At 46.6% G+C, this 56,718-nt stretch carries 63 protein-coding genes and 1 pseudogene (2 of these 64 running past the window's edge); 17 read left to right on the top strand and 47 right to left on the bottom strand.

Annotated features, from left to right (window positions below):
* The 3 genes from ACFFLE_RS07020 to ACFFLE_RS07010 all read right to left on the bottom strand — a co-directional run.
* Positions 1–668: the beginning of a DEAD/DEAH box helicase gene (locus tag ACFFLE_RS07020; protein ID WP_380570429.1), read on the bottom strand. It extends 823 nt beyond the left edge of the window; the window shows 668 of its 1,491 coding nt (coding positions 1–668); the start codon lies at positions 666–668; its stop codon lies beyond the left edge, outside the window.
* 75 nt (positions 669–743) lie between these two features.
* Positions 744–1,427, bottom strand: coding sequence for an alpha/beta hydrolase (locus ACFFLE_RS07015; protein ID WP_380570445.1), 684 nt, complete (start codon positions 1,425–1,427; stop codon positions 744–746).
* Between the two features lie 10 nt (positions 1,428–1,437).
* Positions 1,438–2,802 (bottom strand): UDP-N-acetylmuramoyl-tripeptide--D-alanyl-D-alanine ligase, encoded by a 1,365-nt coding sequence (locus ACFFLE_RS07010; protein WP_380570428.1) that lies wholly within the window; start codon positions 2,800–2,802, stop codon positions 1,438–1,440.
* Positions 2,803–2,983: 181 nt separating this feature from the next.
* Here ACFFLE_RS07010 and ACFFLE_RS07005 point away from each other — a divergent pair, with 181 nt between their 5' ends.
* Positions 2,984–4,114: an FtsW/RodA/SpoVE family cell cycle protein gene (locus ACFFLE_RS07005; protein WP_380570444.1), complete on the top strand. Its 1,131-nt coding sequence runs from the start codon at positions 2,984–2,986 to the stop codon at positions 4,112–4,114.
* Positions 4,115–4,144: 30 nt separating this feature from the next.
* Here ACFFLE_RS07005 and ACFFLE_RS07000 read toward each other — a convergent pair whose 3' ends face one another.
* Positions 4,145–4,294 (bottom strand): Lmo0850 family protein, encoded by a 150-nt coding sequence (locus tag ACFFLE_RS07000; protein ID WP_344700777.1) that lies wholly within the window; start codon positions 4,292–4,294, stop codon positions 4,145–4,147.
* A 134-nt stretch (positions 4,295–4,428) separates the two neighbouring features.
* Between ACFFLE_RS07000 and cls the strand changes: the two genes are divergently transcribed.
* Positions 4,429–5,913 carry a cardiolipin synthase gene (gene cls / locus ACFFLE_RS06995; RefSeq protein ID WP_380570427.1) on the top strand — a complete coding sequence of 495 codons (1,485 nt, stop codon included), beginning with the start codon at positions 4,429–4,431 and terminating at the stop codon, positions 5,911–5,913.
* A gap of 53 nt (positions 5,914–5,966) precedes the next feature.
* Here cls and yidC read toward each other — a convergent pair whose 3' ends face one another.
* From yidC to ACFFLE_RS06980, 3 genes are all read right to left on the bottom strand, one after another.
* A complete protein-coding gene (gene yidC, locus ACFFLE_RS06990) occupies positions 5,967–6,836 on the bottom strand; it encodes a membrane protein insertase YidC (RefSeq protein ID WP_380570426.1) in 870 nt (289 codons plus the stop codon).
* 182 nt (positions 6,837–7,018) lie between these two features.
* Positions 7,019–7,951: a LysM peptidoglycan-binding domain-containing protein gene (locus ACFFLE_RS06985; protein WP_380570425.1), complete on the bottom strand. Its 933-nt coding sequence runs from the start codon at positions 7,949–7,951 to the stop codon at positions 7,019–7,021.
* Positions 7,952–8,272: 321 nt separating this feature from the next.
* Positions 8,273–8,845: a single-stranded DNA-binding protein gene (locus ACFFLE_RS06980; RefSeq protein WP_380570424.1), complete on the bottom strand. Its 573-nt coding sequence runs from the start codon at positions 8,843–8,845 to the stop codon at positions 8,273–8,275.
* Positions 8,846–9,033: 188 nt separating this feature from the next.
* Between ACFFLE_RS06980 and ACFFLE_RS06975 the strand changes: the two genes are divergently transcribed.
* Positions 9,034–9,459 (top strand): YwpF family protein, encoded by a 426-nt coding sequence (locus tag ACFFLE_RS06975; RefSeq protein ID WP_380570423.1) that lies wholly within the window; start codon positions 9,034–9,036, stop codon positions 9,457–9,459.
* On the opposite strand, the gene fabZ is transcribed toward ACFFLE_RS06975, so the two are convergent.
* The 27 genes from fabZ to ACFFLE_RS06840 all read right to left on the bottom strand — a co-directional run bounded on the left by fabZ (position 9,456) and on the right by ACFFLE_RS06840 (position 31,104).
* Entirely contained in the window at positions 9,456–9,899 is a 444-nt protein-coding gene (gene fabZ, locus ACFFLE_RS06970) for a 3-hydroxyacyl-ACP dehydratase FabZ (protein ID WP_380570421.1), read from the bottom strand. The genes ACFFLE_RS06975 and fabZ overlap by 4 nt on opposite strands.
* A 4-nt stretch (positions 9,900–9,903) precedes the next feature.
* Positions 9,904–10,092: a DNA-directed RNA polymerase subunit beta gene (locus tag ACFFLE_RS06965; RefSeq protein ID WP_344700784.1), complete on the bottom strand. Its 189-nt coding sequence runs from the start codon at positions 10,090–10,092 to the stop codon at positions 9,904–9,906.
* A 12-nt stretch (positions 10,093–10,104) separates the two neighbouring features.
* Positions 10,105–11,394 carry a UDP-N-acetylglucosamine 1-carboxyvinyltransferase gene (gene murA / locus ACFFLE_RS06960; RefSeq protein ID WP_380570420.1) on the bottom strand — a complete coding sequence of 430 codons (1,290 nt, stop codon included), beginning with the start codon at positions 11,392–11,394 and terminating at the stop codon, positions 10,105–10,107.
* Between the two features lie 89 nt (positions 11,395–11,483).
* Positions 11,484–11,711 (bottom strand): DUF1146 family protein, encoded by a 228-nt coding sequence (locus tag ACFFLE_RS06955; RefSeq protein WP_380570419.1) that lies wholly within the window; start codon positions 11,709–11,711, stop codon positions 11,484–11,486.
* A gap of 47 nt (positions 11,712–11,758) precedes the next feature.
* Positions 11,759–12,166 (bottom strand): F0F1 ATP synthase subunit epsilon, encoded by a 408-nt coding sequence (locus tag ACFFLE_RS06950; protein ID WP_380570418.1) that lies wholly within the window; start codon positions 12,164–12,166, stop codon positions 11,759–11,761.
* Positions 12,167–12,184: 18 nt separating this feature from the next.
* On the bottom strand, positions 12,185–13,597 hold the full coding sequence (atpD, locus tag ACFFLE_RS06945; RefSeq protein WP_380570417.1) for a F0F1 ATP synthase subunit beta: 1,413 nt from the start codon (positions 13,595–13,597) through the stop codon (positions 12,185–12,187).
* A gap of 22 nt (positions 13,598–13,619) precedes the next feature.
* A complete protein-coding gene (gene atpG, locus ACFFLE_RS06940) occupies positions 13,620–14,498 on the bottom strand; it encodes an ATP synthase F1 subunit gamma (RefSeq protein WP_380570416.1) in 879 nt (292 codons plus the stop codon).
* Between the two features lie 32 nt (positions 14,499–14,530).
* Positions 14,531–16,039: a F0F1 ATP synthase subunit alpha gene (gene atpA, locus ACFFLE_RS06935; RefSeq protein ID WP_380570415.1), complete on the bottom strand. Its 1,509-nt coding sequence runs from the start codon at positions 16,037–16,039 to the stop codon at positions 14,531–14,533.
* Positions 16,040–16,056: 17 nt separating this feature from the next.
* Positions 16,057–16,599: a F0F1 ATP synthase subunit delta gene (locus ACFFLE_RS06930; RefSeq protein WP_380570414.1), complete on the bottom strand. Its 543-nt coding sequence runs from the start codon at positions 16,597–16,599 to the stop codon at positions 16,057–16,059.
* Positions 16,599–17,114: a F0F1 ATP synthase subunit B gene (locus ACFFLE_RS06925; protein WP_380570413.1), complete on the bottom strand. Its 516-nt coding sequence runs from the start codon at positions 17,112–17,114 to the stop codon at positions 16,599–16,601. Before ACFFLE_RS06925 ends, ACFFLE_RS06930 begins: the two co-directional genes overlap by 1 nt.
* A gap of 98 nt (positions 17,115–17,212) precedes the next feature.
* Positions 17,213–17,428: a F0F1 ATP synthase subunit C gene (atpE, locus tag ACFFLE_RS06920; RefSeq protein ID WP_031545243.1), complete on the bottom strand. Its 216-nt coding sequence runs from the start codon at positions 17,426–17,428 to the stop codon at positions 17,213–17,215.
* A gap of 53 nt (positions 17,429–17,481) precedes the next feature.
* Positions 17,482–18,216 carry a F0F1 ATP synthase subunit A gene (gene atpB, locus ACFFLE_RS06915; protein WP_380570412.1) on the bottom strand — a complete coding sequence of 245 codons (735 nt, stop codon included), beginning with the start codon at positions 18,214–18,216 and terminating at the stop codon, positions 17,482–17,484.
* Between the two features lie 13 nt (positions 18,217–18,229).
* Complete coding sequence (locus ACFFLE_RS06910) at positions 18,230–18,583, bottom strand: ATP synthase subunit I (protein ID WP_344700794.1); 354 nt, start codon at positions 18,581–18,583, stop codon at positions 18,230–18,232.
* Between the two features lie 150 nt (positions 18,584–18,733).
* Positions 18,734–19,867, bottom strand: a complete 1,134-nt coding sequence (wecB, locus tag ACFFLE_RS06905; RefSeq protein ID WP_344700795.1) for a non-hydrolyzing UDP-N-acetylglucosamine 2-epimerase — start codon at positions 19,865–19,867, stop codon at positions 18,734–18,736.
* An 18-nt stretch (positions 19,868–19,885) separates the two neighbouring features.
* The gene (gene upp, locus ACFFLE_RS06900; protein ID WP_380570411.1) at positions 19,886–20,515 is read right to left on the bottom strand and encodes a uracil phosphoribosyltransferase; all 630 of its coding nucleotides are present in this window, start codon (positions 20,513–20,515) and stop codon (positions 19,886–19,888) included.
* A 59-nt stretch (positions 20,516–20,574) separates the two neighbouring features.
* On the bottom strand, positions 20,575–21,810 hold the full coding sequence (gene glyA, locus ACFFLE_RS06895; RefSeq protein WP_380570410.1) for a serine hydroxymethyltransferase: 1,236 nt from the start codon (positions 21,808–21,810) through the stop codon (positions 20,575–20,577).
* Between the two features lie 23 nt (positions 21,811–21,833).
* Positions 21,834–22,379, bottom strand: a complete 546-nt coding sequence (locus ACFFLE_RS06890; protein ID WP_380570409.1) for a TIGR01440 family protein — start codon at positions 22,377–22,379, stop codon at positions 21,834–21,836.
* Positions 22,348–22,776 carry a ribose 5-phosphate isomerase B gene (rpiB, locus tag ACFFLE_RS06885; RefSeq protein WP_380570408.1) on the bottom strand — a complete coding sequence of 143 codons (429 nt, stop codon included), beginning with the start codon at positions 22,774–22,776 and terminating at the stop codon, positions 22,348–22,350. Before rpiB ends, ACFFLE_RS06890 begins: the two co-directional genes overlap by 32 nt.
* Before the next feature lie 63 nt (positions 22,777–22,839).
* A complete protein-coding gene (locus ACFFLE_RS06880; protein ID WP_380570407.1) occupies positions 22,840–23,253 on the bottom strand; it encodes an arsenate reductase/protein-tyrosine-phosphatase family protein in 414 nt (137 codons plus the stop codon).
* Positions 23,250–24,296 carry an L-threonylcarbamoyladenylate synthase gene (locus tag ACFFLE_RS06875; protein WP_380570406.1) on the bottom strand — a complete coding sequence of 349 codons (1,047 nt, stop codon included), beginning with the start codon at positions 24,294–24,296 and terminating at the stop codon, positions 23,250–23,252. The genes ACFFLE_RS06880 and ACFFLE_RS06875 overlap by 4 nt, the downstream gene beginning before the upstream one ends.
* A 1-nt stretch (position 24,297) precedes the next feature.
* Positions 24,298–25,149, bottom strand: a complete 852-nt coding sequence (gene prmC, locus ACFFLE_RS06870; RefSeq protein ID WP_380570405.1) for a peptide chain release factor N(5)-glutamine methyltransferase — start codon at positions 25,147–25,149, stop codon at positions 24,298–24,300.
* On the bottom strand, positions 25,136–26,215 hold the full coding sequence (gene prfA / locus ACFFLE_RS06865) for a peptide chain release factor 1 (RefSeq protein ID WP_344700803.1): 1,080 nt from the start codon (positions 26,213–26,215) through the stop codon (positions 25,136–25,138). Before prfA ends, prmC begins: the two co-directional genes overlap by 14 nt.
* Before the next feature lie 98 nt (positions 26,216–26,313).
* Positions 26,314–26,529: a 50S ribosomal protein L31 gene (gene rpmE / locus ACFFLE_RS06860; RefSeq protein WP_344700804.1), complete on the bottom strand. Its 216-nt coding sequence runs from the start codon at positions 26,527–26,529 to the stop codon at positions 26,314–26,316.
* Between the two features lie 117 nt (positions 26,530–26,646).
* Entirely contained in the window at positions 26,647–27,963 is a 1,317-nt protein-coding gene (rho, locus tag ACFFLE_RS06855) for a transcription termination factor Rho (RefSeq protein WP_380570404.1), read from the bottom strand.
* Between the two features lie 188 nt (positions 27,964–28,151).
* Positions 28,152–29,420, bottom strand: a complete 1,269-nt coding sequence (murA, locus tag ACFFLE_RS06850) for a UDP-N-acetylglucosamine 1-carboxyvinyltransferase (RefSeq protein WP_380570403.1) — start codon at positions 29,418–29,420, stop codon at positions 28,152–28,154.
* Positions 29,421–29,445: 25 nt separating this feature from the next.
* The gene (fsa, locus tag ACFFLE_RS06845) at positions 29,446–30,096 is read right to left on the bottom strand and encodes a fructose-6-phosphate aldolase (RefSeq protein ID WP_380570402.1); all 651 of its coding nucleotides are present in this window, start codon (positions 30,094–30,096) and stop codon (positions 29,446–29,448) included.
* A 150-nt stretch (positions 30,097–30,246) separates the two neighbouring features.
* Positions 30,247–31,104, bottom strand: a complete 858-nt coding sequence (locus tag ACFFLE_RS06840; RefSeq protein WP_344700808.1) for a class II fructose-bisphosphate aldolase — start codon at positions 31,102–31,104, stop codon at positions 30,247–30,249.
* Between the two features lie 121 nt (positions 31,105–31,225).
* Between ACFFLE_RS06840 and ACFFLE_RS06835 the strand changes: the two genes are divergently transcribed.
* On the top strand, positions 31,226–31,738 hold the full coding sequence (locus tag ACFFLE_RS06835) for a DUF2529 family protein (protein ID WP_380570401.1): 513 nt from the start codon (positions 31,226–31,228) through the stop codon (positions 31,736–31,738).
* Positions 31,739–31,852: 114 nt separating this feature from the next.
* Here the strand turns inward: ACFFLE_RS06835 and pyrG are convergent, their stop codons facing one another.
* The 3 genes from pyrG to ACFFLE_RS06820 form a co-directional block, all read right to left on the bottom strand.
* On the bottom strand, positions 31,853–33,448 hold the full coding sequence (pyrG, locus tag ACFFLE_RS06830; protein WP_380570400.1) for a CTP synthase: 1,596 nt from the start codon (positions 33,446–33,448) through the stop codon (positions 31,853–31,855).
* 139 nt (positions 33,449–33,587) lie between these two features.
* Complete coding sequence (gene rpoE, locus ACFFLE_RS06825) at positions 33,588–34,103, bottom strand: DNA-directed RNA polymerase subunit delta (RefSeq protein WP_380570399.1); 516 nt, start codon at positions 34,101–34,103, stop codon at positions 33,588–33,590.
* Between the two features lie 73 nt (positions 34,104–34,176).
* Positions 34,177–35,016, bottom strand: coding sequence for a GNAT family N-acetyltransferase (locus ACFFLE_RS06820; protein ID WP_380570398.1), 840 nt, complete (start codon positions 35,014–35,016; stop codon positions 34,177–34,179).
* A 165-nt stretch (positions 35,017–35,181) separates the two neighbouring features.
* Here ACFFLE_RS06820 and ACFFLE_RS06815 point away from each other — a divergent pair, with 165 nt between their 5' ends.
* Complete coding sequence (locus ACFFLE_RS06815) at positions 35,182–36,813, top strand: BCCT family transporter (protein ID WP_380570397.1); 1,632 nt, start codon at positions 35,182–35,184, stop codon at positions 36,811–36,813.
* Positions 36,814–36,882: 69 nt separating this feature from the next.
* On the top strand, positions 36,883–37,680 hold the full coding sequence (gene coaW / locus ACFFLE_RS06810) for a type II pantothenate kinase (RefSeq protein WP_380570396.1): 798 nt from the start codon (positions 36,883–36,885) through the stop codon (positions 37,678–37,680).
* On the opposite strand, the gene ACFFLE_RS06805 is transcribed toward coaW, so the two are convergent.
* Entirely contained in the window at positions 37,675–38,391 is a 717-nt protein-coding gene (locus ACFFLE_RS06805; protein ID WP_380570395.1) for an ATP-binding cassette domain-containing protein, read from the bottom strand. The two genes, coaW and ACFFLE_RS06805, sit on opposite strands and share 6 nt — an antisense overlap.
* Before the next feature lie 79 nt (positions 38,392–38,470).
* On the opposite strand from ACFFLE_RS06805, the gene ACFFLE_RS06800 reads away from it, so the two are divergent.
* Together ACFFLE_RS06800 and ACFFLE_RS06795 are read left to right on the top strand one after the other, a co-directional pair.
* Entirely contained in the window at positions 38,471–39,988 is a 1,518-nt protein-coding gene (locus ACFFLE_RS06800; RefSeq protein ID WP_380570394.1) for a potassium/proton antiporter, read from the top strand.
* Entirely contained in the window at positions 39,989–40,609 is a 621-nt protein-coding gene (locus ACFFLE_RS06795) for a hypothetical protein (protein WP_380570393.1), read from the top strand. It begins immediately after the preceding gene.
* Positions 40,610–40,638: 29 nt separating this feature from the next.
* On the opposite strand, the gene ACFFLE_RS06790 is transcribed toward ACFFLE_RS06795, so the two are convergent.
* From ACFFLE_RS06790 to ACFFLE_RS06780, 3 genes are all read right to left on the bottom strand, one after another.
* Positions 40,639–41,055 (bottom strand): OsmC family protein, encoded by a 417-nt coding sequence (locus tag ACFFLE_RS06790; RefSeq protein WP_380570392.1) that lies wholly within the window; start codon positions 41,053–41,055, stop codon positions 40,639–40,641.
* 67 nt (positions 41,056–41,122) lie between these two features.
* On the bottom strand, positions 41,123–42,328 hold the full coding sequence (locus ACFFLE_RS06785; RefSeq protein ID WP_380570443.1) for an Nramp family divalent metal transporter: 1,206 nt from the start codon (positions 42,326–42,328) through the stop codon (positions 41,123–41,125).
* 64 nt (positions 42,329–42,392) lie between these two features.
* Positions 42,393–43,334 (bottom strand): agmatinase family protein, encoded by a 942-nt coding sequence (locus ACFFLE_RS06780; RefSeq protein WP_380570390.1) that lies wholly within the window; start codon positions 43,332–43,334, stop codon positions 42,393–42,395.
* 176 nt (positions 43,335–43,510) lie between these two features.
* Between ACFFLE_RS06780 and ACFFLE_RS06775 the strand changes: the two genes are divergently transcribed.
* From ACFFLE_RS06775 to arsC, 3 genes are read left to right on the top strand one after another with little or no spacing between them, the layout of a single operon-like run.
* On the top strand, positions 43,511–43,852 hold the full coding sequence (locus ACFFLE_RS06775; RefSeq protein WP_380570389.1) for an ArsR/SmtB family transcription factor: 342 nt from the start codon (positions 43,511–43,513) through the stop codon (positions 43,850–43,852).
* Positions 43,852–45,150, top strand: coding sequence for an arsenic transporter (locus tag ACFFLE_RS06770; protein ID WP_380570388.1), 1,299 nt, complete (start codon positions 43,852–43,854; stop codon positions 45,148–45,150). Before ACFFLE_RS06775 ends, ACFFLE_RS06770 begins: the two co-directional genes overlap by 1 nt.
* A 17-nt stretch (positions 45,151–45,167) precedes the next feature.
* Positions 45,168–45,587, top strand: a complete 420-nt coding sequence (arsC, locus tag ACFFLE_RS06765) for an arsenate reductase (thioredoxin) (protein ID WP_380570387.1) — start codon at positions 45,168–45,170, stop codon at positions 45,585–45,587.
* A gap of 31 nt (positions 45,588–45,618) precedes the next feature.
* On the opposite strand, the gene ACFFLE_RS06760 is transcribed toward arsC, so the two are convergent.
* Positions 45,619–45,855: a hypothetical protein gene (locus ACFFLE_RS06760; protein WP_380570386.1), complete on the bottom strand. Its 237-nt coding sequence runs from the start codon at positions 45,853–45,855 to the stop codon at positions 45,619–45,621.
* Between the two features lie 67 nt (positions 45,856–45,922).
* Here ACFFLE_RS06760 and ACFFLE_RS06755 point away from each other — a divergent pair, with 67 nt between their 5' ends.
* The 4 genes and pseudogenes from ACFFLE_RS06755 (at position 45,923) to murJ (ending at position 50,726) form a co-directional block, all read left to right on the top strand.
* The gene (locus tag ACFFLE_RS06755) at positions 45,923–46,945 is read left to right on the top strand and encodes an NADH:flavin oxidoreductase/NADH oxidase (protein ID WP_380570385.1); all 1,023 of its coding nucleotides are present in this window, start codon (positions 45,923–45,925) and stop codon (positions 46,943–46,945) included.
* Positions 46,946–46,959: 14 nt separating this feature from the next.
* Positions 46,960–47,865: an acetamidase/formamidase family protein gene (locus ACFFLE_RS06750; RefSeq protein ID WP_380570384.1), complete on the top strand. Its 906-nt coding sequence runs from the start codon at positions 46,960–46,962 to the stop codon at positions 47,863–47,865.
* Positions 47,866–47,870: 5 nt separating this feature from the next.
* Positions 47,871–48,947 (top strand): glycerate kinase, encoded by a 1,077-nt coding sequence (locus ACFFLE_RS06745; RefSeq protein ID WP_380570382.1) that lies wholly within the window; start codon positions 47,871–47,873, stop codon positions 48,945–48,947.
* 252 nt (positions 48,948–49,199) lie between these two features.
* A pseudogene (gene murJ, locus ACFFLE_RS06740) lies at positions 49,200–50,726 on the top strand (murein biosynthesis integral membrane protein MurJ).
* A gap of 35 nt (positions 50,727–50,761) precedes the next feature.
* Here murJ and ACFFLE_RS06735 read toward each other — a convergent pair.
* Together ACFFLE_RS06735 and ACFFLE_RS06730 are read right to left on the bottom strand one after the other, a co-directional pair.
* Positions 50,762–51,289 carry a chromate transporter gene (locus ACFFLE_RS06735; protein ID WP_380570381.1) on the bottom strand — a complete coding sequence of 176 codons (528 nt, stop codon included), beginning with the start codon at positions 51,287–51,289 and terminating at the stop codon, positions 50,762–50,764.
* The gene (locus ACFFLE_RS06730) at positions 51,286–51,822 is read right to left on the bottom strand and encodes a chromate transporter (protein WP_380570380.1); all 537 of its coding nucleotides are present in this window, start codon (positions 51,820–51,822) and stop codon (positions 51,286–51,288) included. Before ACFFLE_RS06730 ends, ACFFLE_RS06735 begins: the two co-directional genes overlap by 4 nt.
* 191 nt (positions 51,823–52,013) lie before the next feature.
* Here ACFFLE_RS06730 and ACFFLE_RS06725 point away from each other — a divergent pair, with 191 nt between their 5' ends.
* Both ACFFLE_RS06725 and ACFFLE_RS06720 read left to right on the top strand, forming a co-directional pair.
* Positions 52,014–52,868, top strand: coding sequence for a hypothetical protein (locus ACFFLE_RS06725; protein ID WP_380570379.1), 855 nt, complete (start codon positions 52,014–52,016; stop codon positions 52,866–52,868).
* A 20-nt stretch (positions 52,869–52,888) separates the two neighbouring features.
* Positions 52,889–53,800, top strand: a complete 912-nt coding sequence (locus ACFFLE_RS06720) for a sulfatase-like hydrolase/transferase (RefSeq protein WP_380570378.1) — start codon at positions 52,889–52,891, stop codon at positions 53,798–53,800.
* Positions 53,801–53,866: 66 nt separating this feature from the next.
* Here ACFFLE_RS06720 and ACFFLE_RS06715 read toward each other — a convergent pair whose 3' ends face one another.
* The 3 genes from ACFFLE_RS06715 to ACFFLE_RS06705 all read right to left on the bottom strand — a co-directional run.
* Entirely contained in the window at positions 53,867–55,456 is a 1,590-nt protein-coding gene (locus ACFFLE_RS06715) for a gamma-glutamyltransferase family protein (protein WP_380570377.1), read from the bottom strand.
* A 70-nt stretch (positions 55,457–55,526) separates the two neighbouring features.
* On the bottom strand, positions 55,527–56,561 hold the full coding sequence (locus ACFFLE_RS06710; protein WP_380570376.1) for a Rho termination factor N-terminal domain-containing protein: 1,035 nt from the start codon (positions 56,559–56,561) through the stop codon (positions 55,527–55,529).
* 138 nt (positions 56,562–56,699) lie between these two features.
* Positions 56,700–56,718 carry the 3' end of a branched-chain amino acid transport AzlD family protein gene (locus tag ACFFLE_RS06705; RefSeq protein ID WP_380570375.1) on the bottom strand. The gene runs 266 nt beyond the window's last position, so the window shows 19 of its 285 coding nt (coding positions 267–285); the start codon falls outside the window, past its right edge; its stop codon occupies positions 56,700–56,702.

Raw genomic sequence — 56,718 nt, 5'->3', positions numbered from 1 at the left:
ACGATAGTGTAATGCTCGGTAATCTGCGGGTCGCTTGCACCACCCTGATTCATGGTTTTGACGATTTTTGCGTCTTTCATGAACCGTTTGACCAACTCTTGTATTGCTGGTGGCATCGTCGCCGAGAACAGCAATGTGTGCCTGTCATCCGCAGGCATCTCGGACATGATGAACTTGACGTCATCTATGAATCCCATGTTCATCATTTCATCCGCTTCATCGAGGACAAGTGTATGGATGCTATCGAGTTTCAATGTCCTTCTCTTGATGTGGTCGATGATACGGCCAGGTGTACCCACGATGATTTCTGGTTTTCTCTTCAAATCCTTGATCTGGCGTTCAATGCTCATCCCGCCAAATATAGTGGATACACTAAGTTTTTTGTACTTGGCAAACTTCTTGAGTTGGTCGCTCACCTGTGCGGCCAATTCACGCGTCGGTGTGAGGATCAGCACTTGAGTGCCGCCCTGCTTCTCGGTATTTTCAATGATCGGAATGCCGAAAGCACCTGTTTTCCCAGTACCTGTTTTTGCCTGCCCGAGAATATCTCTTCTTTCGAGCGCGAGAGGAATACTTTCCTCCTGAATTGGGGTTGGTGTTTCGAACCCTATGTCTTCCAGTGATTTCAAGGTTTCATCACTGACACCTAATTGTTTAAAAAACTTCAAATTAGAGTCTCCTTTGACTTATCGTTTCTCATTTTCGTTACGCATAACTACTCAATATTAACATTTTTATTGTCATTATACAAGTCTTATCTCTTCCGGGAAAAGGAAGCGTTCGGTGAATATATTTAACTCAAGCTGATGCGCTTCTGTAAATGCAAAAAGATGCGGCGCACCCTCTATCAGTTCTAGTCTGGCGGACGGTATCTGCCTGCTCACTTCAATGCTTGATATCGAAGGCACAAGAAGATCCAGTGTACCATGGATGATCAATGTATCCGTCTTGATCTCTTCCAAGCTCCCGGACTTCGCCTCAACAATCCGCTTGAACTCCTGATACGCTTTAAACGGAATATCTTTGAGTCGCTTTCTGATCTTCTGGTAGAGGTGCATTTTCATATGTTCACTGAAATGTGCTGGAGTAAGGTTCAACCGCCCTAATCTTGAGAGCCTGATATGCTCGAAAGCCGGAGCGATGAGCACGAGTTTGTCTATAGACTCATGCTGTGCGATATGGCTGGCGAAGACGCCTCCCATCGAAAAACCGATGATGTAGACTGAATCTACACGCTCTTTAAGGTTTTTATATGCATGCAGCGCCTCAGCATACCAGGCATCACCATCTGGCTCAGTGAGATTGAGCACTGTTCCATGTCCTGGATAGACTGGAAATTCATAGTCGAATTCATACCTTGATTTCAAATAATCGAACAGAGGTTCCAATTCATACCGTCCTCCAGTGTAGCCGTGGAGAAAGAGCAGACCGATGGATCTAGATATAGTCGTTCACCCTCTCCAACGCCATTCCTCTGGATGCCTTCAATAGAATGACACTTTCAGGCGTCATCACTGATTTAAGTGCGGTGGCCAACGATTTTATATCATCATGGTGTGACCGGCTATCAATGTCAACATTATCATGAACAGCCTTCATCGCCTCCCCATAAGTCAGGATGTGATCAAAATGATGGTCCGAGCTGTTGATATGTTGTGCTATCGACAGATGAAGCGGCGCCGAATACTCTCCAAGTTCCAAAATATCCCCAAGGACGAGGATGCGGTTGTCAGAATCCATGCGACCTATAGTATCAATCGCACTTTTGGTGCTGGATGGACTTGCATTATAGGCATCATTTATGATGACTGCCCCATTTTGATGAATCATGCGTTCCATGCGCATATCCGTTACGACCAGTGTCTGGAATTGGTCCTTGACGTCCTTCATGGAAAGGCCCACAGCTTCTGCTGCAAGTAGGGCCATCGAAGCATTGGCGGCGTTATGGACACCAAGCTGTGGTATCTGGACATCCATATTCCCTGGGCCTAATTCAAAATGGGTGCCCTCCCGGGTTTCTGAAACATCCATTATCCTAATATCATTGCTCGGCTGCTCCCCTGCTGTCTTTAGATTATAGGGGGCGTCACGCTGCACCAATGCCTCAAGTAAAGGGTAATCCCTCGAGTAGATGAAGGTGCCGTTTGGTTTCAAGCCATCCACAATTTCATACTTTGCACGGGCGATATTTTTCCTCGAGCCTAATTTTTCGATGTGGGACTCCCCCACATTGGTCAAGATTGCGATATCGGGCTGTGTCATTGTACTGAGCAGATTGATGTCGCCTGCTTTGTCCATCCCCATCTCCAATATGGAGATTTCAGTGTCAGCATCAAGCTGAAGCAGCGTCAATGGTAGACCAATCTCATTATTGTAGTTGCCGATCGTCTTCTTCACTTTGAAGTGTGGGGAAAGCAGACATTCGACCATATCCTTCGTGGTTGTCTTTCCGTTCGATCCCGTAATCGCGATGACTTTGGGAGACACTTCTTCAAGGTACTTTTGTGCAATGGTCTGCAGAGCAAGCAAACCGTCTGGAACATGGATGAGCGGCAAGGATGAATCAGACTGTGATGACGCTTGTTCTGTCAGGCTGAGCGCCGCCCCTTTATCGAAAGCCTGCTCCATAAAACGGTGGCCATCCGTATTCTCTCCTTTGAAGGGGATGAACAGATTGCCTTTTTGCAGCGTCCTTGTATCTATAGATACCCCTTTTATGATTCTATCCTTTTGTGATTCTGCAGCAGCATTCATCTGTCCACCACAGAAATTGGCGATTGTCCCTATTGTTGTCTCAATCATAACTACTGTACAACTCCATCATCGTTTTATTTTTGTGTTCATCAAATTCATATTGGGTTAATACGCTTAATTTTATCATAAAATAGTGTATACTAAATGTCATGATTCCATAATGGGTTAGGTGAATTTTTTGGAAAAAAACAATAATTACAAAAGACAAAATGCCAATATATTCTTCAGGATGGACTGGCTGTTGCTACTGCTTATTGTAGTCCTTGGGACCGTCAGCGTCTTCATGATCCGTTCTGCAATGACCAGCGGACAATACAATACCGATTTCGCCCTTAGGCAGACTTTATTTTATCTGCTTGGTTTCCTGATGGTCTTCGTGCTGACTTTTATCCCCGTCAAATGGCTGAAGCAGTATATCTGGCTCATATACACTGCCGGCGTCCTATCGCTTGCCATTCTTTTCATCGCGCCTGTTTCCCCGATTACACCGATTATAAATGGTGCCAAAAGTTGGTATCAATTCGGGTTCTTCAGCATCCAGCCATCCGAGATCGTCAAGATCATCTACATATTGACTCTGGCCTATGTCATCAACCAGCATAATAAATATAAGATAACCAATGATCTGAGTGCAGATATTAAACTGCTTATAAAAATCGCCGCAACTTCCATTCTGCCGATGCTGCTCATACTATTCCAAAATGATTTGGGCACCACCTTGGTCATGCTGGCGATACTATTCGGAATGATTATCGTCTCAGGCATCAGCTGGTGGCTTATTGTTCCGACCTTGATTGCAGCAGTTACAATCGGGGGTGCCTTGATTCTTGGCATCATCTACAGGCCGGACATACTTGAGCGTTACCTAGGCATTCACCCTTATCAGTTCGAGCGAATATACTCTTGGCTGCGGCCGGAGGAATACATGGCCGAAGGTGGCTTCCAGCTCAGCAACTCATTAAAGGCGATCGGTTCTGGTGGCATTGATGGGAAAGGCTTTGGTGATGGCATCATCTACATTCCGGAAAACCATACGGACTTCATCTTTACGATCATCGGTGAAGAATTCGGGTTTATCGGTGCCACTGCCGTCATCGTACTTATATTTATGCTTATGCTCCACCTCTTCAGGATTGCAACAGTCGTTGATGATAGTTTCTCATCTTATTTCATCATCGGCTACCTTTCCATGCTGATGTTTCATGTTTTCCAAAATATCGGCATGACTGTACAACTATTGCCGATTACCGGACTCCCTTTGCCTTTCATCAGTTATGGAGGAAGTGGGCTCTGGGCTAACATGTTGGCGATTGGAATCATAATGAGCATCTATTTCCATCAATATGACAAGAAAGCATAAAATAACCGCAGCTTAGTAGCTGCGGTTATTTTAGATGTTCTGTTCTTTCAACCGTAATTGTTCCTTATGTGCAATACCGTTCATGATTTCAAGTCTAGATCTCGAAACCTTTACTTTAACACCAAGTTCACTCAACATCGTGACAACTTGCTTCACTTTAGAACGGTCGTTTTTGTACATAATGACACTCCCCGTTTTTCAACTTACTCTTATTTTAACGCGAAATTTATATTTTTGCCATACAAATCAAAAAATAAATGTTACAGAATTTTAAATAATCTTGGTTTATAATAGAATACAAGTGAGGTGAAAATATGGAATTAGCTATATTTGAATTCCTATCCAGCGCAAAAGTGTTGAGTACCATCACCCTTATCATAATTGGAATCAACCTCCTTTTTGCCATAGGGCTGATATTTTTGGAACGACGCAGCGCGCAGAGCATATGGGCTTGGCTTATGGTCCTTTTCTTTCTGCCGATCATCGGCTTCATATTTTATATCCTTTTCGGCCGCCAAATATACAACCAGAAGTTATTCCAGATCAATGAAGCAGACAAAGTGGGTCTTGAGCACCTAGTTGATGAGCAACTCAGTGATCTACAGAACAACCGTATGTCTTTCGCAAACGACATCACAAACCGTCATAGGAAAATAATCCATATGTTGCTTGATAACAACCAGTCTTTCATGACCATCAACAACAAAATAGATATCTTCACCGACGGCAATGAGAAATTCGAAAAGCTGATTGAAGATATCTATAATGCGAAAGACCATATCCATTTCCAATACTATATCTTAAAACTGGATGGAATCGGCCAAAGAGTACATAAAGCATTGCTTGCAAAGCAACGAGAGGGAGTCTCTGTCAGGATTCTCTACGACGATATAGGTTCCAGAACCCTCCGGTTGAGCAACTTTAAAGAATTGAAAGAAGCTGGAGGTCTGGTTGAAGCTTTCTTCCCGAGCATGCTCCGCCTTATAAATCCACGAATGAACAACCGCAACCATCGTAAAATTGTAGTAATAGATGGCACTCTCGGGTATGTAGGCGGCTTCAACGTAGGGGATGAATACATTGGCTTGAATAAAAAGTTCGGCTATTGGCGTGATACCCACTTGAGGATTGAAGGGAATGCTGTTAAATCTCTCCAGTTGCGCTTTATGTTGGACTGGAATTCACATGATAAACGCAATAACATGTTCAGGGAAAATCGCTACTTTCCTGAAATAAACCACTATTATGGCAACACGCCTATGCAAGTGGCTTCAAGTGGCCCCGATGAAAGATGGCAGCAGATCAAATACGGCTATATGAAAATGATTTACAGCGCAAAGGAAGCCATCTATATCCAGACACCCTATTTCATTCCAGACCAATCTTTCTTGGAGGCAGTCAAAATCGCTATATTGAGCGGAGTCGAAGTACATCTGATGATCCCTGACAAACCTGATCACCCGTTCGTCTATTGGGGCACCTACTCCAATGCAGGTGCGATAGCACGGATGGGGGCCCACGTCCATATTTACGAGAAAGGTTTCCTCCATCAGAAAGTGATGATGGTCGATGATGAAGTGTTGAGTGTCGGGACGACAAATGTCGACTCCAGAAGCTTCTTTTTGAACTTCGAAGTCAATGCTTTCATATACGATAAAAATGAAGCAACCAAATACCGACTCATCTATGAAGCAGATATTGAGGACTGTTCTCTGCTTACCGTTGAAAGATACGACTCCAGAAATAAATGGATTCGTATAAAGGAAGGCATTGCGAACCTCATTTCGCCCATCCTTTAATATCCAAATAAAAAGGCATGATATCCAAAAGATATCATGCCTTTTTCACTGCATTATTTTTTCTTTTTACGTTTTTTCTTCGGCATTACTTTAGCACTCTTCAAGCGCTTCTCTTTTTCTGCCTGTTCCCGTTCATGTGCTTCTATGATAGGGGCCATTTCTTCAGCTACCTTCTTTTTATAGAAAGTGTTACCTGCCCAAGTCTGGAATATCAGGAAAAGACCGCCGACTGCCCAGTAAAGTGGGAGGGCCGAAGGTGAAATCAATGAAATCCAGATGATCATAATTGGAGAGATGTACATGAATAGCTGCATCTGTTTGCGCTGTTCTGGAGATACAAACTGCATGGAAACAAATGCCTGTCCTGCATAGACGATTCCGGCAATGGCCACCATGAACAGATCCTGCTCAGTCAAATTCATCCAAAGGAAAGATGGATATTCGGTAATTCCACCTTCAGATGGGAATTTGAGGGAGAAATATAGCGCCATGACGATAGGCATCTGAATCAACATAGGTAAGCAACCCATATTGAGCGGGTTGATTCCGTGTTTCTTGTAAAGTCCCATCATCTCCTGTTGGGCTTCCATCTTCTCTTCCTGAGTAGTGGCAACTTTGACTTTCTTTTGAATCTCTTCCATTTCAGGTTTAATGATTTTCATCTTTTCGCGCATCATCATCTGATTTTTATATGTACGCATCATGAATGGGAATATTGCTAAGCGAACGATTAAGGTAACGACTATAATAGCCAAGCCATAATTATTGTTCAGGTTTTCACCAAGCCAATGAACTAGACTATCCATCGGACGGACGAAAGTATTAAAGAAAAACCCATTTCTATTTTCTTCCTGGGAATAGTCACAGCCGGAGAGCACAAGCACCAGACCGATCATTAGCGGGAAGAGCCATTTTTTACTCATTTCTTCACCTCATAATTTGTCTCACATAAAAGAAATTGTAACATAAAAGAATGTCTAAAAAAACATATTATAAAATCTTACACATCCATTAGTGACAATTTAATGATACTTCTATTTATATTCTGAGTTTCCAACGAAAAACAGACCTAGCGATTGCTAGGTCTGGTCAGGAAGGTTCATTCCTAGAGTCTTGAACCACATACAGGCCAAGGCTGGGATCCTCTTTGATCATAAAGGATTTGAGCTCTTTTGGTTTGTTCTGCTGCCGATGCATTGGATGGCAGACCGCTTCCGCCTACAGACTGCCAAGTGCGAACATCGAATTGGTAAAGACCATGATAAAGGCCATTTGCGCTTACGATGCCCGGAGCGCCGCCAGATTCACACTGCGCTAATGCTCCCCAGTTCTGTGAACTTGAATTATTGGAAGTGGACACATTTTGTGCTTTAGCTTGTTGACGCTCTTCAGCTGCTGCTTGCTCTGCCGCACGTTCTTCAGCTGCTGCTTGCTCTGCCGCACGCTCTTCAGCTGCTGCTTGCCCTGCTGCACGTTCTTCGGCTGCTGCTTGCTCTGCCGCACGTTCTTCAGCTGCCGCTTGCTCTGCTGCACGTTCTTCGGCTGCCACTTGTTCTGATGCGCGTTCTTCGGCTGAACCATTCTGCTGAACTTCTTCAACCGGCTGCACTTGAGCAGGTGCTTCTTCAACCGCTGGCGCTTGAGCAGGCGCTTGAGATACATTGCTTCCGGAGACTGAAAGCGTCTTGCCGGCAATGATGAGGTCTGATGACAGGTTGTTCCATGTCTTCAAGTCTGAAACGGAAACATCAAATTTTTGCGCGATCTCAAAAAGAGTATCTCCTGATTTTATTTTATAAACTCCTGCTTCTTTATCTCCTGAATCATTTGCTTTTGTGATTTCAAGCTCTTGACCTGGGAAGATAAGGTTGGAAGTCAAATTATTGGCTGATTTAATCGCGTCGACCGTTGTGTTGCTCTGATGCGCGATTTCGGAAAGAGTATCTCCTTTATCTACTGTATGAGTTGCTGCTTCTGCACTGTAAGCGAGTGTGCCGGATACAGCAACTGCTGCACCGATAGATAGTACTTTCTTCATAATTAGTATACCCTCCGTATTCCCTTAAGCGGAATAATGTTTTCTTATTAGCTGAATAGTACTATATCAGATTTAAACATTTCTTAGGTTACAGGAATATAAAGAAAAGCGTTTTTCATTACAATCAGATTACAATATCACTTCTTGTTGTAAGACCTTTTTCACAAATAGTGTATTTATACCTCTTCTAGGTTTCAGAATTTATTCATCTTCTAAAGGTTTCATATAAAATACCCTGCTTAAGTCCGATCGCAGTAGTCGGCCTTAAGCAAGGTATGGTGAGTAGTGTGAGTGTAGATAGTGTGAATCAATTGGACCTGTTCAGGTAAAGGCTTTTTCCTTCTTTTCATCTGAATCTTCGTTTGGCACAAGTTGCAATGTATGACTGTCATTCTTATGTTCATTCAAAACTTTTTCCAAAGACTCCAGGTGGCGGTCCTTCAAAAGTGCCTTGCCTGAATCATCGGAGCTTTCTAATGTATGGACTGTCCTTTCACCGATGTAGTCCCACTGGTCATAATGCTTTACCGCCTCCCCTATCATGCGTGAAGGATTCGTAATGTCTTTTTGTCGGCTTATCTTATCCGGGATATGTTTAATGCTTTCAGCCCATATTTCCATCCGATATTCTTTTTCACCTTCTTGGGTTGTATGGACCGTGGTGGCGACCTGACCACTGACGCACAGGATATCACCTTCAGCAGCTTCTGTGAGTACTTTAGGTAGTGCTTTTCCGAAGGCTTTACAGTAAATGAAATGTACTTCTTTTGATTTCCTTTCATCTTTGGGCACTCTGACGGTTGCAATGATGAATGAATTGATGCTGCCATTCACCGTTTTCTGTACCGTCACATTACGCACCAGCTCCCCCACCAACAAGACTTTGTTCATCATTAGTTCACCTCCTTCCTGTCCCAAAGATAAACCTAAAGTAAATATTCTGCAAAAGGCTGAAATTTGATTTTACAGCCATTTCCTTTACAATTAGAATGAATATGGTGATGATAAATAAATATTGAAACGCAAGGTGGTGCGATTTCAAAAAAATTGCATCAACGATTCATATGAAGGGAGGAACTGGTATGAAGTCTTTCAAGGTAGTTGAATTGAAGCTGGAACATGAAGAGAATTATATAATACTGGATATCATCGATGGCATCATAATCAATAAGGAGAAGGGAGAGGCTCCTTGGTTGATCGAGATTTCCACTTCTCCCGACTTTAAGGATATTCTAAAGGAGATGATTGGAACGGAAGTTGAAATTCTTGTTACGATTACGAGACATTCAAACGAACCGGCCAGATTCAGAGGAACGTTCAATGAAATGAATGAGTTGGATCAGGCACTATCCTTAATATTCAATGGCAAGATAATCGTACAAGGACCAACGTATGCTGAAGATGTACTCACCCATCTGTTGAGTGAAGGGTATGAAGAAGAGACATTGCTCCATGAGTTCAAATCCATCATGGAGTCTAAAAAAGAAATAAAAACATCCGATGATTAATCATCGGATGTTTTTTGGTCTTGTATGGCAAAGGTAATTTCACATTTACAGGCAATCTCCCCATCTACTGTAGCGACTGCCTCCCCTTTGCCGATAGGACCCTTTATTTTTGTTATTTCAACTGTCAGTTCCAGAGTATCCCCAGGTCTGACCTGCTTTTTGAACCTACATTTATCTATGCCTGCAAAAAAGGCAAGCTTTCCTTGGAACTGTTCCTCCTGTAGAAGCGCGACTGCACCTACCTGAGCCAATGATTCCACAATCAGAACACCTGGCATCACAGCGTACTCAGGAAAATGCCCTTGAAAGAATGGCTCATTACCGGACACTTGTTTGACTCCCGTACACTTTACACCCGGTTCTACTTCAGTGACTTTGTCTATTAGCAGAAAAGGTGGGCGGTGCGGAATTATCGCCTTTATCTGATCGTAACTTAGCATTGTATCATTCCTTAGTCATATTGATGATGTGTTCCCATGTTTCCAGACGAAATACTTCCATTGGATTATTCAATATCCCATATCCGATCATAAGGCCCACAAAGAACACGATAATTGCCACATATACATAAAGCAGTATTCTGACAATCAACGGAAATCTGCGATGGACCAGCTTTCTTGATTCTTCGGCCATAACACTACCTCTTTATTTAGAAGTTATCACACTTTTCGTGTGTTGCTCATCTGTGCGCTCTATATCGGCTCCAAGCTTCTGCAACTTGCCATGGAAATCTACGTAACCACGGTCCAGATGATTCAATTCAGTAACTTCAGTATACCCTTCTGCTACCAAACCTGCAAGAATCAATGCAGCTGCGGCCCTGAGGTCAGTCGCTTTTACACGACCCCCGGTAAGTTTGCCGCCACCTTTGATGAATGCATGGTTTTCTTCTACTTCTATATCTGCATCCATCTTTCTGAACTCATTGACGTGCATGAAACGATTCTCGAATATCGTCTCCGTCATGACGCTTGTACCGTTGATGGTCGTAAGCAATGCCATCATCTGGCTTTGCATGTCTGTTGGAAAACCAGGGTGGGGCATCGTCTTGACCCGGATGGGCTTAAGGTTCTCGGCCGGCATGACTTTGACACCGTCCTCTGTAGCCTCTATCCGTACACCTATTTCTTCAAGCTTGGAAATCAGTGCACTCAAATGCTCGGGCACAACGTTTTTCAGCGTGATTTCACTGCGTGTTATCGCCCCTGCAATCATAAAAGTGCCTGCTTCAATTCTGTCAGGAATGACGGTATGGTCTATTCCTTTTAGGGATTCGACACCTTCAATTTTAATGTGGGCAGTACCTGCACCTTTTACATTACCGCCCATTTCATTAATATAATGGGCCAAATCTTCAATTTCGGGTTCTTGAGCTGCATTTTCGAGCTCAGTAGTCCCCTCAGCCAAGCTTGCAGCCATTATAAGGTTCTGGGTTGCGCCAACGCTAGGAAAATCCAGGTGAATCTTAGCACCTTTCAGACGGCCATCGACATGTCCTTCGAAACTACCATCTACAGTTCGGAAAGTAGTCCCCATCTTTTCGAGGCCTTTGATGTGTTGTTCCACTGGCCTTGAACCGATGGCACATCCTCCTGGCATAGCTACATTACAGTACCCGTAACGTGCAAGCAGGGGTCCCATGACAAGCATGCTCGCGCGCATCTTGCTTACGAGGTCGAAAGGTGCATCACACGAAAGCTCTGCGCTGGCATCCACTGAAACAATCCCTTGTTCAATTTCCACTTCAGCCCCCAAGTGGCGAAGCAAGGCGGCTAAAGTCCCGACATCAGATAATTCCGGAACATTATGTAGCCTCGATACGCTCTCTTCTGCTAATAGAGAAGCAGTCAAGACCGGCAGTACAGCATTTTTGGAACCTTCAATTTCAACGGAACCTGAAAGCTTGTTCCCACCTTTTACTATTATAGAATCCATTTTATTCACTCCATATTTTACTTACCATTTAATACTTCGTATACTATTCACTATTTTAGAGATGTATAAACACGTTTGCAAATTAAATGTCAAAACAACAGTGCTGCTTCCTGGACCAGTCTGAAGAAGTCCATTATAAAGTTGCTCAAGCCACTTCCTAAAAGAACTGCCAGTAATATAAAGAACAATCTTATTCGGCCTGTCTCCGCTTTTTTGAACCACCCATCTACGTTCAGAGCGCCAAGTACCCAAAAGGCAAAGATTACGCACAACAAGTGCAATACGATATGCATGAATGCTAGCTGGGAAAATAACATTATAATCACCCTTAAAAAAAGCCCGGGCCAGAGCCCGGGCAGAATCCTTACTTATGTTTTGATACATCCAATCGATTGATTGCGCGATTCAACGCAAGTTCAGCACGATATCTATCGACTTTTTCATCCTGTGACTGCTGAAGGAGTGCTTCGGCACGATCTCTTGCAGCGATCGCACGGTCTGTATCGATGTCTTGAGCAAACTCACCCGCCTGCACAAGAACCGTCACTTTTTCAGAACGGATTTCTACAAAGCCTTCCGTTACAGCCATATATTCATACTGGCCGCCTATCTTCGCACGCAGACTGCCAATCTTGAGTGCAGCAACCGTCGGGACGTGGCCGGCCATGACACCGAGCTCACCCTGTTTAGTCTGGAGTATAATGATGTCACAGTCTTCTTCACTGAAAACCGAGCCGTTTGGTGTAACTACATCCAGTGCAATTGTACTCATTTGCTAACCCTCCCGATTTTAGACTTCTACACCCATCTCGCGTGCTTTATCCAGCACATCGGAAATGCCGCCGACAAGACGGAATGCATCTTCCGGGATATGGTCGTATTTTCCTTCAAGTATTTCCTTGAAGTCGTTGACTGTCTGTTCTACAGGCACGTATGAACCTTTTTGGCCTGTGAACTGTTCTGCTACGTGGAAGTTCTGGGATAGGAAGAACTGGATCCGACGTGCACGGGAAACAGTAAGCTTATCTTCCTCGGAAAGTTCATCCATACCTAGAATCGCAATGATATCCTGAAGTTCGCGGTATTTTTGGATGGTCGCCTGAACATCCCTTGCTACTTCATAGTGCGCTTCGCCCACTACTGCTGGAGTCAACGCACGGGAAGTAGATGCCAGCGGATCGACCGCCGGGTAGATACCCATCTCAGAAAGCTTACGTTCAAGGTTCGTAGTCGCATCCAGGTGCGCGAATGTTTGAGCTGGTGCTGGGTCAGTATAGTCATCCGCAGGTACGAATACTGCTTGGATGGACGTCACCGATCCTACATTGGTAGATGTGATGCGCTCCTGCAATTGTCCCATTTCAGTTGCCAATGTCGGCTGATAACCAACCGCTGAAGGCATACGTCCGAGCAAAGCAGACACTTCGGAGCCCGCTTGAGTAAAGCGGAAGATGTTGTCGATGAAGAGCAGTACATCCTGACCTTCCTCATCACGGAAGTATTCTGCCATAGTAAGACCCGACAAGGCTACACGCATACGCGCGCCTGGCGGTTCGTTCATCTGGCCGAACACCATCGCAGTTTTCGCGATAACACCGGAGTCGCTCATTTCATAGTAAAGGTCATTACCTTCACGAGTCCGCTCTCCGACACCTGCGAACACAGAGATACCTCCATGCTCCTGGGCGATGTTGTTGATCAGTTCCTGGATCAGAACAGTTTTACCAACTCCCGCGCCTCCAAACAGTCCAATCTTACCACCTTTAGTATAAGGAGCCAGTAAATCTACTACTTTGATTCCTGTTTCCAAAATTTCTACATTAGTGGAGAGATTTTCGAACTTTGGAGCCTGACGGTGTATCGGGTCTCTTCTTTCAGAAGCCGGTACAGCTTCCCCAAGATCGATATGTTCGCCGAGCACGTTAAACACTCTGCCCAGCGTCAGCTGACCGACCGGTACTGAGATGGGGCTGCCTGTATCTTTAACTTCAGTTCCACGCTGCAGTCCATCTGTGGAACTCATCGCAATCGTCCGGACGACATTGTCTCCGAGATGGAGGGCAACTTCCAGGGCGATCGTTTCTTCTTCATTTCCTTTTTCATGAGTGATGTACAATGCGTTATTCAATTCCGGCAACTCGCCTTCATTGAAACGCACATCAACCACAGGTCCCATGACTTGAACCACTTGACCTAAAGTCATTCGATTTCCTCCTAGTCTTTCTTTATTCAAGTGCTGATGCACCGCCGACTATCTCTGTGATTTCTTGAGTGATCGCAGCCTGTCTGGCACGGTTATACTGCAGTGACAGATCATCAACCAGTTCCTTCGCATTATCCGTTGCAGCCTTCATCGCCGTCATACGCGCCGCATGCTCACTCGCTTTTGCATCGAGGAGTGCGCCGTAAACCAGACTTTCTGCATATTGTGGCAGGATTGTCTCGAGTATGGACTCCTTATCCGGTTCAAATTCGTATGTTGAGAGGTTGGACGCCTGTGTTTCATTGGCCATAACCGCACTCTCGGACAAAGGCAGCAGTTGTCTTGTGTTGACTTTCTGCTCAAGCACATTAATGAATTTATTGTAGATGATGTAGAGTTCATCAACGTCTTCATTCGCAAATTGTGCAACTGATTGCTGCGCAATTTCTTTGACACTGCTGAAGTCAGGCTGATCCTCAAGTCCAATGCGGTGATTTGTAATGCTGTAGCCCTGATTCTCAAGGAATTCGTAGCCCATTCTTCCAATTACGAAGAGATCATAGGATTCCGGGTTGTCATTATGACGCTCACTGATCAGCCTAGTGATTTCTTTCATGATGTTCGCATTATATGGACCCGCAAGACCGCTGTCTGACGTAATGATGACATAGCCGGTACGCTTGACCGGACGCTCCCTGAGCATAGGGTGGGAACTTGTATTGTCGCCTGAAGCAATGGCCTGGACAGCTTCTTGTATCTTATCCATATAAGGTTGGAACTTCTTCGTGTTCTCCTCGGCCCGCCTCAATTTAGAGTTGGACACCATGTGCATGGCGCTAGTGATCTGGCTCATTTTTTTGGTTGATCCTATACGACCTTTTATTTCTCTTAGTGAAGCCATGAATTCACCACCTTATTCTATATTCACAATTCTTAATTGGAAGAGTTGAACAGCTTTTTGAAGCTGTTGATTGCTGATTTATATGCTTCATCATCCGGAAGCTGTTTTGTTTCTTTTATGCCTTTCAGCAATTCCGGTTCGTTTGAATCGAGCCAGTTGAGGAACTCGTCTTCAAACCTTGTAATATCTTCAACAGGAATCTCATCCAGATGACCGTTGACAAGTGCATAGAGTATGGCGACTTGGCGCTCTACAGGCAGTGGGTTGTTTTCACCCTGCTTGAGTACTTCAACAGTACGTTTACCACGTTCGAGCTTTGCAGCAGTCGCTTCGTCAAGATCCGAACCGAATTGGGCAAATGCTTCCAGTTCACGGAATGCAGCGAGGTCGAGCCTCAATGTCCCCGCAACTTTCTTCATTGCTTTAATCTGTGCAGAACCACCAACACGGGATACTGATAGACCGGCGTTGATAGCTGGTCTTACACCTGAGAAGAATAGGTCTGACTGCAGGAAGATCTGTCCGTCTGTAATGGATATAACGTTCGTAGGGACGAACGCACTGATATCCCCTGCTTGCGTCTCGATGAACGGCAATGCCGTAATCGATCCACCACCCAATTCATCGTTGAGTTTCGCCGCACGTTCGAGCAGACGACTGTGCAGATAGAATACGTCACCTGGGTAGGCTTCACGGCCTGGTGGACGTTTCAGAAGCAATGACAGTTCACGATAAGCCGCCGCCTGTTTAGTCAGGTCATCATATACGATGAGGACGTGCTTGCCGTTAAACATGAACTCTTCCGCCATGGATACACCAGCATATGGTGCAATATAAAGGAGCGGAGCTGGCATGGAAGCACCAGCTGTTACTACGATCGTATAGTCGAGTGCACCATTTTGGCGGAGCGTTTCAACAGTAGATCTTACCGTAGATTCCTTTTGACCGATTGCTACATATACACAAATCATATCCTGATCCTTCTGGTTCAGGATTGTATCGATTGCCACAGTAGTTTTACCTGTTTGACGGTCACCGATGATCAGTTCACGCTGGCCACGGCCGATTGGGACAAGTGCATCAATCGCTTTAATTCCCGTCTGTAGAGGTTCATCAACTGATTTACGCGCCATGACGCCTGTCGCAGGACTTTCGATCGGTCTAGTCTTAGTCGCGCCGATTGGTCCTTTGCCATCGATAGCCTGGCCGAGTGGGTTTACCACCCGTCCAATCAATTCTTCGCCTACAGGGACTTCCATGATGCGGCCAGTGCGCTTCACTTCGTCGCCTTCCTTGATGTCGTCAGATGGTCCGAGGATTACGATACCGATATTGTTTTCTTCAAGGTTCTGGGCAAGCCCCAGAACACCACTTGGAAATTCAAGCAGTTCTCCAGCCATTGCATCGTTAAGACCATGAGCAAGTGCGATACCGTCACCAACTTGGATGACTGTACCAACGTCTGTTACTTTCATATCTGCTTCATAGTTTTCGATCTGACTTTTCAGGAGAGCGCTTATTTCATCAGCTTTAATTGCCATCAATTGTCACTCCTTAATTAGCTATTAGTACTTTCTCTTAATTTGCTTCTCAAATCCGACAGTTTAGTATTCAATGAGCCATCATATACTTTTGTTCCGATGAACACCCGTATTCCGCCGATCAGTTCTTCATTCACTTCATTTTCGATAAGCAGTTTAGAAAGACCTGTTCTTTTTACAAAGACTTTTCCAATGCTTTCTATCTCTTCTGAAGAGAGTGGGTAGACGGACTCGATCACAACATTCTCCTGATTATGATGACGGTTATATCTAGCGACGAAGGAGTTGTAGACAGATGCCACTTCAGTTAATTTATTGCGATCCGAGAGAATCAGCAATGCGTTTCGCAAAGGTTCGACAACATCATTGAATGCTTCTTTAAGGACTTCCCTTTTCTTATTCCTTGGGATGCGCGGGTTTTCCGCGAACTTCATGAATAAAGGAGTGTTCTTGAAAGCTTTCATCACTTCATCAAAATCCCTGCGGGCTGCTTCAAGCTGTCCCGATTCTTCGACTGCACTGAACAGCGCCTCAGAGTATTTCTTTGCTGAGCTGGACATTATTTACCCCCTGCTTCCTGAAGGTATCTTTCAACCAGATCTTTTTGATCATCTTGATTGATTTCTTTAGCAATCATCTTCTCTGCAATCAAGACGGAAATTTCGCCGACCTGATCATTGATGTCGCGGATTGCTTTTTCTTTTTCTCTCTCAATATCCGCTTTAGCTGTCTCCATCATCTGATTCGCACGCGTATTCGCATCATGGATAATTGCTTCCTGCTCTTTTTTGGCCTGGTTCTTAGCATTATCCATCATTGCTGAAATCTCAGTCTGTGTCTCTCTGAGTACAGCTTCATTTTCTTCTTTGAGTTTGACAGCATCTATTCTGCGCTGTTCAGCCTCATCTATCTCCGAATGGATCAGCTGCTCCCGTTCGTCCATCACTTTCTTCAACGGCTTCCAGACAAAGTATGAAAGTGCGCCAAGAAGTACGAGGAAAGTTACAAGCTGTACCAAACTGCTCCCAATTGCTGATGGGATCGTCTCCGTAGCCCCTAAAATAAGAAATTCCACTTATGTACACTCCTTTCGCGAGAGTTTCAATCTTTTTTACAATCTACATAATAAGACGGCGAAATCTTAAAAGAAGACTTCGCCAGATGTAACGGTTCTTAGAACATGAACATGAGCATGAATGAGATAACAATTGCGATGATCGGAACGGCCTCAACAACACCGATACCGATGAACATGATTGTCATGAGTGGGCCACGGGCTTCCGGCTGGCGGGAGACCCCTTCAACTGTTTTAGAAACGATAAGGCCGATACCGATACTTGCGCCAAGTGCTGCAAGACCAGCAGCGATACCTACTGCGAGTAGATTCATCATAAGAAATAGTTCCTCCTAAAATATTTTGAAAGTAAAATTTGATTTTTATATTAATGATCCTCGTTCACCTTATGGGAAAGATAGACCATTGATAACATAACGAATATAAATGCCTGGATTGCACCAATGTAGATTGAGAATCCTTGCCAGATCATCATTGGAATGAATCCGCCGATGAATCCTATAGCGCCTGAAGTCATTACCATGACTAGGAGTGCAAGCAATATTTCACCTGCATAGATGTTACCGTAAAGACGCAAGCCAAGTGTCAGATTGTATGTGAATTCTTCGATGAATTTAAACGGTGCCATGAACCACACCGGTTCTACGTAAGATTTGATGTATGCTTTCGTGCCACGCATCTTTATGCCGTAGTAATGCGTCATGACTATCATCACACTAGCCAAAGTCAAAGTTACTGCTGGGTCCGCAGTCGGCGACTTCCACCACAGTGTCTGATCGGCATCCGGCGCAACAAAGGCAAAAGGCAACCCAACCATATTTGATACAAATATGTATAAAATCAATGTCAGGGCAAGGAAGTGGAATCTTCCTCCTTGTTTCCAGGCCATGTTGCCCGAGATGATACCTTTAACGAAGTTCATCAGTACTTCCATAAGTACCTGACTCTTTCCAGTCGGTCTCACTGCCAGATTTCTCGTCATAAAGAAAGCGATTAGAAATACAATGAGCGATGAAATTACTATCATCAATACTGTAGACAGGTTGAATGTAATTGGAAGACCCAAAACATCTATAGTCCATATTGGATTTCCGTGCTCCATTTTTTCACCTCTTTCACTCCGTCAATTCTTTAACAGTACGAAACAGGATCATGACATAGCTGAGCATGAGCCCCGACCCTATACCGAAAATGCTGAATATATCCGGGAAACGCACCCAGAATAAGCATGTAACAATTACAATGGCAAGTCTTGCCGCCGTCCCAGTCCTGATTTTTCCATCTACTGCCCCGTAAGCCCTATCAAGGTTGTAATACCAATTGAACAACATCAATATGGACGCAAGGGTGCCTAGGGCGAACCCTGCTGCAAAAGTTGATGATGTAAACAGGTAGATGAGTAAGCTGATGACAAGGGGGAAAAGCAGAAACCTTAAAAAGTGGTGGGAAAATCGTCTCAGAAATGGCAATTTAACACTGTCTCCTAGTGTATTATACGGCTTTCATTGTAAACCGTTACATTACTCTTGTAATGATATAGGAGTGCTTTTTTTATGTCAATATTATGGACATATTAATTTAATTTCAGTTTGATTCTGACATATTATAGACATAATTGGTCATGCTTTGAAACTTTCTGGTTTTTCATTGAGGATGCCGTAGTAGTACTTGATGTTTTCGCAGATCCTTAAAGAAGCCCGACCGTCCCCATATGGATTATTGGCCTGAGCCATCTTTTTGTATACTTCCTCATCCGTGAGAAGCTCATTCACCAGTCTGTAGACGTCTTCCTTTTCTGTACCCGCCAGCTTTAGAGTCCCTGCTTCTATGCCTTCGGGACGCTCTGTGGTATCACGCAACACCAACACTGGTTTTTGTAGTGATGGCGCTTCTTCCTGGACGCCTCCGGAATCCGTCAGTATAATATGACTGTTTGCTGCAAAGTTATGGAAATCGACCACGTCCAGCGGTTCAATCAGTTCAATCCGGTCATGGCCTGAGAGGTGCTTATCTGCTATGGCCCTCACCTTAGGATTTTTGTGCATTGGATACACCACTGTAACATCTGCGAACGTCTCTACGATGTCCCTGACTGCACTGAAGATATTCTCCATCGGTGTACCGATGTTTTCTCTCCTATGCGCAGTGAGCAGGATGACCTTTTTGTCTTTGTGCTTGCTGATGATGTCGCTCTGGTATGAGGTGTCAACTGTCGTCCTCAGTGCATCTATAGCGGTATTGCCAGTGACTGAAATCGTTTCTGGTTTTTTATTTTCCTCAAGCAGATTGTTTCTTGATGTTTCTGTCGGTGAAAAATGCAGGTCTGCAAGGGCACCTGTCATCTGTCGATTCATTTCTTCCGGGAAAGGCGAATATTTATTGTGGGTCCTGAGGCCCGCTTCAACGTGCCCAATATCCACCTTACTGTAGAACGCAGCCAAACTTCCTGCGAATGTCGTCGTCGTATCCCCATGAATGAGCATCATATCTGGTTCCGCTTCTTTAATGATTGACTCAAGCCCTGTAATGACACGACCTGTCACCTCAGAGAGTGTCTGCCCCTGTTTCATGATATTCAAATCATAGTCAGGTGTAATACCGAAGATCGACAGTACCTGATCGAGCATTTCCCTGTGCTGTGCCGTAACGACGACTATCGGTTCCAGTTCGGGATCGTCTTTAAGCGCCAATACAAGAGGTGCCATCTTGATTGCTTCCGGCCGCGTGCCGAAAACCGTCATAATTTTTTTCATGTTCTTTTTCCTCATGATCTATTTTGTGCCGAACAAACGATCCCCGGCATCTCCAAGCCCCGGTACGATGTAGCTTGCATCATTGAGCTTCTCATCAAGCGCTGCAATGTAGATGTCCACATCCGGGTGTGCTTCTTTCAAAACATCCACACCTTCAGGAGCGGCCACCAGGCAGATGAACCGGATTTTAGTCGCGCCGCGCTTTTTAACTGCTGTAATCGCTTCAACTGCAGAAGCCCCTGTTGCGAGCATCGGATCGATTACGAAGATATCCCGTTCTTCAATATCACCAGGGAATTTCGCATAATATTCTATCGCCTCCAACGTCTCCGGATCCCGGTATAGGCCGACATGGCCCACCCTCGCAGATGGAATCAACTTCAATATCCCCTGCTGCATTCCAAGACCCGCTCGGAGAATTGGTACAATACCGAGTTTTTTTCCACTCAACCGCTTTTCTGTAGTCCGTGTGACTGGCGTTTCTACTTCAACGTCTTGAAGGGAAAGATCCCGGGTCACTTCATATGCCATCAGCATACCGACCTCATCCACCAGTTCCCTGAACTCTTTAGTGGATGTGTTTTTATCTCTGATGTATCCCATCTTATGCTGGATTAATGGATGCTCCATTACTTGTACTTTAGACATATTTTTCCTCCTTTTTTCTCAATTGTGCCGGAGCAATGTTTTGCTCCGGCAATTTGGATTTACTTATGCAGTGGGAAACCATCAGTAAGTCCGGTCACTCTTTCCCTGAGTTCCTCGAACTGCCGGCCTTCTTTGACCGCTGTCAACGCTTCTACGATGATATCCGCCACTTTTTCCATCTCCGCTTCCTTGAACCCACGTGTCGTCATCGCTGGTGTACCCAGACGGATGCCGCTTGTAACGAACGGTGACTCCTCATCGAACGGAATGGTGTTCTTATTGCATGTGATGCCGATCTCGTCAAGTGCTTCTTCTGCTTGCTTACCAGTAAGGCCAAAGCTTTTGACATCTACAAGTACAAGGTGGTTATCCGTTTTGCCGCCGACGATGCGCAGCCCGCCGTCAGCCAGTCTGGCAGCCAATGCTTTTGCATTCTTCAGCACCTGATCTTGATATTCCTTGAAACCAGGATTCAACGCCTCACCAAAAGCTACTGCTTTAGCGGCGATGATGTGCATGAGTGGCCCTCCCTGGATGCCTGGGAAGATCAGTTTATCAACTTTTTTGGCATGTTCGCTTGTAGTGAGTATGAGGCCGCCACGCGGTCCTCTCAACGTCTTATGGGTCGTCGAAGTGACAAAATCAGCATATGGCACCGGGTTTTGATGGAGTCCAGCTGCGACAAGCCCGGCGATATGTGCCATATCGACCATCAGATAAGCCCCTACTTCGTCAGCTATCTCACGGAATTTCTTGAAGTCAATTTCTTGTGCATAGGCACTCGCCCCAGCCACAATCATTTTAGGCTTATGCTCTCTGGCTTTTTCCAGCACTTCATCATAATCCAAAACTTCTCCATCTTTTACCACACCGTACTCCTCAAAGTTGAAGAGCTTACCACTGAAATTCACAGGGCTGCCGTGCGTAAGGTGACCCCCATGATTCAAGTTCATGCCAAGTACAGTATCCCCTGGTTTTAGGACAGACATATAGACAGCCATGTTCGCTTGTGAACCTGAGTGGGGCTGTACGTTTGCATGCTCGGCACCAAACAGTTCCTTCGCACGTTCACGAGCCAGATCTTCTACGATATCCACATATTCACACCCGCCATAATATCGTTTGTGGGGGTAGCCTTCTGCATATTTATTGGTGAGTATTGAACCTTGTGCTTCCATTACTGCTTCTGACACAAAATTCTCAGAGGCAATCAGTTCAATATTATTCTTTTGACGGTTATGCTCATCTTCCATTGCTTCAAAAAGTTTAAGATCTTGAGACTCGATAAGTGACATGTTCTCTCTCCTTAATAATTAGGTTAATAGTGTGCGCGTGGCCCTCCAATAAGCTTAGGTCTTGAGTAGGCGATTGTGACGTTAGCCTGCCCTATCGTCTTTTGTTCGACCCTGAGTGGAACGGCTACAGGCTTGATATGCATTCCAATCAGGGTCTGGCCGATATCAATGCCCCGATCTGCTGCCACATGTTCAGTAACCGCTGGGGAGTCGAAGTGATGGTAGGCATATTCACTCAGACTGCCTCCTGCCGAGCGGTGAGGCACGACACTGACAGCCGGATAAAGTCTGTTTTCGGCGACGTGCCTTTCCATGGTGATTGCACGGTTGATGTGTTCGCAACCCTGGAACATAAGATTGACATTGTGCTGTCCAGCCTTTTCGCTGAACACATCAAATATCAATGCAGCAACTTCCTCTGAGCTGTTTTCTCCGATGCGGTGTCCCATCACCTCTGATGTTGAACAACCAATCAGCACATCTTCCCCTGCTCTGAAAAAGTCCACAGCTTCAAGTTGTGAGACCAATGCGTCCAGGTCATTCCTCAATCTTGCAAACTCTTCGTTCATGTCTACCTCCTTCATATTCTGTCGCCAGCCAGACATCTACGATATCATCTGCAAGGCCGGGACCGATGACACGTTCTCCCATCGCCAGAATATTGGAATTGTTATGGGCTCGGGTGGCACGTGCGGAAAATGTGTCGTGGACCAGAGCACAGCGAATGCCTTTGACTTTGTTTGCACTTATGCTCATACCGATACCAGTGCCGCAGATCAGTATGCCCCGGTCGTATTCACCAGCAGCCACTTTCTCTGCAACAGGTCGTGCAAAGTCCGGATAGTCCACAGAAGCGTCGGAATCGGGACCGAAATCCGTAAAATCAACGTCATTTTCACGAAGTTTCGCAACAATTGACTGTTTCAGATTGAAACCGCCATGGTCTGAAGCAATAATAACTTTCATATACGGTTCACCTCGTTTACATTATATAATAAAAGCTTACAGAGAAAAGGCTTCATAAGCAAATCACAAGTCAAATTCATCAATGAATTTTTTAAGTTGTACAAAAGTGACCTCATAATCATCCATCGTTCCGCCGTAGGGATCCATGACGTCTTCTACCCCTTCCCCAGCATATTCGCTGATCATCCGCACATCTGCTTCTGGAAATTGTCTGCCCACTACATCTTTGTGGCTGGCTGTCATGACAAGCAACAATGAATCGGCGGTATCTGCCGCCGTCAATTGATGGGGTGCAGATGGCCGCTCCAGGTTTTCACGGTCGATGATTGCTGCTGAGCGATCATTGATGGTTGTATCACCAGCCATCACCCCCCTCGATTCAAAAACAATATCCTTGTCCTTGAATCTGGCCTTTGCATAACTTTCTGCCATCGGACTTCTGCAAGTGTTGCCGGTACAGACGAAAATTATCCTCATGACGATTCTCCCTTGATTATTTCATTGCCGGTCGCTTTGTAAATGCGGTTCATCAACGCCTCTGTTTCGGCATTTTTCGGGAAACCTTGAATATATATGATGTCCACATCGGATTTATCCATCTTCCTTAACGCCGCGTACAAGTTGCGTGCGGCTTCCCGATAGGCCTGTTCCGTAGAACACAGACTGATGAACTCCGCGCCTTCGGGCACATATTCCCTCGTTGTTTCTGGCGCAATGACACCCATTTTTTGTCCTTCTTCAATCTGTAGATGTGTATTGTTGCGAAGCCCACCCTCGATGACCACAAGCGGCTGGTGAGGTGCATAGTGCTTATACTTCATACCTGGTGCAATCGGCTGGTTGCCGGCCGATTCATGCCGGCCCACCACTTCCTCCAACACACCTTCCAGATCATCCTGGGTGATGCTTCCGGGCCGTGCGATGCGATAGGGGAACCTAGTGCAATCGAGCACCGTACTTTCCAATCCGTAGGTAGCCGGTTCACTTGCGACTACTCCGTAAACTTTGCCGTTCAAGTCGTCGATAACATGACTGTAATCTGTAGGGGAAGGTTTTCCGCTTAAGTTCGCACTTGGGGCAGCCAAAGGAAAACCGACTTCACGAAGCAATGCACGACCGACCGGATGGCTTGGCATCCTGACTGCCACCGAGTCCAGTTCTGCCACCGCATTGCTTGCAAGCATATTCCCCTTCAACGGCAGAATGAACGAAATCGGCCCTGGCCAAAAATGTTCCATCAATGTTTCCACTTTGACATCAAGCGGCTCAGTGAATTCGGATAATTGTGCCACATCGTATATATGTACTATAAGCGGATTGTCACCGGGGCGGTTTTTAGCCGCAAATATTTTCTGTATTGCCTCATGATTTCGTGCATCACCCGCCAGACCATAGACCGTTTCTGTGGGAATTCCGATCACTTCCCCATACTCGAATGCGGTCTTTATTTCCTCCATCTTTTCAGAAGTTTCAACTGTATCCAGTTGACCCGTTTCAATTTCCCATATTTTTGTGTCCATACTACCCCTCCCACCTGAAGTGAAGTATTCTGTCGTTTCCGTTTATGTCTTTTATAATTTCAGGCTGCGTACCCGGCCAACATTCCGTTACATAGCGACTCAAAGCTTCAGCCTGCTGCCAGCCGATCTCGAAATAGACGCGCCCGCCCTGTTTCAAAACACTGGCCAGCTTTCGGATCATTTTTTTATACAGGCCGAGCCCGTCGTCCTCAGCATAGAGTGCCAATTCCGGTTCGTGCAGAACTACTGAGTCGTCCATATATCTCTGCTCTGATCGACTGATGTACGGAGGATTTGAGACGATGGCATCCACTTTGATATCGCATTCGATTAGTGGAGCAAAGAGGTCCCCTGACAACATCTGCGGACTAACCCCGTGTCTTTCGGCATTCTCCGCAGCCACATGCAGGGCTTCGCCCGATAGATCAGTTAAAATCACTTCATTCTTTTTCCATGCCTTGCCCAGAGTGATTCCGATTGCGCCTGTGCCCGAACCGATATCCACTATCGTGCGCCCGTCGTCCTTCTCTTTGTCGAGCACCAGGGCCACAAGCTCTTCGGTTTCATTGCGCGGTATCAACGTATGGGCATTCACTTTGAACGCCTCGCCGTAAAACCATGCCGTCCCCGAGACATATTGGTGGGGTTCCCCTTGCTCCACCCTCTCCAACGCTCGCTGATATAGTTCCCTTGCTGCATCCGGCACTTCGAGATGGCCGTCCACAAGACGACTCGTCGTATCCATCGAAAGCAGATCCTCCAGCAGAAGAACGGCTATGCGTGGTTCTTTACCATGCGCGATTAGAGAAGCCTCTGCTTCCCTCACCATATCCCGATAACTATAGGGAGGCATTGTTCAATTCTTCCAGTTTGCTCGTCTGTTCTTCGATTGTGAGCGCTTCGATTATTTCATCCAGCTTACCTTCTATAATCTGATCAAGCTTCTGGATCGTCAGTCCTATTCTGTGGTCTGTGACCCTGTTTTGTGGATAGTTGTATGTGCGTATCCTTTCAGAACGGTCTCCGGTACCGACGGCACTCTTCCGTTTCTCTGCATACTCTGCTTCCGCCTCGCGTTGCATCATGTCGTATACACGTGCTTTGAGGACTTTCATGGCGCGTTCACGGTTTTTGATCTGTGATTTTTCGTCTTGGGAAGTCACTACCGTTCCTGTAGGAAGGTGGGTGATCCGCACTGCTGAGTCAGTTGTATTGACGTGCTGCCCCCCTGCACCACTTGAACGGTAAGTATCTATTTTCAAGTCTTCATTGCGGATATCTATTTCGACATCTTCCACTTCCGGTAATACAGCAACAGTTGCAGTAGAAGTGTGGATCCTGCCACCAGATTCAGTCTCAGGCACCCGCTGGACGCGATGCGCACCATTTTCGAACTTGAGTTTTGAGAATGCTGCATCTCCCTGGATCATGAAACTGATCTCCTTGTATCCACCGTGATCACTGGCATTCGCCTCAACCACCTCTATCTTCCAGTTGTTTTCTTCTGCATAGCGTGAATACATCCTGAACAGGTTGCCTGCAAAAATCTGTGCTTCGTCTCCTCCTGCTGCGCCCCTTATCTCGATGATGACGTTCTTGTCGTCATTCGGATCTTTTGGAATAAGAAGCAACTTCAATCTGTCCTCGAGTTCAGGAATCTTCTTTTCGGAATCCGAAATCTCCTCTTTAAGCATTTCAAGCATTTCCTTGTCATCCGTCTCCTGCATCATCATCCGCGATTCTTCAATGGTCTCCTTATGTTGCTTATACTCCCTGAATGCTTCGACGGTTTTCTGCAGATCGCTCTGCTCCTTCGAATACTCTCTCAGTTTATCTGAATCACTGACCACTTCCGGGTCGCTCAACAGCTCATTCAGCATCTCATAGCGATTTTCAATTATTTCAAGTTGATCGAACATATATTTTCACCTTTTCGTCTCTTTAATCTCGTTAATTATATCATATTCGGAAATAAAAAAACTGTATCGGAATATGACCCGATACAGTTTGGATACTCTTATTCGTTTGCACTTTTGAAACCGAATTTTTTGTTGAACTTTTCAATACGGCCATCCGCAGATGCGAATTTTTGACGTCCAGTATAGAATGGATGACATTCAGCACAAACCTCTACTGTAATGTCCTCGCTGTTAACTGATCCTGTTTCAAAATCGTTGCCACATGAGCACTTTACAGTCACTCTGTGGTATTCCGGGTGAATTCCTTGTTTCATTACCTTTTCAGCTCCTTTGCCCTGAACCATCTGGAACAGAGTTATTAGTGGGTTACCCACTTCGATACTTTTGCATTATACACGTTGGAATAGAAAGAATCAACCGTTCTGTTCAATTCAGATGACTGGGCGGCCGGTCGAATGGGAAGACAGCATCCGCTGGCGCAGCACCTCGAAAAATTCCTCATTTGTTTTGGTCTGTTTCAATATCTTCAAGAACCTTTCGGTGAAGTCCGGGGAGTCTGTGAACAAGTTCCGGAGCTGCCATAATACTTCGAGCTGCCCCTTGTCGAGAAGCAGTTCTTCTTTACGGGTGCTCGAGCGCCGGATATCGATTGCCGGATAGATCCTCCGTTCGCTCATGTTGCGGTCCAGATGCAGTTCCATGTTGCCGGTTCCTTTGAACTCTTCATAGATTACATCATCCATGCGGCTGCCTGTATCCACCAGTGCTGTAGCCAGGATGGTCAGGCTGCCTCCGGCTTCTATATTTCTTGCCGCACCGAAGAAATGCTTCGGTCGATGCAGGCTTGCCGGGTCAAGGCCGCCGGATAATGTCCGGCCGCTTGGTGGGATCACAAGGTTATACGCCCTCGCAAGCCGTGTGATGGAATCCATCAGCACCACGACATCCTCGCCCATCTCCACGAGCCGCTTCGAACGTTCAAGAAGCAGTTCAGCAACTTTGACATGGTGTTCAGGCGGTTCGTCGAAGGTCGAATGCACAACTTCCGCATCTTCGACAGACCGCTCGAGATCCGTCACTTCCTCAGGCCGTTCGCCGATGAGGAGAATGAATAATTTTGATTCGGGATGGTTTTTGGTGATCGCATTGGCGATCTCTTTAAGAAGGGAAGTCTTACCTGCCTTAGGCGGGGCGACAATCATCCCCCGCTGACCGAAACCGATCGGAGTGACAAGATCCATGATTCGCGTCGATAGATCCTCAGGCCGGTTTTCCAGATGCATGCGCTCATCAGGATAGAGCGGTGTAAGTGCCTGGAAGTGCGGGCGTTTTTTTATCTGCTCTGCATTATGGTCATTGACGAAGTCGACCTGCAGCAACCCATAGTATTTCTCGTTCTCTTTCGGCCGGCGTACTTTACCTGTGACTTTATCGCCTTTTTTGAGTTCGAAGCGGCGGATTTGGGAAGCAGAAATGTATATGTCCTTCTCCCCCTTGGAGAGGTTGACCGTCCTCAGGAAACCGTAGCCATCCGGTTGGATGTCATCGAGTACCCCTTCCATATAATAGTTGCCGTCTTTCTCCATCTGGGCTTCCATGATGGCAAGGACCAGTTCTTTCTTGTTCAGCCGGCTGTAGTTGGAGAGCCCAAGCTCTTTGGCGCGCACTGTCAGTTCTTTTGTATTGTTTTTTTTGTATAGGGCATCAAAGGACTCATACTTAAGTCCATTTTCATCTCTTTCAGCCATATATTCACGTCACTTTCATTTTTAAGTAGATGATTTGGGTGTTTTTGATTGAGGGCGTGCTACAGAGGCTTTCCAGGGAGAATTACCTTTACATATTCTACACTAGAGGGTGCCAAAGATAAAGGTTCGATACGGCCCGCCTTCATTCTCCGATTAAAGGCCCGGACAGTTGTCCGGGCCTTTAATAATCAGTTTTCTTTTATCTCCTCACGCCAGATGGCAGCACCTAGATCCTTCAGTTTCTTGACGATATCCGTGTAGCCACGATCTATATGATTCACATTATGGATCGTTGTCACACCTTCAGCGATCAGGCCTGAGATGAGAAGACTCGCTCCAGCACGAAGATCACTTGCGTAGACGTCGGCCCCGTTTAACTTTGATGGGAAAATCAGTGCCGATCCGCTTCTCTGTTCTATTTTTGCATCCATACGGCTCAGTTCATCGACATGTCTGAAACGGGCCGGGTAAATCGTTTCTGTAATCTTGCTTATCCCGTCCGCCATGAATAGTATTGGGGTTAGAGGCTGTTGCAGATCAGTCGCAAATCCTGGGTAGACCTGGGTCTTAACTGAAATCGGCCGATAACTTTCAGGTTTGCTGATGGTCGCCCAATCATCTCCCAGTTCAATCTGCACCCCCAGCTCCTCGAGCTTCGCCGTAAGTGACTCCATATGGGTCGGGATGATGTTTTTTACCGTGAAGTCCTCTCCTGCCGCTGCCGCTGCAATCATATAGGTACCCGCTTCTATGCGGTCTGGGATGATGTTGTGGGTGGTGCCATGGAGTGATTCCACCCCATGGATCTTGATGGTGTCTGTTCCAGCGCCTCGGATATCAGCGCCCATATTGTTGAGCAGCGAAGCTACATCGACGACTTCCGGTTCTTTAGCCACATTCTCAAGCACCGTCTTTCCTTCTGCACTACTCGCAGCAATCATAAGGTTGATTGTCGCCCCCACCGAAACCATGTCGAAGAATATTCTCGCACCTTTCAACTTTTCTGCGACAAGGTACATGGCACCATGTTCATTCGTCACTTTGGCACCAAGTTTTTCAAATCCTTTAATGTGCTGGTCGATCGGTCTGGGACCGAGTGGACATCCTCCCGGGAGTCCTATCACACACTTCTTGAACCGTGCAAGCATCGCCCCCATCATATAATAGGAGGCTCTTAGGGATTGTACTTTTGTATTTGGCAACGGCATATTTTCTGCTTTTTCAGCATTGATGCATAATGTTGTCCCGTCGAGTTCCGTGGTGATGTTCAGATCATTAAGAAGGCTCATCAATGTCTTTACATCGGAGATTTCCGGCAAACCTTCCAGGACCACTTCGCCGTCTGACGCCATTAATGACGCAGGTATCAGGGCGACCGCACTGTTTTTCGCCCCGCTGATCTCTACTTCGCCGGAGAGTTTCCTACCCCCTCTGACTTTTATCACTTCTTTAACCATAGTCGTTCTCCTTAATTTAGAATGCCTACTGGCCCTTTTGGCTGTTCCAGTCTTTCAGGAACTGGTCGATGCCTTTGTCAGTCAGTGGATGACTTGTGAGTTTCTTCAATACTTTATAAGGAATTGTAGCAATATCTGCACCTGCTGCCGCTGCACCATGGACATGGCCTTCATTTCTGATGGAGGCAGCGATTATTTCCGTCCCTATTCCATGGATTGTGAAGATGTGTCGGATGTCCGCGATGAGATCCATGCCATCGAGACCGATATCATCCAGCCTACCGATGAATGGAGACACATAAGTTGCGCCAGCATGGGCGGCCGTAAGCGCCTGGACAGTATTGAATACAAGCGTCACATTTGTTTTTATCCCTTCAGATGACAGGACATTCACCGCCTTCATCCCTTCGTCAGTCATCGGGATTTTGACTATGATATGCTCGTGAAGCTTTGCGAGTTCACGTCCTTCTTCAATCATGCCTGCTGCATCAAGCGCAATCACTTCGCCGCTTACCGGCCCTTGAACCAATTCGCATATTTCCACAAGACGGTCATGGAAGGATATGTCCTTCTCCTTGGCCACAAGCGATGGGTTGGTCGTAACACCGCGCAATACGCCCCATTCGTGTATATCTTTGATTTCATCCATATTTGCTGTATCAATAAAGTATTTCATAAACTTAAGGCACCTCCATTTAGGTTATTCATTCATTATAAAACAGTCATGCCCAGTCGGCAATGGCTGTCAGATCTTCTCAAACTGTATACGTATCTGCTTCAACAATCAAATAAAAGCCATCCTTGGTGGATGGCTTTTCATGGCCTGTTACGCTTGACCTGAGGTGCCGAATTCCCGGATTTTACCGCGTACAGTCTCTTTGACTGCTTCCCTTGCAGGCCCGAGATATTTACGTGGATCGTATACTTCAGAATCATTGGCCAGTACTTCCCTGACCTTCTGTGCTGACGCAATCTGGTTGTCGGTATTGACATTGATTTTAGCGGTTCCAAGAGAGATTGATCTTTGGATGTCTTTAGTCGGAATGCCCGTACCACCGTGCAACACCAATGGGATGTCGGACTGGTTGCCGATTTCTTCCATTTCCGCAAATCCGAGATTCGGTTCCCCCTTGTATGGACCATGTACCGAACCGAGTGCAGGTGCAAGACAATCGATGCCTGTCCTCTCAACCAGTTCCCGGCACTCTGCAGGATCGGCGTAGATTACACCGTCGGCTATAACATCATCTTCCTGGCCACCAACGACACCGAGTTCGGCTTCGACGGAGACGCCTCTTTCATGGGCATACTCGACGACCTTCCTTGTTGTCGCGACATTATCTTCAAATGGGCCATGCGAAGCATCTATCATGACTGATGTAAATCCAGCACCAATCGCCTCGACACATTTTTCATAGCTCGAGCCATGATCCAAGTGGATGGCCACAGGGATTGTGATATCAAGGTCATGCATAAGCCCTTCAATCATTTTGACGACAGTTGTCATGCCGCTCATATATCTCGCCGCACCTTCTGAAACGCCCAGGATGACCGGGGCATTCTCCTCTTGTGAAGCTGTCAGGATCGCTTGGGCGAATTCCAGGTTATTGACGTTATACTGGCCGACTGCGTATCCTTCTTTTCTTGCTTTATTAAGCATTTCCGTCATTGATACTAAAGGCATCTAATTTTCCTCCTGTGGATTGTTTGCTTTATTGCATAACTGTGATTATAGCAAATACATTTTATTTCGGGTAATGATTTGGTACCATTGAAATACTGACTACCATGAATGGAGTGATCTTATGGATAAGATTCTACAGACTCAACTGACGAATATATATAATCATATAAACGCCCAGGAAGAAGAAATCGAAATGGCGGCACGCCTGATTGCCCAGGCTGTCGGCAGCGAGGGGGAAGTCCGGCTGGCCACTTTCCACGATTTCACCGGCATCCAATCATACCTTCTGGAAGGGGCACTCTCCCTGCCGAAGGCCAAACCATTCGAAACGGTCGAATCCTTGGACGCCCCGGACCGGACCCTGGTTATAGCAGACCAGTTTGATGAACCCGTCAAACAGTTGGTCAATGCGCTTGGAGAAGCGGACAAGGAATTCGTGCTCATCTCGAATTATAATAAGCATGAAGCAGAAATACTGGACTCACTCCACCATTATATCGACTTATCCTCCCCGCGTCCCCTGGTTCCGACACCTGATTTCGACAAAATTGTTAACCCTTATATTTCTGCATTCCTATACCTATATGATCATCTGTACGTCCTTGTGGACGAAATGACGAATGAAGCGTATTGAACCTGTTTTTTTACAGTGTCTCAAAACGTATAATGGTGGATTCCCCCATCATCCTGACTGCATGAAAATGAAAAATACCGTCCAGCTATCTCAGCTGGACGGTATTTTAGCATGTTAATCCAAACATGCATTGATAAGCCCCTGGAACAGGGGATGCGGCCGTGTCGGCCGGGATTGGAATTCAGGATGGAACTGGACGGCGACAAAGTATGGATGGTCTTTAAGTTCAATCATCTCAACGAGCCTGCCGTCTGGAGAAGTGCCGGAGAATATCATGCCCTTCTCCTCAAGCTGCGTCTTGTATTTGTTGTTGAACTCATACCTGTGGCGATGACGCTCATCTACATGCGAAACGCCATAGAGCTTGCGCGCTTTAGTGCCTTCTTTGATTTCACAAGGGAAGCTGCCGAGCCTCAATGTACCTCCGAGGTCCACGACATCTTTTTGGTCCGGCATCAGATCGATGACAGGATGCGCAGTGTCCTCATCCAGTTCACTTGAATGGGCACCTTCAAGACCAGCTACATTGCGTGCAAATTCCACAGTGGCAAGCTGCATGCCGAGACATATGCCAAGAAGCGGGATGTTGTTCTCACGTGCATATTGGAGTGCATATATTTTCCCTTCCACACCACGTTCACCGAAACCACCTGGTATCAGGATGCCGTCGACGCCTTCGAGCTCAGCTTCGTGATTTTCCGGTGTCAGGAATTCTGAATTGATCCATTTGATGTCGATGTCGGCCTGACGCTCATAGCCAGCATGCCTCAACGACTCCGCTACCGATAAATATGCATCCTGAAGCGTCACATATTTACCGACAAGACCGATGGTCACCTTCTTATCGATATTTTCCAGGTTCTGGAGCAGGTGCTTCCAGTCTGTCAGTTCCGCTTCCTTATGTTTACCAAGCTTAAGCCTATCGATGACGAGTGAGTCCATTTTCTGCTCCTGCAGCCTGATCACTATATTATAGATCGTTGACTCATCTCTCGCTTCTATGACGCTATCTTTATCAATATCACAAAAGAGTGCAATCTTATCGCGCAGATCTTCGCCCATGGCGTGTTCGGAGCGCACGACGATCATGTCGGGCTGGATGCCGAGCCCTCTGAGTTCCTTGACGCTGTGCTGGGTCGGTTTGGTCTTCATTTCACCCGCCGCTTTAATGTATGGCAGCAATGTACAATGGATGTACATGACATTCTCACGTCCAAGGTCGCTCCTCACCTGTCTGATGGCCTCCAGGAAAGGCAGTGATTCGATGTCTCCGGTCGTACCGCCGATTTCAGTTATCACGATATCCGCATTCGATTCTTCGCCCGCTTGAATCAGACGGGATTTTATTTCATTGGTGATGTGTGGAATCACCTGGACTGTACCGCCGAGATAATCCCCACGGCGTTCTTTGCGTATCACTTCAGAATAGACTTTTCCCGCTGTGACGTTTGAGTATTTATGGAGATTGATGTCGATGAACCGTTCATAGTGCCCCAAATCCAAATCCGTCTCTGCTCCGTCCTCTGTGACGAAGACTTCTCCGTGCTGATATGGGCTCATGGTCCCTGGATCTACGTTCAAATATGGATCGAACTTCTGTATTGTGATCGAAAAGCCACGATCTTTCAAAAGCCTTCCAAGCGACGCTGCCGTAATGCCTTTACCCAGAGAAGAAACAACCCCGCCGGTCACAAAAATATATTTAGTCATTGCACTTCCTCCTGTGAAAAATAAAAATAGCTCCCTTCCACACTTGGTGAAAAGGAGCCGTTCTTTACAATCCCTTTTTCAGGGAGCCCAATAAAAATAATATCACTTTTAACCTGAATGTCAACTGGAAGTTGTTTTTCTAGAGATCGGGTTTATCTTCGTAGGAGTCTTCAAGTTCATCCGTATCATCGTACTCTATATCTTCATCGATGGTTTCGTCGACTTCCTCCTCGCCTGAAATTTCATTTTTTGACAATGGGGAGTCGAGGTCCTCTGTATCATCTTCGACGAGTTCCTTATCCTGATCAATGATATCTTCTTCGACATCTCCATCAATCGGCTCATCCTCCACGGCAAGCTCGATCTTGTGGATTGTTGGTGCGATCTTATCGGATATGTCATCTACCGAGTACCAATCCCTAAGTCCCCACAAGCCTTCGCCTGTACTCAGAAAACGGCCATCCGTATTCAAATCCGTGTAAAATTGCACAATACGGTTTTCGATCTCCTTATCTGAATATCCGCCCAACTCCTTGAACTTGTCGACAATATCATACAAGTTCACTTCTTTCCCTACATCTTCAAGGTATATATGTGCCATTTCGATAAAGGAGTTTTCATCCAGCATCTGCTTGGAGTAGTCATCCAGTCTCATCTCATTCATCCTTTCCAGTCTCGAATATCACAGGATATCTTACATGTAATTGGAACATGAATCAAGCACTTATTCAATAGTTTACATACTTCACGAATTTCTGCTGTCCACCTTCATCTTCCATCATGACGAATCCGCCTTTTTCAAACAATTTATGCCACCCTGCTGCATCATCGGTCAAAATGGTCAGTTGCTTGATTTCTGGCATATCGCGTCTGAGGAAAGTCGCAATTTGACGCATCGCACTTGAGGCAACACCGCGTTCACGTTCCTCCGCCTTGACATGCAGATGCGTAATCCGAAGCTCCGCCCCATTGACCTTGCCCTTTATCTCCCCGATGGTCTCCTTCTGGTTCCTGATTATATCGATTTTGATGGCCGGCAACTGTACAGCGTCATCTCTCCCCAGTTTGATGTTATGTACATACTTGCTATCCAGATCCAGGTAATAAAGACGTTCCTTTCCTATCGGACCATCTTCCTTTGTTGCCGTATGTGTAAACCCGGCTCGTTCATAAAGGTTCCAGGCTGCTGTATTTTCAGCATCCACGACAAGGTAAAGGTGATCGAAATTCGAAAAGTTCTCCTGTATATAGATGGGCAGCCGCATCGCCACCTGCGTTCCATATCCGCGGCCCTGCAGCTTTTCATCAATCGACAGCGACCTTATATAGACCACTTCGTGTGGTGTGTCGTAACCTTCATGCTGGTAATGCTTATGAAGCACGAAGAATCCGATGATCGTTCCTTCCCCGTTCAATACCACACAAGGTACACGATCAGGGTCATCAACAGCATCATCGACCACATCAGTCGGCAAGCTGGAATATACTTGTTGCTGTTCACTCAACCTGAAAGCCGCTAGAGTCTCCCGATCATTCTCCTGAAACGGCCGGATACTTATCTCGTCCATAATCCAAAACCCCTTTTTGACATGTAATGTCATTTTGTTATGATAACTATTATACCCTTTCCAGTATAAAAATAGTCAGCTTGATATTCAATGTTTTAATGGTGTTTAGTCTCGACACAACGGGGGTACAACGGTATACAATAAGATATTTTAGGGGGAGAAATTTTGGACAATGGCAATTTGGACAGTAATCCCAAAAAGGGGGATAAGTCGAAGAAAAGTTCCAAATTCGAAAAAGAGAAACGACCGGATAAGAACCTGGAGCCAAAAAAAGGGTCAAGCCTAGGGTTGGTGTTCTGGACCGCCGCTTCAATCATCATCGCTGCTGCCTTGGTGGCAACAATCATACCTGGCAAGTTCGAAGCTGCATCAAGCTCAGTCTATGGCTGGATTGCCGGATTATTCAGTTGGTTCTTCATGATTGCAGTATTTGGATTTGCTCTATTCCTGATTTTCCTGGCGCTCTCGCCATATGGCCGCATCAAGCTCGGGGGAGATAATTCGAAACCTGAATTCTCTTTCCGTTCATGGATTGGCATGCTGTTTTCCGGCGGATTGGGTGTAGGTCTCGTGTTCTTCGGTGTCGCGGAACCGATGAGCCATTATATGATCTCACCCTTTCCGGGTGGAGAGACTGAGTCCGTGGAGGCGGCGCGCATGGCCATGGGCTATTCATTCTTCCACTGGGGGATTTCCCAATGGTCCATATTTGGGGTAGCCGGCCTTGCAATTGGCTACAACCAATACCGCAAGAAGAAGGACGGCCTGGTCTCCACCTCGCTCGAACCGATACTCGGCAATGACTATAACCAGAAGCTGAGGAAATCCATAGATATACTTGCCGTGGTCGCCACTGTTACAGGGATGGCGACATCAGTTGGCCTTGGCATCATGCAGATGGACGGGGGGCTGAACATAGCCTACGGCATCCCATCGGGGCCGTTGACCCAAATCATACTTACTGCCCTGATGACAGGCTTCTTCATACTGTCGACGACGACCGGCCTGAAACGCGGCATCAAATGGCTGAGCAACCTTAACATGCTGCTTGCCGCTGTCATCACCATCTTCATAATGGCTGTTGGTCCTTTCACGTTCATCATGGAGAGCATCGTTGTGGGGCTTGGTGATTACCTATCCAACTATGTCGGGTATTCGTTGCGCATGCAACCTTATACCGGTGAAGTCTGGGTGCAGGAGTGGACGGTCTTCTACTGGGCGTGGGTCATCGCCTGGAGTCCGTTCATCGGTTCCTTCGTGGCCCGCGTCTCCAAAGGGCGCTCCATACGCGAGTATGTAATGGGAATCCTCATCATTCCACCGATACTTTCCTTCCTCTGGATCGGTGCCCTGGGTGGTACGGCGATCTACTCTGATCTGTTCAATGGAACAAATATCGGAGCACTCGTACTCGAAGATGATACTGCAGCACTTTTCGCATTGTTCGATCAGCTGCCGCTGACTGAATTGTTCTCAGCCCTCGCAATACTGCTGATTTTTACATTCCTTGTCACATCAGCAGACTCGGCAACATTCATCGTGGCGGGAATGACCTCAGGGAACACGGATTCGCCAAGTACACGCCTTAAAGTCATCTGGGGAGTACTGCTTGGTTTCCTTACAGTCACCCTGATCATCGCTGGCGGCCTGACAAGCCTACAAGCCGCTTCACTGCTGGCCGGTCTGCCGTTTGGACTTGTCCTCATCGCCATGATCATCGCAGTCTCCAAATCACTCAGACGAGAACCAAATGATTCGATGAAGCGCCGTCAACGCAAAGATCGCACAAGAGCCTGAATTTAATGTTACTAAGTCGGAATGTCATTGGTATAATACAACCAATGACATTCTTTTTTGGAGGCTTTTATGAAAATTGGAATAGACGCAGGAGGCACACTGATAAAGGTCGCATACATCGATGATGATGAGCGGAAATTTGAAAGGTGGCCGTCCGCACAAGTGGATCAGTTGATCGATCGACTGAACACGCAACACACAGATGATCAGATATACCTGACGGGGGGCAAGTCTGCATATATGGCAGAAAAATTGAAGCATCATGAAGCCATATCGGTCGAATTTGAAGCGACATACCGCGGACTGCTCAAACTGATGGATGAGCAGGACGTCCGCCTTGGACATTTTATCTACTTGAATGTGGGCACCGGGACGAGTTTTCATCATGCCGGCCCTTCCGGCCAACAGAGGGTTGCAGGGTCCGGAGTGGGCGGCGGTACGCTGATTGGCCTTTCCACACTGCTTGCCGGCATCCATGACTATGATGCAATCATCAAGCTGGGTGCCCAGGGCAGCCGGGATGAAATCGACCTCAAAGTCCATCACATCTATGCCGGACGCCCAACGCCGATTCCGGGTGACCTGACCGCAAGCAACTTCGGCAATGTCCTCTCAGGGGAAGTCTCGGCGCTGCAGCCTGCTGATAAAGTCCAGGCTGTCATCGGCCTTGTCGCTGAAACTGTGACGGCCATCGGAATTAGTCTTGCTGAAGGTTTTGAGACAGATGATATCGTCTTCATCGGTTCCACCCTGCTCGACAACACAGTGATGAAAGATATCATCCACCGCTATGCCGGGCTGAAAGGTGCAAAAGCGCACGTCATTTACAACGGCGAATACTCAGGGGCACTGGGTGCCACTCTATAGTGGCGTATGATAGATGGACACGGCATTTTTATGCCGTTCCATAGTCAACCTGATATTGTAGCACTCTGAGAGCTGCCCGCTCGTCACCTGCGCTGCAGGCAGTGGCCCTTCCGCGTGTCCTGCCTGGAGGAGGGTGATCGTATCTCCATACGTCATTGCCAGCTGTGCTTCGTGCATGGTGGTGATGACTATTTTTTTTCGTCCTTCTTTCTTCAGCCACTTCATCATTTCGTGCTGATGGCGCAGATCGAGCCCTTGTTCTATCTCATCGATCATGATGACCGGCTTATCCTCCAGAGCGATTTGAGCGCATTGTACCCTTTTGAATTCCCCGCCTGACAACTCTTCTATCGAACGCCCTAGAAGATGGCTGATGTGGAAACGCCTGATGATTTCAGCCATCCTCTCCTTTGTGGCCTTATCTGCAGATGCAGTCATGATCAGATATTCCCCGGTCCGTATCCTGAAGCGGGGGTTTTCCTGCGGCAGGAATGACATGATGCCGGAGACTTCTCCTAAAGCCGAACCATGATAAGTAATCTCTCGGCTCAACAGATGATTACCTCCGTAGCCGAGCATCCCCTTCAGAAGCGTGCTTTTGCCACTCCCGTTAGGCCCTAGGATGATGTTTACGCCTTTATGAAATGTGACGTTTTCAATATCAAGGCTGAAGTTCCCCTGCATCGTTTCCAGATGATCGATTTTCAGCATAAGCTGTTCCTCCGCTAGTATTTTAGTTGGTACTCAATTATAATTATATATACAAATATCAGGTGAAAGGGGGTTTTTGATGGATGTCCAGCTAGACTATCCCATCTTGTTGATTGCCATACTGCTGGTCTTGGGCGTTGTGATGACACGTTTTTCGTCCAGACTCGGTGTCCCCTCGCTTGTACTCTTCATAATCATAGGTATACTTCTGAACCAGGTCATCTACTACGATAATGTGGAACTCACCCAACTGATTGGTATGATAGCACTTGTCGTCATACTTTTTGAAGGTGGTCTGCAAACCAATATCATGACCATCAAAAAGGTGGCTGGTTCAGCGGTACTTCTTGCGACCATCGGCGTATTGCTGACAAGTTTCATACTCGGTCTGTTCGCCTATCTGATCCTGGACCTTGATTTCATGACATCGATGCTGCTCGGGGCCATCGTCGGATCGACTGATGCCGCCGCAGTGTTTGCAGTATTCGGCAGTAAAAACATCAAGGAAAAACTATCTTCTACAATCGAAGCGGAATCCGGAACGAACGACCCGATGGCTGTGTTCCTTACCGTCACCATCATATCGGTCATCGAAATGCCAGGAGAGAGCAATGTTTTATATCTCTTACTTACCTTCTTTTGGCAGATGGGTGTTGCCATCATAGCCGGTATCATTATAGGCCGGCTTGCGGTTTTCGTCATCAACCGGATCGACCTCGAAGCTTCTGGACTCTATCCAGTGCTCTCCCTTGGATTTGCGATGCTGACCTTCGGTGTTACAGAAGTCATCGGTGCAAGTGGATTGCTCTCTGTATATGTCATGGCGGTACTGATGGGGAATCGGCCCCTTACCTATAAACATTCCATACTACGCTTCAATGAAGGATTGGCGTGGATGATGCAGATTGTCATGTTCATCATGCTCGGCCTGCTTGCCTTTCCTGGGGAATTGATCAACTATACATTCCAGGGGATCCTTATGGCACTCATCCTCATATTCATCGCCAGACCGATCGGCGTCTTCCTCACTTTGATTGCAAGCAGGTACGACCTCAAGGAGAAAATATTCATTTCGTGGGCTGGTCTGCGCGGCTCTGTGCCGATCGTTTTAGCGACTTATCCACTAGTCAGTGACATCGAGAGCGGATACCTCGTCTTCAACGTAGTCTTCTTTATCGTCTTGTTCTCTGCCTTGCTGCAAGGCAGCACCATCACACCAGTAGCCCGCTGGCTGGGATTTGACGAAGGGGAAACGGAAGCCCCGGCCTATTCGGTCGAACTGCTGGCATTGGGCCAGACACAGAACGATATATACGGGATTGAACTCCCTTCCCATTCTGCCCACCAGAACGTGCAGATCAAAGACTTGGATTTACCGACTGATGTCCTCGTCATCGCCATCATAAGAAATGATGAGTTGATTACACCTAACGGAGAAACGAAGATGCTTTCTGAAGATTTCATCTATGTCATGATGCCAAGAAAGCTACGGGAGCGTACAGAAGCATATTTCAGTAAACCAAAAGAACCACCTAAGAGCAAAAAAGCACGTCAGAAGCCATTTCCAAAGAAAAAAGTGACAAAAGAGGGGGATTAAATGAAATTCATCATTGTCCTACTCGCCATTCCACTATTCATCTCGTCATGTGTAGGCTTGCTCATTCCAGATGATTCAAACCAGAGCGCTACGGAGGAAACCGGAGAATCTGCTAGTGAAGAATCAACAGAAGAGGCTACAGAAGTCTCCAGCGAAAAAGAACCCACAGAAGTAACACCCATCGATGTAACGCGCGATGCCTTCGTCTCAAACTTGTTCTCAGCCAATTATGAGTACAGGACGATTTCACTCCGCTCCAGTTACGAATATATGACGCGCATACTGGGAGAACCGATTGGAAGCGGTCAAAGCATTGATGGTGTCTATTACCACTATAATCATATCGGCTTCAACTTCCCTGAAAAAAGGGAGGAAACCGATGATTTAAGCGAACTCAAGATCGATGGCATCATCATTTTCCCCGAGAATTTTACAAAGCAGGAGGCAGTCGAGACATTCGGTTGGCCGACGCGTGATGAGGTTTCCGATTTCTGGATGATATATGATGCCGACGATTCGAACGAGCAGTATGTCATGATGAAATATAACCAGGAGGACACGATTACAGAAATCATCCTCCAGCATAAAAACCTTGAAGATACTGAGTTTTACGGAAAGTAAAAGGAGGAGCGTCCGGACGCTCCTCCTCTTTATTTCATTTCCCCATTTAATTCGAGTTTTGTAGAAACTGTGGCATTCAATGAATTGATTGCTGAACAGTATTTATCGGCTGATAAATTCACTGCACGCTGCGCCACCTTTTCAGTGACGTCCCCTTTGATTCTGACTATAATCGTGACATCAGTGAATCGCTTCGGTTCAGTTTCGGCACGCTCGGCTTCAATATCTATATCAATGCTTTCCACCTTATCCATGCTGTGCCTCATGATGACATTAAGATCGATGCCCATGCAGCCGGCCACACCGTGCAGCACCATTTCCATTGGCCTCGGACCACTGTCATTACCGCCGACACTGCTGCTGGCATCCATTGTGACATCATAGCCGGAACTGTCACCTTTAGAATTGTAGGCCATTCCGCCTGTCCATTTCGCATTAACTTTCATATTCCCACCCTTTCAATGTGTTAACCATCATTATAAGCAATTTCATCTTCCAGTGACAGCCATGCGCTTACATCAAAGAAGTAACCGCATCAATCAGACTATAGAACCCAAGAAAAGAAACCACTGCCGTCACAGCCCAGCCAACGACATTCAGCCATAAGGCGTTGACATGCTTTTTCATCACTGCTTTTTTATTGATGATGATCATGATCAGCACGGCAATGATTGGAAGTATAAGCCCGTTCAATGCCTGGGCGAAAAGCAGCACCTCCAGAGGTTCGAAGCCGATGGCTGAAGTCACGATACCGAGACTGATCACAGAAGCAAAGACAATCTTATACTTCCTGTTGTCAAAACCACCCTTCCAACGCATGAAGCTGCTCACCGTCACCGCTGCCCCCATCGGTGAGGCAATTGCTGAGGATAACCCTGCCGAAAATAGCCCGACACTTATGAAAAATGGCGCAAGGTCACCCATCAGGGGCTCGAGTGGCGCTGCCAATTCGACGACATTGGTCACTTCTTGACCTTCAATCAGCGCGCCTGCAGTAATAAGTATTGCTGCAGTGATGAACCCACCTACGGTGATGGTAAGGATTGTATCGATTCTGGACGCGTTCAAACCATCCGCACTGTCCCACTTTTCGCTGACCGTCGAGGCATGTATGAAAAAATTGTACGGTACTACCGTCGTGCCGATCAGCGCAATGATCATCAGGATCGATCCCTCTGGTATACCGGGGACGAAAGCCCCCTTCAATATCGCGCCGACATCAGATGCTGATACTATCATAGTCGTGATGAAGGTGATGCTCATTAGGACGATTAGGCCAATCATCACCTTTTCAATGATTTTATAGCTTCCACTCAATCCAAGAGTGAGTATGACGATGCCAATGACCGGCGCCACATAGTTCTCCGGTATTCCAAATAAATAGGAGACACCGAGGGAAGTGCCGAGCAGGTCGCCACTGATGTATGCAGCACACCCTACGCACACCGCAATCATGACCAGCCAGACTGCAGCGAATTTCAATATGACATTATCGAATAACCCGCGTATGTTTTCCCCTAGTCCCTCGCCTGTCACCATACCGATCCTTGCGACCATTTCCTGGAGGACGATTGTCGCCAGAATCGCAAAAATTACTGCCCACAGGAGGGCGAATCCAAATCCTGCACCTGCACGTGTGGCTGTCGTCACGGTACCCGGACCGATGAACGAAGCCGTGATGATTGCACCTGGCCCGATCACTTTCAGCTTTTCAATCATTTTCTGTCCATTCAATGCTTCCACCCCTTCGGATACAGAAGACAGTCTCCCATCGCCCGTTCATCTATTTAACATGTCCACCGTGTACATGGCCCGCCAGCACATATAAAACCGCTGTTGATACAAAGTGCGCTGAGTTCTGGTTCGCGTCCTGCTGAGGGTACACTTCGACAAAATCCATTCCACATAATCCCCGTTTGCCGAATTCATAGATCATCGTCACCAGCTCATGGGATGTGAGCCCATTGCCATCGACGGGACCTCCTGGGTTGAAGGCAAAGTCCAATACGTCGCTGCAGATCGTCAAATAGACGACATCCACCTCCTGTGCTGCCATATCATATATTTCATTCGCATAGGCTTTCAGGTCATGTGCCCCCTTGATGTCATTGATTGTCAGCGTCACGGCTCCCGCTTCCTGAGCATAGGCCCCTGTCTCCGGTTTATTTCTCGGACCCTTGATGCCTGCATGTATAAGACTCTCATTCCTGACTCCGTCAGTCTCGTAAAGGCGCATGAATGGTGTACTCCTGGCAAACCTGTCTCCTTCATAGTGAGGCATATTATCATAGTGTGAGTCCAGATGGATGATCCCCACCTTTTTGCCGGTGTTGGTCAATGCTTTGACGACAGGATATGTGATGCCGTGGTCGCCACCGAGACCTACCAGGAACTTACCTGAGCGCCACAGGTTTTCGGCGAATGCTTCAATGCGGTCCATGGTGCCCGGCACATCATGCGGTATGACGCTGACGTCACCAACATCCCCAAGGCTCAAATGGTCTTCCACATTAATGTGATCCAGCTCGGGCAAGTAAGTGCTGTACCGCGCAGAGGACAATCTGATCTGCTTCGGCCCCAGTTCGCACCCCGTGTAGTCTCCCCAAGTACAGGCCCCTTCCCACGGTACACCGTAGATCAGTACATCCGTATCGTATTCGTCAGTCTTTGTAAGATTTTTCGCCCCCAACATCGGAGGGGTGTTGCCATAAATATTTGATTGCATCCTTTAACGCCTCCTGACTTTTCTGAATTGTCATTCTATATATCATGATAAAAGTAATGAAAATGAAAATCCACCGATATACTTCATTTTAAGATCATTGTTGAACATATAACCATAATCTTATATAATTCAACCCATTACATAATAAAAAACTTATATGATTGAGGTGCGATCCAATGGAAACGACAGTTGATATTAATAATGTTGCGGAACTTTTCAAAGTTCTGGGCGATCATTCACGATTATCGATGGTTGCGATGATGTATAAGAAGGAATGTTGCGTCTGTGATTTCACAGAATGCTTCAATATGAGCCAACCTGCTGTAAGCCAGCATCTGAAAAGGTTGCGGACACTCGGCTTGATTACGGAACGGAAAGATGGGTATTGGACCCATCTTTCCTTGAACCCTGATAGTCCATTCATGGAAATGCTATCAAAATTATTGGCGACGACACCTGGCCTTGATGCACATGCCGACCGTCTGCTCGCTTCATGCACAAGGGAGGCATGCTGCTGATGGTGAATTCTGTAATTGCAGTCCTGATCTTCCTCATCACGTTGTTTCTTGTCATCCGTCAGCCTAAAGGTCTCGGCATCGGCTGGTCGGCGGTTGCTGGAGCAGTTGCAGCCTTGCTCTTCGGCGTCGTAAGCTTTGGGGATGTCGGAACCGTGTGGGGCATAGTCTGGAATGCGACGCTGACTTTCGTCGCTGTCATACTGATTTCATTGGTACTCGATGAAATCGGATTTTTTGAATGGTCTGCACTACATATGGCACGTTTTGCCAAAGGCAGTGGATTGAAGCTGTTCATCTACATCGTCCTGCTGGGCGCGATAGTGGCTGCATTGTTTGCCAATGATGGAGCCGCCCTGATTCTGACACCGATCGTTCTGGCGATGGTCAGGAACCTCAATTTCACGGAGAAGATGATCATGCCGTTCATCATGGCAAGCGGATTCATCGCCGATACCGCCTCCCTGCCATTCGTCGTCAGTAACTTGGTGAATATCGTCTCGGCAGACTTCTTTGGCATCGGGTTCATCGAATACGCTTCAAGGATGCTTATTCCCAATCTGTTCTCTATCCTGGCAAGCATTCTTGTACTGTGGCTCTTTTTCAGAAAAGACCTACCGTCCAATTACGGAGTATCTGAGTTGAAGCGCCCTTCTGCAGCCATCCGTGACCAGAGAATGTTCGCCTGGTCGTGGGTGGTACTCGCCTTGCTGCTCATCGGATATTTCCTGAGTGAGCCGTTTGACATCCCTGTTTCTATCATTGCCGGGCTCATAGCATTCTTTTTTGTGATGATGGGAAGAAACAGTCCCGCTGTGCCCGTTAGAGATGTGGTAAAGGGTGCACCTTGGGATATCGTCCTTTTCTCCCTCGGCATGTATGTTGTCGTATATGGTCTGCAAAATGCAGGGCTGACTGCCCTACTCGGCCGTTTTCTAGCTACAGCCGGAGAACATGGGTTATTTGCCGCCACAATGGTCATGGGCTTCACAGCTGCAATACTGTCATCGGTCATGAATAATATGCCGACCGTCATGATCGATGCCCTGGCCATAACTGCATCAGGCGCCCAAGGTTCCATTAAGGAAGGTCTGGTATACGCCAATGTCATCGGCTCTGATCTTGGTCCGAAGATTACACCGATCGGATCGCTCGCTACACTACTGTGGTTGCATGTGCTCAAAAAGAAAGGGGTTAATATTTCCTGGGGATACTATTTCAAAATCGGCATCATCCTGACGCTTCCCGTTCTATTCATAACTTTATCCGGCCTATACCTATGGCTGCTCATCATCTCATAAACTAAAGGAGTGTCACCATGCAAAAACCCATCATTTATTTTTTATGTACCGGAAATTCATGTAGAAGTCAGATTGCAGAGGGCTTTGCCCACAAATATTTAGGCGATGAATATGAGATTCATTCAGCAGGCATCGAAGCCCATGGAATGAATCCAAGGGCGGTAAGCATCATGAGAGACGCCGGCGTTGATATCACTGGTCAGCAGTCAAGCATCATAGACCCTGAAATTCTGAACCATGCAGATTATGCAATCACCCTTTGTGGGGATGCCCGCGATAATTGTCCTGTCACGCCATCGGACGTCATTCACCTGCATTGGGGGTTTGAAGACCCAGCCAAAGCCAAAGGCAGTGAAGAAGAAATATATTCAGCATTCCGCCAAGTAAGGAACGACATCGAAAAGAGAATCATCCAGTTTAAAAACGAAGGAAAATAAAACAGGCCCTTAAAGGGCCTGTTTTTGTAATCTATGATGCCGTGTGCCTTTCCCGTTTCCATTTGATGCGATTCATCACCAATATGATCACTGCAGCTGCTACACCGATGAGGTTAGTATATGTTTCCGGTGCGGTCAGAAGCAATGCGCTTGCTATCAGTACAATTCTGAACACCACATTGATATGCGTTTTGAAATATCCTTCTAACCCAGTGGAATTATTACAGTTGTCATTAAATATAGCATTATTCAAAACTGCTAAATTCAAAACCTCTTTATATTTGAAATTTTCTCTAAATTTAATACAATGGAGTTAACCACTGAGGAGGAATTGGATGAAATCACTTTTTGAACCCTACACACTGAAGGCTTTAACGACAAAGAACAGGGTCGTAATGGCCCCCATGTGCCAATACAGCGCGACTGACGGCATACCTGACGAGTGGCACTTCACGCACTACACCTCGCGGGCGGTCGGCGGCACTGGTCTGATCATGTTGGAGATGACCAATGTCGAAGCACGGGGTCGCATTACCGACCATTGTCTAGGTATCTGGTCCGACGGTCATGTGCCCCACTACAAACGAATCGTCGACGCTTGCCATCGCCACGGGGCAAAGGTGGGCATCCAACTCGCTCACGCAGGGCGCAAGGCTCAGGATACGGAGACTCCAGTTTCAAGTACGGATGAAGCATATAGCCCGGACTTCCATCAGCCACATGAACTGACGGCAGAAGAGACGGAAGAGATTATCGATGCATTCAAATGGGGGACCCAACGTGCAGTTGAGGCTGGATTTGACACCATCGAACTTCACGCTGCCCACGGTTATCTCATCCATCAATTCCAATCTCCACTCACCAACAAGCGCTCCGATGAATATGGTGAAGATTTCAGCCTATTTGGACGCAGGGTCATTGAAGCAGTCAAATCTGTCATGCCTGAAGGGATGCCGCTCATGCTACGACTCTCAGCTGTCGAGTATGCAGATGGTGGTTACGACATCGACCACGGGTCCCACCTGGCGCTCGAGTATGCGGCAGCTGGGGTTGATATGATCGATGTCTCAGCTGGAGGAGAAGGTAAGCCTTCACCAGAGCGTTTCAATGGGGCCTTCCCCGGCTACCTTGTCGAGTATGCCAGAGCGGTGAAAGAAGCTGCTTCAGTCCCTGTCATAGCAGTCGGTCTTCTCGATGATGTCAATCTGGCTGAGCACGCCATCGCATCGGAATCTGCAGATCTCGTCGCCATCGGCCGTGGACTGCTGCGCGATCCTTATTGGGTGCTCAACGCTTCCCAGTCCAAAAATGCAGAGGATGACGCCTTCATCCCTGTGCAGTATAAAAGAGCATATTAGAATGGAGAATGATCATGAAACATTCATTGCATAAATCAAACTTATTTTATGCGATGTCAAAAGATAATCCAGCTGCTTTAAGGGTTGATGCTGGGGATACGATAACGATTGAGACAAACGATTGCTTCCTCGGACAGATCACTTCCAGTGATACCGTGTTGGACCAGTTGGACTGGGACCGCATCAATCCTGCGACGGGCCCTATCCATATAGATGGCATCCAAGCCGGAGATGTGCTCAAAGTCACAATTGAAGACATCACCCTTGAACCAAAAGGGGTCATGTTGACAGGCCCTGGGCTTGGCGTCATGGGGGATGATATGGAGAAGATGGAGGCCAAAATGTTCGATATTGATACATCGGAAGGTACTGTTTCGTTCAATGGCCTGTCTCTTCCCCTAAACCCGATGATCGGCGTCATCGGAGTGGCACCAGAGGGAGAAGCAGTAAATAATGGGACACCGGGCCGACACGGCGGCAATATGGACAGTAAGAAGATCACGACTGGGGCCACCCTCTATCTACCTGTTGCACACGAGGGGGCCTTGTTTGGCCTTGGAGATGTCCACGCCAAGATGGGGGATGGTGAAGTGAGCGTAAGTGGACTTGAGACGGGAGCATCGATCACAGTGACCCTCGATAAAGCACACAATATAAAAACGCGCCATCCGATCGTCGTCGATGCGGATGGTGTATACATGACAGTATCGAGCGAAAGTCTCGACACCGCAGTCGACGAATCCGTCAAGGAAATGATTGCATTACTCCGCCCCCACACAGACTTGAGTCTGTCTGAAATGACCATGCTCATGAGTCTGGTCGGTGAGGCGCAGATCAATCAGGTAGTCGATCCTTTGAAGACTGCCCGCTTCTTTGTACCGCACCATGTCCTTGACCATTACGGAATTACCTTGGGGTAGATATCATGAATATTGTTGTAGCACCAGATTCCTATAAAGGGACGTTCAATCAATATGAGATTGCAGCAACCATGGGAGAGGCCCTCACGGATTTGGGCCATCACAGCATTTTGAAACCGATGAGTGACGGTGGAGATGGCCTCCTTACATGTTTTCGGAATGAGGATTATGAGGAGGTCACCATCAATGTGACAGGGCCGGAAGGTCAGACAGTCGAAGCCTCCTACTGCCGCAATGGACAGGCTGCAGTAATTGAAACGGCCGAGGCGTGTGGCCTTCATCTGGTCGGCAGTTCACACCCAGGCGATCGGACGTCATTCGGCATCGGCGAACTGATTTTGGACGCGGTTGATGGTGGGGCACAACACATCATACTGGGTTTGGGTGGTTCTGCAACAGACGATGGCGGCTACGGGATGCTGCTCGCTCTAGGAGGCGCCGCAGTGGATACAAGCGGCATGCCAGTTGGCGTGTTCACTCATGACATAGAACATGTTGACGAAATCAGCCTGAAATCACTCCAGCCCCTGGAAGGTGTAAAGTTAACCATCGCATCCGATGTCACCCATCCATTGTTCGGAGTCCGAGGAGCTACCCGTGCGTTCGGACCCCAAAAAGGCGTGCAGGAATCGGAATTCGCTTTCTTCGAGTCACTGCTCTCACACCTCTTTGACAAAACATCAGATGTTTTCCAAGATGACTTCAGTGACTGCTGTGGTGCAGGTGCAGCTGGTGGACTTGGATGGATGCTGATGAATCTCGGGGCAGAAATGAAACCGGGAGGCATTCTGGTTGCTGAGATGATCCACTTGGAGGATGCAATAATGAAAGCCGATATGGTAATTACAGGTGAAGGCAAAACCGATGCTTCTTCAGTGCACGGAAAAGTCCCTGCGACTGTGGCACAACTCGCTGATCGCCATCAAAAGCCGTGCCACCTCATCTCCGGTCAGATAACCGATGCTGATACTAGGGCTTTCGCTTCTGTCCATCCATTGTGCGATGGCTCCTGCAAAATTGAGGACATCATTGAAGAGACACCACGGCTGATCAGGCAAAAGATACAGCATATAGTGACATAGAAAAGGTCTGGAATGACGTTTCCAGACCTTTTCTATGCCTTAAAACTGCACACATCGGATTGCGGATTCAAACTCGAGCCAAACCGATAATTCATATCTCCGTGGCCTATGGCTCTAAACCCGCCATCCATTTTCTGCTAAAATACATATTGTATGCTTTTACTATTTGGAAGTATGGATCAATAGGAGTTTTTTTATGAACATTATGTATGCAAATCATGGATTGATACAGAATCCACACAGCGTGGCCATATGAGAAAAGCCATCTTTCTGTTGATGGTGCTGACCGTCGTTTCAAAAGTCTCTGGGTTCTTAAGGGATTTGACACTTGCCTATTTCTACGGAGCAAACGAAACCAGTGATGTCTTCCTATTATCGATCAGTATCCCAACTGTCGTTTTTGGTGTGGTGGCAGCAGGCATTTCGACCGGCTACATACCGCTCTATTCACGGATAACAGAGCAGTCCGGCGACAAGGCGGGGCTCGAATATATCAACAATCTAATTAATATATTGCTGATTTCCACTACATTCATCGTCATACTCGCTCTTATTTTTACTGAACAGCTCGTTAAGGTATTCGCAATCTGATTCCAGGGAGAAACATTGGCACTTGCAGTAATGTTCACCCGCTTCAGCATATTCGGCATCTACTTTACACTCATCACCCGGATTCTAAGTGCCTACCTGAATTATAAAAAGATGTTTGCTGTCCCTTCCTTGATAGGCATTCCCATGAATCTGGTGCTGATTGTGGCCATAATCCTGAGCAGCAGGTTAGAACTGATCTACATTCTAGCCGTGGCTAATGTAGTCGCACTATTTATCCAGTTCCTGATCATCGTGTTCTTTGCCTATAGATATTCTTTCCGCTTCCAGCGGGTGTTGCATCCAAGGGATGAACATATAAAAGAAATGGCTGTATTGGCTTTCCCGGTCATCCTTGGTTCCGGTGTGAGTCAATTGAACCGTCTGATTAATCGTTCACTTGCATCCTGGATTTCCATAGGTGGAATTTCCTCAATTAACTATGCCAGCACTTTGAATGTATCCTTCCTCGGTATCTTCGTCTCCTCATTCGTTACAGTGTTTTATCCAGACATATCCAAAAAGGCAGCCCGAGGAGACATGCCGGGGCTAAAGCACACTTTGAACCAGACCATACTGGGTGTGCTGATCCTAATAATTCCTGCCACAATCGGTGCGATGATATTCGCAGAGCCTATTGTCCGTTTCCTGTTCGACCGCGGTGCCTTCGATGAAACCGCCGTAACATTGACGACTTCAGCGTTCTTCTTCTACTCACTTGGTCTTGCCGGTACAGGTGTCAATTTGATTTTAACCCGGACCTTCTATGCACTGCAGGATACAAAAACACCTATGCTCAACAGCACAATCGGGGTGAGCATCAATATTGCCCTGAACTTCCTGCTGGCAGCGATTCTCGGGATAGGTGGTCTAGCTCTTGCGACCAGTCTTTCTGCACTGACGACCGTTCTGCTACTGACACGGAGCCTCCGCAGAAAACTCGGTCGGCTTAATCTGACACATCTTATACCGACTGCGTTACGGATCACAGCCGCTGCACTTTTTGCTGCTGCGTCATCTTATGGATTTTTGGCCCTTATCAATCCTGTCGTCGGAAGTGACGTCAGCCTGATGCTTGCGTTCGCACTGATGGCTGTACTCTATATTTCTATGTTACTGCTGATGGGCGTGGACGGCGTCCGTACTTTCCTTGATGCCATGCTGAATAAGTTCAAAAAAAGCCAAAAATAGGATAGCCTGTTTTTGGCTTTTTATCCTCCTACATATCACAACAGAAGCGCACCATAAACCAAGCCAAAAATGATTACAAGTGCGGGATGGACTTTAAATTTCATCAATAGCAGGAAACTGGCAGCAACCAGAAACGCTGTGTGTACAGTTCCGGAGGCATCATATGCATTGAAGATGAATTCGTATGCTATCCACCCAAGAAGGATTGCAATCACCGGTCGAATCAGTGTGGTCAGAGTTTCGAATTTCTGTGTGCCTTTCAATCTGTAGAGCAGTCCCGCGAGAAAAATCATCAGCAATAGTGAAGGCAAGACCGTAGCAGCAACTGCAACAACCGATCCCCCCAGCCCTCCAACTTCATAACCTATAAAGCCGGCCATTTTGGTCGCAATCGGGCCGGGTAAGGCATTGCCAAGTGCCAGAACCTCGGCAAATTCACGGGAATCCATCCACTCATAATTCTGTACGACTTCCTGCTCCACCAATGGAATGGAAGCGGGACCACCCCCATAACCTAGAACTCCGGGGATGAAGAAAGCCAGGAATATATGTATATAGATCATACTCTCCCCTCCCTTCTGAACAGGCTGAAAACAACAATGAGCAGAATAATCAGGGCAGGATGAATTCCTACCACCACCAACATGAAGAATGCGAGAGCTGTAAACAGGAGGAGGAAGTGCCACGTCGTTTTCGCCTTTGCCTTGGCCAGAAATTCATACGTCAACACAAACAGCATGACACCTACGATCGGCATCACCCCGTTGCTCATGCCTTGTACCCACTCGAGGTCCTTAAATTCCGTAAACAGCTTCAATAGTACAATCATCAATATGATGGTCGGCAGAATTGTGGCCAATACGGCATTGGCCATGCCGAGCCACCCTTTTTGCAGGTAACCGATGTACCCTCCTAGTTTGGTGGCGATGGGACCAGGCAGGACGTTACCTATGGCCAGGGCATCCTGAAACGTTTCGTCCGTCATCCATTCGTGTGTATCGACCACTTCTTTATGGACAAGCGGGATGGACGACGGGCCACCACCATACCCAAGCATTCCGACTTTAAAAAACACCCAGAATATTTTAAAGTGCATTATACGCCCCCCTTATGTCTAACTATTCAAATTATTAAGAATTATTGACTTGGATGCTTATTTGCTTTAGATTATATACTATTATGCGGCAACTAAAAGTATAGTCATTTACTTTCAATTCCCCCTTCAAGGGGAGTTTGAGACTCTTTTAACTTTTCATCCCGGATTAAATTCAATATAAGGAAGTAATTATGAGACTAGTAAAAAATTCAGCATTCCTTCTAGGCCTGTTAGCAGTATTCTTGCTCAACAGCAGATACTGGATTCAGGCCTTCCCCACAATTTTATATGATGGAAAGGCTGTGCCGGTTGAAGAAATCAATGAACACACTTTTCAGGGGATATCCATCATATTCCTTTTCATATTGCTGGTCTACAGCCTGATCGGTAAACCGTTGACCACATTATTGATCTCCAATCTGTCACTATTTCTTTTTTATTATGCCAATAAGTTGAAATTCGAACAACGCGGCGAAGTGGTCAACTATAACGAAATCAAAGAAGTCATCAACATCAGGGAACTTTCGAATATAGTCGACCTGAAGATGCTGTTTGTTCTTGTCACCGTTCTTCTGTTGGCATCATTCTTTTTATTTTATCTGGAAAGTAAGTTATATAGAAAATTGGGGCTATCCAGATTCAGGATCATTCGAATTACAGCTTTGGTGGGAATCATAATTGCTTCAGTGATCTTCTATACGGACACTGAAAAATATTCCTATGAATATTTCGGGATTGAAGAGAAGGATTCATATATCTTCAATCCGATTAAAGAGATTAAAAGGGTAGGCTTCGTCCCAAATTTTCTGATCAATATTTCGAGGAACTTCATGGAACCTCCAGATGATTATTCCAGGTCGAATATCGACGCCATTTCAGAAAAGTATAAAAAAGAATCCGCTGAATATAACGATGCCAGAAAAAATGATATCACCGACGAACATACCATCATTTATCTCAGCGAAAGCTTTTGGCAGAATGAGGTTCTGATACAGAACAAGATGCCTGCACCATTCATCAAAAAGCTTGAGGAACAGCAAATATAGAATTTGAGATACTGACCAGCATGTCGCTTGAACTCCATCAGCAGCCTACAGTCACTTCGCCCTACATCGAGTACTTCGAAAAATCCAGTGGCAGTTCATCTATACTTACACTGGTCGAACAGAATGCCGTGATCCACCCCTATACCTACAGTCTCTACAACAGAGTTGATGTGTACGACAAGATGGGAGTTTCCAAGCTGTTCAGCCAAGAGGATATGAGCGACTTGGAGAAGCTTAAAGGAACAGGGAGGGCAAGCGATCGCTATCTTACGGACCTGGTGGACAAGAAGATGGATGATTACCGTATGTTGAATGTCATGTCCATGCAGAATCATTCGCCCTATTCACCCGGGGTTCTCGAAGATATCACCTATGAGCCGGTTCTAAAGCCTGGCATACTCTCCGAGGAGCCTACTGCAAGCAAGTATGGTGACTATATAGAATATGCAAAATCATATTTCAGGCAGCTGGTGAAAACCGATTCTGCAATCGAGAAGCTGATCGCCGATATGGAAGACAAGAAGTACGATGTAAACCTGATATTTTATGGAGATCATGCGCCTAGTTTCCTCAGGGGGAAGGGAGCGCAATTACAGGGGCATACTAACCAGGCCCCCTACTTCATCTATCAGAACCATGATAGGGGCGACACCAGTGATGCAGATTTATTGAGTCCCATGTTCCTCGTACCGAAACTGCTGGCAGACGGCCAATATAAGACAACACCCTACTACTATATGCTGGTACTGCTTTATCAGAAAGGTGTGACTGGCATCACCTCAAGCGGTGCATATATAGGAGATGCATTCGTACCAGATGAGGCGCTCGGAGAGGATATCAAAGTACTGGTAAGCGATTATAGAAATGTCTCATACAACCGTTACTTCGACAAGAACTCCATCGGCAGACCTTTTTTCAATAAACAATTCTAGATTTATATTAAAGCAGGCCCAGGGGGCCTGCTTTAATATATCAGATGACTTCCAGGGTCCCTTCAACTAATAAGATGAAATGGCCCCATCCGTACGCGACTCAGTTCCTCCGATAAGCACCCCATCAGAGTTCTTTAAGATCACCTGCCCACGACCGAAACTATTGGGTTCAAGATTCACTTTGATACGGTGCCCCCGCCTGATCAGACTGCGGGCGATATCTGTGTCGAAACGGTCTTCAACTTCAACTTCGAGCCCTGCTTTGAATTGCCATCTTGGCGCATCGAGGGCGCTCTGGGGATTCATGCCGTAGTCGATCAGATTCATCGCCACCTGTAGATGGGCCTGCGGCTGCATGAAGCCACCCATTATGCCAAATGGACCAACCGCCTTTCCCTCCCTGGTGATGAAACCCGGTATAATCGTATGGAAAGTCCTTTTGCCGCCACCTATGAAATTAGCGTGTTCCGGATCCATGGAAAAGTTATGCCCCCTATTCTGCATGGCGAGCCCGGTACCGGGAACCACTACACCTGAACCAAAGCCCATATAGTTGCTTTGGATATAGGACACCATATTACCTTCACCGTCTGCTGTGGCAAGGTAGACGGTCCCTCCCTCAGGCAGGTCCCCATGTTCCCGTTCCTCTGCCATTTCTGTAATATGGCTTCGACGATCCTGAAGATATTGCTGATCCAGCAGTTGGGAAACCTTGATGCGCATGTTATCGGCATCCGCTACATGTTTGGTCGTATCGGCGAATGCCAATTTTATCGCTTCAATCTGATGATGAAAAGTGCGCTCATCTAAAGCAGGGTGGTCATCATCCTTGAGCATGCCAAGGGCCATCAATGCTGTGATGCCCTGACCGTTCGGGGGAAGTTCATGGATAACATGACCTTTATAAGCCATGCTTGCAGGCTGGACATATTCCACTTCGAATTCAGCCAGGTCGTCATGTTCGATTAGACCGCCCGTCTCATTACTGAATTGGACGATTCTTTCTGCGAGTTCTCCCGTATAGACGCTTTCCGCCTCAGTAGCGGCAATATCTTCCAATGTCTGCGCATGCTCCGGCAAAGTTTTGATGATGCCAGCTGACGCAGTGCCAAAAGTCTCGAGCCATGGTTTCAATTCTTCGTGGTTATCCACTTCCCGAATGTAGGTCTGATAAGCCGCCTGCCAGTATCTGGCCACTACCGGTGTGATGACGAAACCGTCACGAGCAGCACGTATTGCTGGTGCGAGCACTTCCTTCAAAGTCAGATTGCCGAAATCACGGATAAGTGCGGCCCAAGCCTTCGGCACTCCTGGTACTGTTACCGGTAACCAACCGAACTTGGGTAGTGCATCAAACCCCCTTGCCTTGACTTCCGCCATCTCCAACCTTTTCGGGGAGCGGCCGCTGGCATTCATGCCGTACAACTTCTCATCCATCCATGCAATCATGAATGCGTCTCCGCCTATGCCGTTACTCGTCGGCTCTACTACAGTCAATGTCGCTGCTGTAGCAATTGCCGCATCCATTGCATTACCCCCTTGCTTCATCACTTCAATCCCCGCATCCGTCGCCAATGGGTGAGTGGTGGCCACCATGCCATTCTTTGCATATGTGCTGTATCTCGAGTTTTTATACGGATAACTATAATGATTCATCTAAAATCCCCTTGTTTTGAATATTCAATTATTTGACTGTGTAGAAAAAGGTCCGCTAAATACCGGACCTTCATCTGCCGCAGCATTTCTTATATTTACGCCCGCTGCCGCATGGACAAGGGTCATTCCGACCCACTTTGACTTCCTTGACGACTGTCTGGGAGTTCAATTCCGACTCCTTGTGGCCACGATATTTGAAGTGGCGTGTGTTTTCAACGATCTCAGCCATCATATCCATCAATTCGCGTTGGCTGCCAGCATTCTGCAACTCGACATTCAAGGTCATCAAGTATTGGAGGATATCATCTTTCTTAGACCCCTGCATAATCAGCTGAAGCAGTGATATATATACACTGTAATGTTTGTCCCTCGGTACATCGACATTATCCTTCACCCACTCTTTGAGTGCACGATGGGCTTTCGATTCATCGATATAGTTGGGATCGCTGAACTTGATGAATTTGCCGAATTCCGGCTCGTAGTAAGGTAGATTTCCCTGGAGTTTTTTGACCATTTCATACTGTGCATAATTCATGTCATCAATGATGATCTGTTCATTATCTTCATCAATTGAAATATCATAAGGTGATTCTCCAAGGAAGCTCACCAGTTCCGCTGAAGTCATTTCCATATCATAATATTTTTTGAATAGGTGTTGGAGCTGACTGAAACTCACAATACCGTAAAGATGAAGAGCAGCTCTTATAAGCTTCAATTTACGTTGGACTCTAAGCCGCGCTTCCCTATTCACTTCATTATCTACCGTAGCGAACAGCTCCGGTATTCCTTCTGCAATAAAGAACTTATCCTCCTGTTCAGAATCTTCAAAGGCATAGCCCAATATATACAGCCCGAACAGTTCTTCCAAATTATATCGCGACTCGGTAGGCCCACGGCCTCCCGTGTTCTTCCAGGCTTCAAAAGAATGGTCATCGATGTATTTATACGCGTACCCTGCCGCTTCTGTAGTATGTTGACGCTCGATTATGGCATCAATCAGATCATCCTTTTTATATTTCGAGAAGTTTTTCACTGAAATGGTACGCGCAAGACGCTTCAGATCATTCATATTGTACGACTTTAGATGGCTCTTTGTACTTTTCACATTAAAACTCCTTCGCTCCTTGATTATTCCCTTCATTTTACCACATGACCCTTTCCTTGGTAACCAATCAGGTCCCGCCACGGTCGCTGCCATGCCGGTTTAGGCACAGCAAATGGATATGCTGAAATCTAAGGCCCCTCAAGTTATCAGATAGACA

Source organism: Salinicoccus siamensis (genome assembly GCF_042429615.1).
Lineage (GTDB): Bacteria > Bacillota > Bacilli > Staphylococcales > Salinicoccaceae > Salinicoccus > Salinicoccus siamensis.
The sequence above is the reverse complement of the archived record's forward strand: the minus strand, read 5'-3'. Positions and strand labels throughout refer to the sequence as shown.

Coding starts and splice junctions, on each gene's coding strand:
- ACFFLE_RS06820 (WP_380570398.1), bottom strand. CDS start 35,016: ATGGACGAGATAAGTATCCGGCCGTTTCAGGAGAATGATCGGGAGACT.
- rpmE (WP_344700804.1), bottom strand. CDS start 26,529: ATGAAACAAGGAATTCACCCGGAATACCACAGAGTGACTGTAAAGTGC.
- ACFFLE_RS07010 (WP_380570428.1), bottom strand. CDS start 2,802: ATGATTGAGACAACAATAGGGACAATCGCCAATTTCTGTGGTGGACAG.
- ACFFLE_RS06745 (WP_380570382.1), top strand. CDS start 47,871: ATGAATATTGTTGTAGCACCAGATTCCTATAAAGGGACGTTCAATCAA.
- ACFFLE_RS06875 (WP_380570406.1), bottom strand. CDS start 24,296: ATGGACACAAAAATATGGGAAATTGAAACGGGTCAACTGGATACAGTT.
- ACFFLE_RS06750 (WP_380570384.1), top strand. CDS start 46,960: ATGAAACATTCATTGCATAAATCAAACTTATTTTATGCGATGTCAAAA.
- rpiB (WP_380570408.1), bottom strand. CDS start 22,776: ATGAAAGTTATTATTGCTTCAGACCATGGCGGTTTCAATCTGAAACAG.
- ACFFLE_RS07005 (WP_380570444.1), top strand. CDS start 2,984: ATGGACTGGCTGTTGCTACTGCTTATTGTAGTCCTTGGGACCGTCAGC.
- ACFFLE_RS06715 (WP_380570377.1), bottom strand. CDS start 55,456: ATGAATCATTATAGTTATCCGTATAAAAACTCGAGATACAGCACATAT.
- atpD (WP_380570417.1), bottom strand. CDS start 13,597: ATGACTTTAGGTCAAGTGGTTCAAGTCATGGGACCTGTGGTTGATGTG.
- fsa (WP_380570402.1), bottom strand. CDS start 30,096: ATGAAATACTTTATTGATACAGCAAATATGGATGAAATCAAAGATATA.
- rho (WP_380570404.1), bottom strand. CDS start 27,963: ATGGCTGAAAGAGATGAAAATGGACTTAAGTATGAGTCCTTTGATGCC.
- prfA (WP_344700803.1), bottom strand. CDS start 26,215: ATGTTCGATCAACTTGAAATAATTGAAAATCGCTATGAGATGCTGAAT.
- ACFFLE_RS06755 (WP_380570385.1), top strand. CDS start 45,923: ATGAAATCACTTTTTGAACCCTACACACTGAAGGCTTTAACGACAAAG.
- atpA (WP_380570415.1), bottom strand. CDS start 16,039: ATGGCAATTAAAGCTGATGAAATAAGCGCTCTCCTGAAAAGTCAGATC.
- ACFFLE_RS06795 (WP_380570393.1), top strand. CDS start 39,989: ATGAAATTCATCATTGTCCTACTCGCCATTCCACTATTCATCTCGTCA.
- glyA (WP_380570410.1), bottom strand. CDS start 21,810: ATGTCACTTATCGAGTCTCAAGATCTTAAACTTTTTGAAGCAATGGAA.
- ACFFLE_RS06965 (WP_344700784.1), bottom strand. CDS start 10,092: ATGGCCGAAGAATCAAGAAAGCTGGTCCATCGCAGATTTCCGTTGATT.
- atpE (WP_031545243.1), bottom strand. CDS start 17,428: ATGAATCTACTCGCAGTAGGTATCGCTGCTGGTCTTGCAGCACTTGGC.
- ACFFLE_RS06975 (WP_380570423.1), top strand. CDS start 9,034: ATGAAGTCTTTCAAGGTAGTTGAATTGAAGCTGGAACATGAAGAGAAT.
- ACFFLE_RS06725 (WP_380570379.1), top strand. CDS start 52,014: ATGAGACTAGTAAAAAATTCAGCATTCCTTCTAGGCCTGTTAGCAGTA.
- atpB (WP_380570412.1), bottom strand. CDS start 18,216: ATGGAGCACGGAAATCCAATATGGACTATAGATGTTTTGGGTCTTCCA.
- ACFFLE_RS06985 (WP_380570425.1), bottom strand. CDS start 7,951: ATGAAGAAAGTACTATCTATCGGTGCAGCAGTTGCTGTATCCGGCACA.
- ACFFLE_RS06890 (WP_380570409.1), bottom strand. CDS start 22,379: ATGAACGAAGAGTTTGCAAGATTGAGGAATGACCTGGACGCATTGGTC.
- ACFFLE_RS06780 (WP_380570390.1), bottom strand. CDS start 43,334: ATGCAATCAAATATTTATGGCAACACCCCTCCGATGTTGGGGGCGAAA.
- pyrG (WP_380570400.1), bottom strand. CDS start 33,448: ATGACTAAATATATTTTTGTGACCGGCGGGGTTGTTTCTTCTCTGGGT.
- ACFFLE_RS06730 (WP_380570380.1), bottom strand. CDS start 51,822: ATGCACTTTAAAATATTCTGGGTGTTTTTTAAAGTCGGAATGCTTGGG.
- ACFFLE_RS06720 (WP_380570378.1), top strand. CDS start 52,889: ATGTCGCTTGAACTCCATCAGCAGCCTACAGTCACTTCGCCCTACATC.
- ACFFLE_RS06735 (WP_380570381.1), bottom strand. CDS start 51,289: ATGATCTATATACATATATTCCTGGCTTTCTTCATCCCCGGAGTTCTA.
- fabZ (WP_380570421.1), bottom strand. CDS start 9,899: ATGCTAAGTTACGATCAGATAAAGGCGATAATTCCGCACCGCCCACCT.
- ACFFLE_RS07000 (WP_344700777.1), bottom strand. CDS start 4,294: ATGTACAAAAACGACCGTTCTAAAGTGAAGCAAGTTGTCACGATGTTG.
- cls (WP_380570427.1), top strand. CDS start 4,429: ATGGAATTAGCTATATTTGAATTCCTATCCAGCGCAAAAGTGTTGAGT.
- ACFFLE_RS06800 (WP_380570394.1), top strand. CDS start 38,471: ATGGATGTCCAGCTAGACTATCCCATCTTGTTGATTGCCATACTGCTG.
- ACFFLE_RS06955 (WP_380570419.1), bottom strand. CDS start 11,711: ATGTTATTTTCCCAGCTAGCATTCATGCATATCGTATTGCACTTGTTG.
- ACFFLE_RS06950 (WP_380570418.1), bottom strand. CDS start 12,166: ATGAGTACAATTGCACTGGATGTAGTTACACCAAACGGCTCGGTTTTC.
- murA (WP_380570420.1), bottom strand. CDS start 11,394: ATGGATTCTATAATAGTAAAAGGTGGGAACAAGCTTTCAGGTTCCGTT.
- prmC (WP_380570405.1), bottom strand. CDS start 25,149: ATGCCTCCCTATAGTTATCGGGATATGGTGAGGGAAGCAGAGGCTTCT.
- murA (WP_380570403.1), bottom strand. CDS start 29,420: ATGGTTAAAGAAGTGATAAAAGTCAGAGGGGGTAGGAAACTCTCCGGC.
- ACFFLE_RS06775 (WP_380570389.1), top strand. CDS start 43,511: ATGGAAACGACAGTTGATATTAATAATGTTGCGGAACTTTTCAAAGTT.
- upp (WP_380570411.1), bottom strand. CDS start 20,515: ATGTCTAAAGTACAAGTAATGGAGCATCCATTAATCCAGCATAAGATG.
- wecB (WP_344700795.1), bottom strand. CDS start 19,867: ATGAAAAAAATTATGACGGTTTTCGGCACGCGGCCGGAAGCAATCAAG.
- arsC (WP_380570387.1), top strand. CDS start 45,168: ATGCAAAAACCCATCATTTATTTTTTATGTACCGGAAATTCATGTAGA.
- ACFFLE_RS06790 (WP_380570392.1), bottom strand. CDS start 41,055: ATGAAAGTTAATGCGAAATGGACAGGCGGAATGGCCTACAATTCTAAA.
- ACFFLE_RS06880 (WP_380570407.1), bottom strand. CDS start 23,253: ATGAGGATAATTTTCGTCTGTACCGGCAACACTTGCAGAAGTCCGATG.
- ACFFLE_RS06785 (WP_380570443.1), bottom strand. CDS start 42,328: ATGATTGAAAAGCTGAAAGTGATCGGGCCAGGTGCAATCATCACGGCT.
- ACFFLE_RS06770 (WP_380570388.1), top strand. CDS start 43,852: ATGGTGAATTCTGTAATTGCAGTCCTGATCTTCCTCATCACGTTGTTT.
- atpG (WP_380570416.1), bottom strand. CDS start 14,498: ATGGCTTCACTAAGAGAAATAAAAGGTCGTATAGGATCAACCAAAAAA.
- ACFFLE_RS06840 (WP_344700808.1), bottom strand. CDS start 31,104: ATGCCTTTAGTATCAATGACGGAAATGCTTAATAAAGCAAGAAAAGAA.
- yidC (WP_380570426.1), bottom strand. CDS start 6,836: ATGAGTAAAAAATGGCTCTTCCCGCTAATGATCGGTCTGGTGCTTGTG.
- ACFFLE_RS06805 (WP_380570395.1), bottom strand. CDS start 38,391: ATGCTGAAAATCGATCATCTGGAAACGATGCAGGGGAACTTCAGCCTT.
- ACFFLE_RS06835 (WP_380570401.1), top strand. CDS start 31,226: ATGGATAAGATTCTACAGACTCAACTGACGAATATATATAATCATATA.
- ACFFLE_RS06980 (WP_380570424.1), bottom strand. CDS start 8,845: ATGATGAACAAAGTCTTGTTGGTGGGGGAGCTGGTGCGTAATGTGACG.
- rpoE (WP_380570399.1), bottom strand. CDS start 34,103: ATGAGACTGGATGACTACTCCAAGCAGATGCTGGATGAAAACTCCTTT.
- ACFFLE_RS06930 (WP_380570414.1), bottom strand. CDS start 16,599: ATGTCCAGCTCAGCAAAGAAATACTCTGAGGCGCTGTTCAGTGCAGTC.
- coaW (WP_380570396.1), top strand. CDS start 36,883: ATGAAAATTGGAATAGACGCAGGAGGCACACTGATAAAGGTCGCATAC.